The sequence below is a fragment of the Bacillus sp. z50 genome, assembly GCF_058313585.1.
Genome location: NZ_JBZFQL010000003.1, coordinates 403,699 through 461,369 on the forward strand (window position 1 = coordinate 403,699; position 57,671 = coordinate 461,369).

At 37.8% G+C, this 57,671-nt stretch carries 51 protein-coding genes, 1 tRNA gene and 1 other RNA gene (2 of these 53 only partly in view); 36 read left to right on the plus strand and 17 right to left on the minus strand.

All coding sequences use genetic code 11. The features are described 5' to 3' along the window. The 7 genes from AC4G3N_RS11320 to AC4G3N_RS11350 all read left to right on the plus strand — a co-directional run. On the plus strand, positions 1 to 910 hold the 3' portion of the coding sequence (locus AC4G3N_RS11320) for a tetratricopeptide repeat protein (RefSeq protein WP_066106184.1). The gene continues 581 nt to the left of window position 1, outside the view; the window shows 910 of its 1,491 coding nt (coding positions 582-1,491); the start codon falls outside the window, past its left edge; the stop codon is at positions 908 to 910. 113 nt (positions 911 to 1,023) lie between these two features. After that, complete coding sequence (gene trxB / locus AC4G3N_RS11325; protein WP_066106186.1) at positions 1,024 to 1,977, plus strand: thioredoxin-disulfide reductase; 954 nt, start codon at positions 1,024 to 1,026, stop codon at positions 1,975 to 1,977. Positions 1,978 to 2,271: 294 nt separating this feature from the next. Then, positions 2,272 to 2,736, plus strand: a complete 465-nt coding sequence (locus AC4G3N_RS11330) for an 8-oxo-dGTP diphosphatase (RefSeq protein ID WP_140461775.1) — start codon at positions 2,272 to 2,274, stop codon at positions 2,734 to 2,736. A gap of 3 nt (positions 2,737 to 2,739) precedes the next feature. Further along, on the plus strand, positions 2,740 to 3,666 hold the full coding sequence (gene rapZ / locus AC4G3N_RS11335; RefSeq protein WP_373925482.1) for an RNase adapter RapZ: 927 nt from the start codon (positions 2,740 to 2,742) through the stop codon (positions 3,664 to 3,666). Continuing rightward, a complete protein-coding gene (locus tag AC4G3N_RS11340) occupies positions 3,641 to 4,615 on the plus strand; it encodes a gluconeogenesis factor YvcK family protein (RefSeq protein WP_302621342.1) in 975 nt (324 codons plus the stop codon). Before rapZ ends, AC4G3N_RS11340 begins: the two co-directional genes overlap by 26 nt. Before the next feature lie 29 nt (positions 4,616 to 4,644). After that, positions 4,645 to 5,586, plus strand: a complete 942-nt coding sequence (gene whiA, locus AC4G3N_RS11345; protein ID WP_066106193.1) for a DNA-binding protein WhiA — start codon at positions 4,645 to 4,647, stop codon at positions 5,584 to 5,586. A 49-nt stretch (positions 5,587 to 5,635) separates the two neighbouring features. Beyond that, a complete protein-coding gene (locus AC4G3N_RS11350) occupies positions 5,636 to 5,890 on the plus strand; it encodes an HPr family phosphocarrier protein (protein ID WP_066106196.1) in 255 nt (84 codons plus the stop codon). A 69-nt stretch (positions 5,891 to 5,959) separates the two neighbouring features. Here the strand turns inward: AC4G3N_RS11350 and AC4G3N_RS11355 are convergent, their stop codons facing one another. The 3 genes from AC4G3N_RS11355 to clpP form a co-directional block, all read right to left on the minus strand. Next, positions 5,960 to 8,341: an immune inhibitor A domain-containing protein gene (locus tag AC4G3N_RS11355; RefSeq protein WP_077248109.1), complete on the minus strand. Its 2,382-nt coding sequence runs from the start codon at positions 8,339 to 8,341 to the stop codon at positions 5,960 to 5,962. A 169-nt stretch (positions 8,342 to 8,510) separates the two neighbouring features. After that, positions 8,511 to 9,935: an amino acid permease gene (locus tag AC4G3N_RS11360; protein ID WP_066106203.1), complete on the minus strand. Its 1,425-nt coding sequence runs from the start codon at positions 9,933 to 9,935 to the stop codon at positions 8,511 to 8,513. 347 nt (positions 9,936 to 10,282) lie between these two features. Beyond that, positions 10,283 to 10,885, minus strand: coding sequence for an ATP-dependent Clp endopeptidase proteolytic subunit ClpP (gene clpP / locus AC4G3N_RS11365; protein WP_066106206.1), 603 nt, complete (start codon positions 10,883 to 10,885; stop codon positions 10,283 to 10,285). 296 nt (positions 10,886 to 11,181) lie between these two features. On the opposite strand from clpP, the gene AC4G3N_RS11370 reads away from it, so the two are divergent. From AC4G3N_RS11370 to eno, 10 genes are all read left to right on the plus strand, one after another. After that, positions 11,182 to 11,253: transfer RNA gene (locus tag AC4G3N_RS11370), tRNA-Arg, on the plus strand. Between the two features lie 260 nt (positions 11,254 to 11,513). Further along, positions 11,514 to 12,377 carry an acyltransferase gene (locus AC4G3N_RS11375; RefSeq protein WP_491090232.1) on the plus strand — a complete coding sequence of 288 codons (864 nt, stop codon included), beginning with the start codon at positions 11,514 to 11,516 and terminating at the stop codon, positions 12,375 to 12,377. Positions 12,378 to 12,552: 175 nt separating this feature from the next. Continuing rightward, positions 12,553 to 13,845 carry an RNA polymerase factor sigma-54 gene (rpoN, locus tag AC4G3N_RS11380; protein ID WP_491090233.1) on the plus strand — a complete coding sequence of 431 codons (1,293 nt, stop codon included), beginning with the start codon at positions 12,553 to 12,555 and terminating at the stop codon, positions 13,843 to 13,845. Between the two features lie 45 nt (positions 13,846 to 13,890). Further along, on the plus strand, positions 13,891 to 14,130 hold the full coding sequence (locus AC4G3N_RS11385) for a glutaredoxin family protein (protein ID WP_491090234.1): 240 nt from the start codon (positions 13,891 to 13,893) through the stop codon (positions 14,128 to 14,130). A 143-nt stretch (positions 14,131 to 14,273) separates the two neighbouring features. Then, the gene (locus AC4G3N_RS11390; RefSeq protein ID WP_066106212.1) at positions 14,274 to 15,305 is read left to right on the plus strand and encodes a sugar-binding transcriptional regulator; all 1,032 of its coding nucleotides are present in this window, start codon (positions 14,274 to 14,276) and stop codon (positions 15,303 to 15,305) included. A gap of 58 nt (positions 15,306 to 15,363) precedes the next feature. Then, positions 15,364 to 16,371: a type I glyceraldehyde-3-phosphate dehydrogenase gene (gene gap, locus AC4G3N_RS11395; RefSeq protein WP_066106217.1), complete on the plus strand. Its 1,008-nt coding sequence runs from the start codon at positions 15,364 to 15,366 to the stop codon at positions 16,369 to 16,371. Between the two features lie 171 nt (positions 16,372 to 16,542). Next, a complete protein-coding gene (locus AC4G3N_RS11400; protein WP_066106220.1) occupies positions 16,543 to 17,727 on the plus strand; it encodes a phosphoglycerate kinase in 1,185 nt (394 codons plus the stop codon). 31 nt (positions 17,728 to 17,758) lie between these two features. After that, entirely contained in the window at positions 17,759 to 18,517 is a 759-nt protein-coding gene (tpiA, locus tag AC4G3N_RS11405; RefSeq protein WP_066106223.1) for a triose-phosphate isomerase, read from the plus strand. After that, entirely contained in the window at positions 18,514 to 20,049 is a 1,536-nt protein-coding gene (gene gpmI / locus AC4G3N_RS11410) for a 2,3-bisphosphoglycerate-independent phosphoglycerate mutase (protein ID WP_066106226.1), read from the plus strand. Before tpiA ends, gpmI begins: the two co-directional genes overlap by 4 nt. Positions 20,050 to 20,103: 54 nt before the next feature. Continuing rightward, entirely contained in the window at positions 20,104 to 21,399 is a 1,296-nt protein-coding gene (eno, locus tag AC4G3N_RS11415) for a phosphopyruvate hydratase (RefSeq protein ID WP_066106229.1), read from the plus strand. A 206-nt stretch (positions 21,400 to 21,605) separates the two neighbouring features. Here eno and AC4G3N_RS11420 read toward each other — a convergent pair whose 3' ends face one another. Further along, positions 21,606 to 23,024 (minus strand): LysM peptidoglycan-binding domain-containing protein, encoded by a 1,419-nt coding sequence (locus tag AC4G3N_RS11420; protein WP_491090235.1) that lies wholly within the window; start codon positions 23,022 to 23,024, stop codon positions 21,606 to 21,608. 711 nt (positions 23,025 to 23,735) lie between these two features. On the opposite strand from AC4G3N_RS11420, the gene srtB reads away from it, so the two are divergent. Then, positions 23,736 to 24,485 carry a class B sortase gene (gene srtB, locus AC4G3N_RS11425; RefSeq protein ID WP_180349981.1) on the plus strand — a complete coding sequence of 250 codons (750 nt, stop codon included), beginning with the start codon at positions 23,736 to 23,738 and terminating at the stop codon, positions 24,483 to 24,485. Positions 24,486 to 24,534: 49 nt separating this feature from the next. On the opposite strand, the gene AC4G3N_RS11430 is transcribed toward srtB, so the two are convergent. From AC4G3N_RS11430 to AC4G3N_RS11440, 3 genes are all read right to left on the minus strand, one after another. Continuing rightward, positions 24,535 to 25,377, minus strand: coding sequence for an aldo/keto reductase (locus AC4G3N_RS11430; RefSeq protein ID WP_139892220.1), 843 nt, complete (start codon positions 25,375 to 25,377; stop codon positions 24,535 to 24,537). A 277-nt stretch (positions 25,378 to 25,654) separates the two neighbouring features. Beyond that, positions 25,655 to 27,121, minus strand: coding sequence for a sodium/proline symporter PutP (putP, locus tag AC4G3N_RS11435; protein ID WP_491090236.1), 1,467 nt, complete (start codon positions 27,119 to 27,121; stop codon positions 25,655 to 25,657). Between the two features lie 342 nt (positions 27,122 to 27,463). Continuing rightward, entirely contained in the window at positions 27,464 to 27,799 is a 336-nt protein-coding gene (locus tag AC4G3N_RS11440) for a winged helix-turn-helix transcriptional regulator (RefSeq protein WP_139892222.1), read from the minus strand. 174 nt (positions 27,800 to 27,973) lie between these two features. Here AC4G3N_RS11440 and AC4G3N_RS11445 point away from each other — a divergent pair, with 174 nt between their 5' ends. Then, positions 27,974 to 28,822 carry a VOC family protein gene (locus AC4G3N_RS11445; RefSeq protein WP_140461761.1) on the plus strand — a complete coding sequence of 283 codons (849 nt, stop codon included), beginning with the start codon at positions 27,974 to 27,976 and terminating at the stop codon, positions 28,820 to 28,822. Between the two features lie 42 nt (positions 28,823 to 28,864). Next, positions 28,865 to 29,470 (plus strand): nitroreductase family protein, encoded by a 606-nt coding sequence (locus AC4G3N_RS11450; RefSeq protein ID WP_148630667.1) that lies wholly within the window; start codon positions 28,865 to 28,867, stop codon positions 29,468 to 29,470. 90 nt (positions 29,471 to 29,560) lie between these two features. Here the strand turns inward: AC4G3N_RS11450 and AC4G3N_RS11455 are convergent, their stop codons facing one another. Continuing rightward, complete coding sequence (locus AC4G3N_RS11455) at positions 29,561 to 30,094, minus strand: hypothetical protein (protein WP_066106276.1); 534 nt, start codon at positions 30,092 to 30,094, stop codon at positions 29,561 to 29,563. Between the two features lie 178 nt (positions 30,095 to 30,272). On the opposite strand from AC4G3N_RS11455, the gene secG reads away from it, so the two are divergent. From secG to AC4G3N_RS11505, 10 genes are all read left to right on the plus strand, one after another. Further along, the gene (secG, locus tag AC4G3N_RS11460) at positions 30,273 to 30,491 is read left to right on the plus strand and encodes a preprotein translocase subunit SecG (protein WP_373925489.1); all 219 of its coding nucleotides are present in this window, start codon (positions 30,273 to 30,275) and stop codon (positions 30,489 to 30,491) included. A 140-nt stretch (positions 30,492 to 30,631) separates the two neighbouring features. Next, the gene (locus tag AC4G3N_RS11465) at positions 30,632 to 31,372 is read left to right on the plus strand and encodes an alpha/beta hydrolase (RefSeq protein ID WP_066106279.1); all 741 of its coding nucleotides are present in this window, start codon (positions 30,632 to 30,634) and stop codon (positions 31,370 to 31,372) included. A 50-nt stretch (positions 31,373 to 31,422) separates the two neighbouring features. Further along, the gene (gene rnr / locus AC4G3N_RS11470; RefSeq protein ID WP_491090297.1) at positions 31,423 to 33,789 is read left to right on the plus strand and encodes a ribonuclease R; all 2,367 of its coding nucleotides are present in this window, start codon (positions 31,423 to 31,425) and stop codon (positions 33,787 to 33,789) included. Positions 33,790 to 33,991: 202 nt separating this feature from the next. Continuing rightward, positions 33,992 to 35,374, plus strand: a complete 1,383-nt coding sequence (locus AC4G3N_RS11475; protein WP_148630672.1) for an L-cystine transporter — start codon at positions 33,992 to 33,994, stop codon at positions 35,372 to 35,374. A gap of 137 nt (positions 35,375 to 35,511) precedes the next feature. Further along, positions 35,512 to 35,889, plus strand: a complete 378-nt coding sequence (locus AC4G3N_RS11480) for a RidA family protein (protein ID WP_066106287.1) — start codon at positions 35,512 to 35,514, stop codon at positions 35,887 to 35,889. A gap of 69 nt (positions 35,890 to 35,958) precedes the next feature. Further along, positions 35,959 to 36,423: an SsrA-binding protein SmpB gene (gene smpB / locus AC4G3N_RS11485; protein ID WP_066106290.1), complete on the plus strand. Its 465-nt coding sequence runs from the start codon at positions 35,959 to 35,961 to the stop codon at positions 36,421 to 36,423. A 138-nt stretch (positions 36,424 to 36,561) separates the two neighbouring features. Further along, positions 36,562 to 36,924, plus strand: a transfer-messenger RNA (tmRNA) gene (gene ssrA / locus AC4G3N_RS11490). Positions 36,925 to 37,080: 156 nt separating this feature from the next. Continuing rightward, complete coding sequence (locus AC4G3N_RS11495) at positions 37,081 to 38,055, plus strand: tyrosine-type recombinase/integrase (RefSeq protein ID WP_491090237.1); 975 nt, start codon at positions 37,081 to 37,083, stop codon at positions 38,053 to 38,055. A 92-nt stretch (positions 38,056 to 38,147) separates the two neighbouring features. Then, positions 38,148 to 38,606, plus strand: coding sequence for a transcriptional regulator (locus AC4G3N_RS11500; protein WP_491090238.1), 459 nt, complete (start codon positions 38,148 to 38,150; stop codon positions 38,604 to 38,606). Positions 38,607 to 38,789: 183 nt separating this feature from the next. Next, positions 38,790 to 39,029 (plus strand): hypothetical protein, encoded by a 240-nt coding sequence (locus tag AC4G3N_RS11505; RefSeq protein WP_491090239.1) that lies wholly within the window; start codon positions 38,790 to 38,792, stop codon positions 39,027 to 39,029. Positions 39,030 to 39,432: 403 nt separating this feature from the next. On the opposite strand, the gene AC4G3N_RS11510 is transcribed toward AC4G3N_RS11505, so the two are convergent. Together AC4G3N_RS11510 and AC4G3N_RS11515 are read right to left on the minus strand one after the other, a co-directional pair. Continuing rightward, on the minus strand, positions 39,433 to 40,164 hold the full coding sequence (locus AC4G3N_RS11510; protein ID WP_491090240.1) for a pentapeptide repeat-containing protein: 732 nt from the start codon (positions 40,162 to 40,164) through the stop codon (positions 39,433 to 39,435). A 213-nt stretch (positions 40,165 to 40,377) separates the two neighbouring features. Continuing rightward, positions 40,378 to 41,430: a hypothetical protein gene (locus tag AC4G3N_RS11515; protein WP_491090241.1), complete on the minus strand. Its 1,053-nt coding sequence runs from the start codon at positions 41,428 to 41,430 to the stop codon at positions 40,378 to 40,380. A 443-nt stretch (positions 41,431 to 41,873) separates the two neighbouring features. Here AC4G3N_RS11515 and AC4G3N_RS11520 point away from each other — a divergent pair, with 443 nt between their 5' ends. Continuing rightward, complete coding sequence (locus AC4G3N_RS11520) at positions 41,874 to 42,746, plus strand: hypothetical protein (RefSeq protein WP_490552489.1); 873 nt, start codon at positions 41,874 to 41,876, stop codon at positions 42,744 to 42,746. 145 nt (positions 42,747 to 42,891) lie between these two features. Here the strand turns inward: AC4G3N_RS11520 and AC4G3N_RS11525 are convergent, their stop codons facing one another. After that, on the minus strand, positions 42,892 to 43,815 hold the full coding sequence (locus AC4G3N_RS11525; protein ID WP_139892228.1) for an aldo/keto reductase: 924 nt from the start codon (positions 43,813 to 43,815) through the stop codon (positions 42,892 to 42,894). A gap of 658 nt (positions 43,816 to 44,473) precedes the next feature. On the opposite strand from AC4G3N_RS11525, the gene AC4G3N_RS11530 reads away from it, so the two are divergent. Next, positions 44,474 to 45,322, plus strand: a complete 849-nt coding sequence (locus AC4G3N_RS11530) for an SAM hydrolase/SAM-dependent halogenase family protein (RefSeq protein ID WP_491090298.1) — start codon at positions 44,474 to 44,476, stop codon at positions 45,320 to 45,322. A 156-nt stretch (positions 45,323 to 45,478) separates the two neighbouring features. Here AC4G3N_RS11530 and AC4G3N_RS11535 read toward each other — a convergent pair whose 3' ends face one another. From AC4G3N_RS11535 to AC4G3N_RS11550, 4 genes are all read right to left on the minus strand, one after another. Then, on the minus strand, positions 45,479 to 46,117 hold the full coding sequence (locus AC4G3N_RS11535; RefSeq protein ID WP_066106296.1) for a hypothetical protein: 639 nt from the start codon (positions 46,115 to 46,117) through the stop codon (positions 45,479 to 45,481). A gap of 152 nt (positions 46,118 to 46,269) precedes the next feature. Next, on the minus strand, positions 46,270 to 46,950 hold the full coding sequence (locus tag AC4G3N_RS11540) for a hypothetical protein (RefSeq protein WP_491090242.1): 681 nt from the start codon (positions 46,948 to 46,950) through the stop codon (positions 46,270 to 46,272). Between the two features lie 155 nt (positions 46,951 to 47,105). After that, on the minus strand, positions 47,106 to 48,713 hold the full coding sequence (locus AC4G3N_RS11545) for a glycoside hydrolase family 43 protein (RefSeq protein ID WP_491090299.1): 1,608 nt from the start codon (positions 48,711 to 48,713) through the stop codon (positions 47,106 to 47,108). Between the two features lie 78 nt (positions 48,714 to 48,791). Then, positions 48,792 to 49,991, minus strand: a complete 1,200-nt coding sequence (locus AC4G3N_RS11550) for an ROK family transcriptional regulator (protein ID WP_491090243.1) — start codon at positions 49,989 to 49,991, stop codon at positions 48,792 to 48,794. Between the two features lie 138 nt (positions 49,992 to 50,129). Here AC4G3N_RS11550 and AC4G3N_RS11555 point away from each other — a divergent pair, with 138 nt between their 5' ends. The 3 genes from AC4G3N_RS11555 (at position 50,130) to AC4G3N_RS11565 (ending at position 53,212) form a co-directional block, all read left to right on the plus strand. After that, positions 50,130 to 51,425 carry an extracellular solute-binding protein gene (locus tag AC4G3N_RS11555; RefSeq protein WP_491090244.1) on the plus strand — a complete coding sequence of 432 codons (1,296 nt, stop codon included), beginning with the start codon at positions 50,130 to 50,132 and terminating at the stop codon, positions 51,423 to 51,425. Positions 51,426 to 51,495: 70 nt separating this feature from the next. Further along, positions 51,496 to 52,374: a carbohydrate ABC transporter permease gene (locus AC4G3N_RS11560; protein WP_066106306.1), complete on the plus strand. Its 879-nt coding sequence runs from the start codon at positions 51,496 to 51,498 to the stop codon at positions 52,372 to 52,374. Positions 52,375 to 52,390: 16 nt separating this feature from the next. Then, the gene (locus tag AC4G3N_RS11565) at positions 52,391 to 53,212 is read left to right on the plus strand and encodes a carbohydrate ABC transporter permease (protein WP_066106309.1); all 822 of its coding nucleotides are present in this window, start codon (positions 52,391 to 52,393) and stop codon (positions 53,210 to 53,212) included. 139 nt (positions 53,213 to 53,351) lie between these two features. Here AC4G3N_RS11565 and AC4G3N_RS11570 read toward each other — a convergent pair whose 3' ends face one another. Together AC4G3N_RS11570 and AC4G3N_RS11575 are read right to left on the minus strand one after the other, a co-directional pair. Further along, entirely contained in the window at positions 53,352 to 53,984 is a 633-nt protein-coding gene (locus tag AC4G3N_RS11570; RefSeq protein WP_139892232.1) for a YesL family protein, read from the minus strand. 180 nt (positions 53,985 to 54,164) lie between these two features. Further along, positions 54,165 to 54,998: a TetR/AcrR family transcriptional regulator gene (locus tag AC4G3N_RS11575; RefSeq protein WP_181162024.1), complete on the minus strand. Its 834-nt coding sequence runs from the start codon at positions 54,996 to 54,998 to the stop codon at positions 54,165 to 54,167. Between the two features lie 111 nt (positions 54,999 to 55,109). Between AC4G3N_RS11575 and AC4G3N_RS11580 the strand changes: the two genes are divergently transcribed. Beyond that, a protein-coding gene (locus AC4G3N_RS11580) for an efflux RND transporter permease subunit (RefSeq protein WP_139892234.1) crosses the window boundary here: on the plus strand, positions 55,110 to 57,671 show its 5' portion. The gene runs 537 nt beyond the window's last position; only the first 2,562 of its 3,099 coding nucleotides appear in the window; the start codon lies at positions 55,110 to 55,112; its stop codon lies beyond the right edge, outside the window.

Genomic DNA, 57,671 nt, shown 5'->3' on the forward strand with positions numbered 1-57,671 from the left:
GGCTTATTTCTATGTAGGTAAAACAGAGAAAGCTTTTGAGACGCTCGATCGAGTCCTTGAGAAGAACCCTGGCAATCTGCATGCTCTGTGCAATGGAATGGTCTTTTACCATTATCAGATGGAGCAGGATAAGCTTGATGAGGTTTTCGCTGTCCTAAAAAAAGTCAGACCTATTCTTGATGAACACCGGTTAAAATTAGGAGCGACCTTTGCGCTGACTGGTTATTATGAGGAAGCTTATATCTGGCTTCGCCAGCTGCAGAAAAAGGGTTATGAAGGGGACGGAACCTTCTATTATTGGCTCAGTAAATCTGCCCATCAAATCGGGCAAAAGAGAGTTGCTGAAAATGCCTGGGCTAAAGTGGTTGAATACAGTCCTGATAAAGAGGGACTTGAGCCTTGGGGCGAAATGACTGAAGATGAGGAATCTGGATTTGAAGAGCATGCGCCTTCCATCATTAAAAAGTTGGAAAGTGAGTATCTGGAGGAGAGATTGTTTGGTCTCTTTTTAGCGAGTCATTCGGGGGAATTTAATCAAATTAAAACTCATCCCTCTTACGAAACTAATAAACGTTTCACAGCGATGGAACGAGAATATAAAAATAGCATCGAGCTATCCGATAACCGTCAATTTTTTGCGGCAGAGGTAGCAGACACGTTATATAGGTTTTATCAGCCGGTAAAATTGATTGAGTCCGGCCTTTATTTTCTCTGGTTTTCTGTATATGCAGAAGGAAAAGAGAATGGTATACGGTTCTCAAATCCACTTGCCTGGGCAGCTGCTATTGATTACGAATGGCACAAGCTGCGCGGTGAAAAAGAATCTCAAAAAACAGTGGCGGAACGATATGGAATATCTAACTCGACACTTTCTAAGTATGTAAAGCTTGTAGCCGAATTGTTGCAATGAGCAAATTTTTGGACCTAATATGTATAGTTTAATACGATTAGTTCGAGGATAAGACGAGAAATGAAATGAATGTGAGAGGCTTCGAGTTCTATCGTAAGAAGGAGTGATTCATAATGTCTGAGGAAAAAATTTATGATGTAATTATTATTGGAGCCGGACCGGCGGGTATGACAGCAGCTGTATATACGTCAAGAGCCAATCTTTCGACATTAATGCTTGAACGTGGCATTCCGGGCGGGCAAATGGCGAATACGGAAGAGGTTGAAAACTATCCAGGATATGAAACCATTCTTGGACCAGATTTATCAACTAAAATGTTCGAGCATGCGAAAAAATTTGGAGCAGAATATGCTTATGGTGAAGTAAAACAAATTATTGATGGAAAAGAATATAAAACCATTGATGCTGGTTCTAAGCAATATAAAACGCGTACTATTATTATTGCTACTGGTGCTGAATATAAGAAAATCGGCGTACCAGGTGAAAAAGAGCTAGGTGGTCGCGGTGTTTCCTATTGTGCAGTTTGTGACGGAGCTTTCTTTAAGAACAAAGAACTTTTCGTGATTGGCGGAGGAGATTCTGCTGTTGAAGAAGGTGTGTACTTAACTCGCTTTGCTTCTAAAGTAACGATTGTACACCGCAGGGATGAACTTCGTGCTCAAAAAATTCTGCAGCAGCGTGCCTTTGAGAATGAAAAGGTAGATTTTATTTGGAATACAACGTTAAAAAGCATTAATGAGAAAGATGGTAAGGTTGGCAGTGTAACATTGATATCCACTGTTGATGGTACTGAGCGCGAGTATCCGGCAGATGGCGTATTCATTTATATTGGAATGCTGCCGTTAACAAAACCATTCCAAACTATCGGAATTACGAATCAAGCTGGTTATATCGAAACCAATGATCGCATGGAAACAAAAATTCCTGGTATTTTTGCAGCCGGAGATGTTCGTGAAAAGAATTTACGACAAATTGTTACGGCAACAGGTGATGGCAGTATAGCCGCTCAATCCGCACAGCATTATGTTGAAGAGTTGATGGAGCAATTAAAAGCACAAGCAAAATAAAATAGCTTGAAGGATGAGTAAAAAATTTACATTAAAGTCATTATTAATTAATGTAGCTGTAATCAAAGTGCAATACATTTGGGGTAGAATAAAAATAAGAAATTGACCCCCTTTTATATATTTTTTTGGCATAGGTTATAAAACCTATGCCGCTTTTTTTTGTTGTTTGTCGAAAAATATAGGGATGACTTGAAAAAATTATGATGATTAACGTACATTGTTCATGCACATCTAAAATAGTATAATAAAGAGAAGTCTATCTAATTTGTGCTGTAGCAACTGAGGTGAAATAGTTTGCAAAGAGTAACCAATTGTATGTTAATGGCAGATGGCAAGGCCCTTATGCTTCAGAAGCCCAGAAGAAATTGGTGGGTAGCGCCCGGCGGCAAAATGGAATCTGGAGAATCCATACATGACTCTGTCATGCGTGAATTCTATGAAGAAACCAATTTGAAAATCGAGCGTCCTGAGTTAAAAGGCATTTTCACCATGGTTAATATGAAAGATGACCAAATTGTTCATGAATGGATGCTTTTTTCTTTTCGTGCCTACGCATTTGAGGGAGAAGCATATCAGGAGAATGAGGAAGGGATTCTGAAATGGCATCCTTTAAACGATATTCTGGCATTGCCAATGGCAGAGGGAGATCGCAAAATATTGGATCATATGATGAATGGACAAGGAATACTAATAGGTACATTTAAATATACAGAAGATTTCATACTACTCGATTACAAGCTTGAAAGAAACGGGGAATAACTAATGGAAGAGAAAAAAATAGAAACTGCAGCATCAGAGAATCGGTTGGTCATTATTACGGGTATGTCAGGTGCCGGTAAGACAGTTGCAATACAGAGCTTTGAGGATCTGGGCTTCTACTGTGTGGATAACCTTCCCCCTACGCTTCTTCCTAAATTCATGGAGCTTATGAACAATTCAGGAAAGAAAATGAATAAGGTAGCATTAGTAATGGACTTACGAGGCAGGGAATTTTTTGAACACTTATTCAAAGCCTTGGATGATCTTAATGAATCCTCCAAGTTTGTTCCTGAAATTTTATTCCTGGATGCGGATGACTCCGTTTTAGTAAGAAGATATAAGGAAACAAGACGTACTCATCCATTGGCTCCATCAGGATCGCCGTTGGAAGGGATTAGACTTGAGCGAGATTTGCTTGAGGAATTAAAAGGACGTGCTCAAACGATTTATAACACATCAAATTTTAAGCCAAAAGAGCTGCGTGAGAAAATTGCCAAACAATTCTCCGTTAATCAACGGGTGGAGTTCTCGATTAATATCATGTCATTCGGTTTCAAACATGGGATCCCTATTGATGCAGATTTAGTTTTTGATGTAAGATTCCTGCCTAATCCGTTTTATATAGAAAATATGCGTCCGCAAACTGGACTGGATGAAGAGGTTTCTTCTTACGTAATGAAATGGAGTGAAACCCAGAAATTTATTGAAAAATGGACGGATTTACTTGATTTTATGATTCCTCAATATAAACGTGAGGGAAAAGCCCAGTTAATTATCGCTGTGGGATGTACTGGAGGCCAGCATCGTTCCGTAACTTTAGCTGAATATCTGGGTAAACGGTATAACAATGAGTACCATACGAGTGTAACGCATCGTGATATTGATAAAAGGAAGGTACGCACAGATGACATCCATATCAGCACAACCTAAAGTGGTCATCATAGGTGGTGGATCGGGCCTTCCTGTCCTATTAAGAGGGCTAAAGGCATATCCCCTCGACATTACCGCTATAGTGACCGTTGCGGATGATGGTGGCAGTTCTGGCAGACTGAGAGAGGAACTGGACATCCCTTCTCCTGGTGATATACGGAATGTTTTAGCAGCTATGTCTGATGTAGAGCCATTAATTGAGCAAATGTTTCAGCATCGATTTACAGGCTCTGAACAATTATCAGGTCATGCTCTAGGGAATTTAATTCTTGCTGCGATGACCTCTATTACCGGTGACTTTGTACATGCTATTCAGGAGATGAGTAAGGTTTTAAATGTAAGAGGGCAGGTTTTGCCCTCTGCTAACCAGAGCGTAATCCTACATGCAGAACTCGAGGATGGGACGGTTGTTTCCGGTGAATCAAAAATTCCATACTCCGGGAAACGCATAAAGCGGGTATTCCTCAGTCCTGAGCATATTCAGCCTCCTCATGAAACCATCCAGGCCATCAGACAGGCAGATTTAATTTTGATGGGGCCGGGAAGTCTTTATACAAGTATATTGCCTAATTTGGTTGTGCCTACAATTGCAGCTGAAATTGCAAATGCCAAAGCATCCAAGGTATATATTTGTAACTTAATGACTCAAGCAGGGGAAACCCTGAATTATACAGCAAGTGACCATTTGAAAGTAATAAATGAGCATTTAGGTGAGTCATGTATGGATACAATCTTAGTCAATAAAGAGGATATCCCTGCGCATTTAAAATTAAAATATAAAGAAGAGTATGCCCAACCGGTTATCTTTGATATAAACAGACTTGAACAAATGGGACTGCAAGTGATTAAGGATAATATTGTAACAATTCAAAATAACCGTGTCAGACATGATACAGTCGTTGTTGCTTCTATTATCTATAATTTATTAAAGGAAAAGAATAAAGTGTAAGTTGTAAAGGGATTGAGGTGTAAAAAAGGGTGTCGTTTGCGTCGGAAACAAAAAAAGAATTAACCAATTTAGAAGTAAAAGAGTGCTGCGCACGGTCAGAACTATCTGCGCTAATCCGGATGAACGGATCCTTATCCTTTTCCAATCGTCATCTTATTGTGGATGTGCAAACAGAAAATGCAGCGATTGCCCGGAGAATTTATACGTTTTTAAAGAAGCTTTATAATCTCCAGGTTGATTTGCTTGTTCGTAAAAAGATGAAGCTGAAAAAGAATAATGTCTATATTGTACGGTTTTCTGAGAAAGCGAAGGAAGTACTAACAGACTTGAATATCATTGAAAATGGATTTACGATTATCCATGATATATCCGAGGAACTAATCCACAAGAAATGCTGTAAACGATCATATTTACGTGGTGCATTTCTTGCAGGCGGATCAGTTAATAATCCTGAGACTTCCTCTTATCACTTGGAAATATCGTCTTTATATAAACAGCATAATGATTCTTTGTGTGAGTTGATGAACTCATTTGGATTAAAAAGCAAAACGCTCGAAAGAAAAAAAGGATTTATCACCTATTTGAAGGAAGCGGAAAAGATTTCTGAGTTCCTGAATATTATTGGAGGGCATAATGCACTCTTGAAATTTGAGGATATTCGTATTGTTAGAGACATGCGAAATTCTGTAAATCGACTTGTAAATTGTGAAACTGCAAACTTGAATAAAACAATCAGCGCTTCATTGCGCCAGGTTGAAAATATACGTTATATTGAAAATACAGTTGGTCTGGATATATTGCCTGATAAGCTACGTGAAATTGCAAGACTGCGTGTCGAATACCAAGATGTAACCCTAAAAGAACTTGGGGAAATGGTTTCAAGCGATAAAATAAGCAAGTCGGGTATAAATCATCGTCTACGTAAAATAGATGAAATTGCCGAGAGGCTGCGAGCCGGTGAATCTAAATAAGTATTCCAAGCATTATGATATAAATAATATTTAATGGAGGGGAATCGCTGTGATTGAAAAAGAAGTCACTGTACAGCTTAAAACAGGTTTGCAGGCACGCCCGGCTGCTCTATTTGTTCAGGAGGCAAGTCGTTTTTCATCTGATATATTTATTATAGATGGAGAAAAGAAGGCCAATGTAAAAAGTATTATGGGATTAATGAGTATGGCGATTGGTTCAGGTAAGACAGTGACCCTTGCAGCAGATGGTCAGGATGAAGAAGAGGCTATACAGGTTTTAGAAGCATTTATGACAAAAGAGTAGTAAAATGGAGAACCGTTAGGATACAAACAGAAAAGAGGTGGCTATCTATGAGCCGCCTCTTTTCCTGCCTTATTTACTAATAAGAATTTTTCCGACAGTACGGTCTTTACTTTGGCCCGTTAACTTGATTTTTACGCCAAACTCAGGGATATTCCGCCCTGCGTCCGGTTTGCCAGGATTTAAATAATTTTTGCTATCATCAAACACAGAAAATGGTTTCGTATCAAAATCAGACAATGTTAAACCATTTATGTTCTTATAATCCAAATACATTTTATCTGTTTTATCTAATCTAAATGCAGCATCATGAATTTGATAACGAGTTGCAGCTAAGGATTTGTCACTCCATTTCAATGTTCCTTGGTCAGCATCGACTACTCCAAGGAAGCCTTCACCTGGATGTTTGCCTGTCCAGTTATCTGAATAGCTGTCATCCACATACCAAACCACTAATCCGCCATCATATTTCATTAGGCTGGCTCCGCGTTTGATATGAGCAAGTCCCAAATCGACGCCCTGATGATTCCGCCATTCTGCCAAATAGTATTGATCACTTGTATAGAAGCCTTCATTCTTTGTGAAGCCATCTAATGTAAAGGAAGAGGTTGAAGTATCTGCATTATCTTTTACGAGTTCCTGACCATCGGCAGTAATTGTAATATCATCTACATAAAAACCTGCTTCAATAGCTGCTACATCAGTCCAGTAATTAAAACGCAATTCAATTTTCTTGCCAGCATAGGCCGTTAAATCAAAGATACCATCTACCCATCCGTTGGAGTTTCCTGTTATACCATTACCCGGATTTTGTTTATATGGATTAGTAGAAGTGGTTATATTCCCTGCTACCCCTGTCCAGTTTGTTTGTCCTTCTTCACGCACTTGAACAGATGCATAGTCCCAATCCTGCTCTATTTGATACCAAGTCTTGAAAGATAACTGGGCTGTCGACTTATTTGTTAGATCAAGAGAAGTAACCAAAGAGTTATTTAGGTTATTACCTTTTCCGCTATGATATTCATACTTCCCGCTATAAGGGGTATTTACTGTGGTTTTCTTTTGTGGCAAATTCACTTTAAGTGCATCCAGGTTTCTTCCCTTTGTAATGGCTTGATCGAGAAGGAATTCAGATCCCCGTCTAGTCAGATCATCAAGATCGACCTCTTCATAATTAAGCCAGTTTCCTCCAAGGCTCTCCTGAAGATATTCTTTTGCATATGGGCTGAACCCAGTTGGTTCTCCTCCTGGAACTTTACCTGCCCAGCTGCCGCTTGCCATGATTGACCAATAGCCAATGGCTTCACCAGATCCTGAGTATTGCGTATCATACTCATCCGGTAGACCTAAATCGTGGCCATATTCATGGGCAAATACTCCGGCAGCTCCATCAATTGGTTCAATGGTGTAATCGTAAGCAGCCATTTGTCCATTCCAGTAAGGTATGTCTGTTTCCGTATTATCGATTGGGAATACCCCTCCCAAATTTGAACGATGGGACCAGATTGCATCTCCGCCCAGTGTACCGCCACCTGCTTCTTCACCTACAGCAGAGTGGACAATCATTAAGTGATCGACTAATCCATCTGGTTCGCGTTTATTGCCGTCTCCATCATAATCGTAGCGATCTTCCTGATCATATTCAGCAAGATCTACATTTGGATCGTTTGCTGCTGCCTCTAATGCTTCTTTTACAAGGCTACGTGCATCCTTGTCATTTCCATCGGGTGTGGGAATATTTCCACCATACTCAGCGGCAGGTTTTTCAGCCATATACCAACCAGCTACTTCACCATCTACGGTATAGCTACCGCCAGATTGCTGTTCATAATATTGCTTCATAGAAATTAGCTTTTCGCCGTTAGGACCTGTATATCCCTTTTTACCAAAAATCATTTGTTGATAATGATCCTTAGTATAATCTTTATAATACATGTCTGTATCCTCTGGTCTGACATTGTCACCATTGTAATCAGGGAATTCAATCATCAGAACCAAAACTTTATCTTTTACTACAGACCCTCTATATTTCTCTTCTTTTACTGGTTGAACAACACCGTTATTAGGTTTGGAACCTTTGCCAGGTTTTTTTCCTTTTTTCTTTTTGTTCCACTTCTTTTGTAGTTCTTTCATTTGTTTATCGAATTTTTTTGATGAGTCCTTTTTAGCATTTTCTTCTTTTTTCTTTAGGTACTTTTTCAGCTGTGTCTGCGCTTCTTTATCTGTTGCATTTTTCTTGATAGTACCTTCCTTTTTAAGCATTTTAATTAATCGTTCTTCGTTGGCAATGCTTAAATCAAAAGTGCTTCCTGTATAGACAGCTGAATGATTGTGATTGGTCTCGGTTGCATGATTACTTATTGTCGAAACTTGGTGAGCAGAAGTGGCTGGTGCAAAGGCACTGAATGTTAAAGCAGCAGCGAAGGCCGATGCCAAAATAGATTTTCCTCGCAAATGGTTTCCTCCTCTATAATTTTAATTAACATCTATAATATTCTAACTATTCTGTTAAAAAACCTCTTTAATGGTAGAAAATGGTAGAATAGGAGTGGTTGAGGAAAAAGAAGTGGGTAATTAGGCATAAAAAAACCACCCTTTTTGAAAGAGTGGTTTCGTCTTATAATTATCTATCTTCTGTCAAACTTCTAGAAATTTCTTTTGGTTTCTTGTTTTTCATCAGGATTGGATAGAGAACAAGACCGAGGACAAATAATCCTATACCGAGCGAGAAGGTTTTTAAGTCGGCTGTTCCGGTTTTAATTACCCATAGGGTGTATACAAGAGCCACTATCGCTATTATGCCATCTATCAATCGTGATCGCTTCATCCCTGTGTATGTTTCACCGGTAATAATCAGTTTTACCTGATAAAGAACACTAACGAAATACGGGATTAAGTAAGCTAATGTAGCAACGACCATTGCGAATTCATAAGCTTCCATTATCGTTCCGGAAACAGTAGCGAATAAAAAGAATTGCGTTAAAAGGTTTGTGATAGTCAAAGAATTGACTGGACTTCCTTTTTTATTCGTTTTTCCGAAGAATGCCGGGAACAAGTTGGATTTAGCAGCTTGATAAGGTACCTCGGAGCTAACGACAATCCAACCGACTGTGGATCCGAATAATGAAATTAAGGCAAGGAATCCTAAAATATAAGCACCGCTAGATCCGATTGCAGCCTGCAGAGCATCAACCAAAGGTTTATGTGACTGTTGCAATGCCTCTTGGGATAAAGCGCCCATTGTTAATAGTGTTATTCCAATATAGATCGCAATGGCAATAATCAGTCCGGTGATTGTCGCTTTTTTCACATCAGTCTGAGACTTTGCCCTATTAGATAGCATCACAGCAGCTTCTACCCCAATAAAGGCCCATAGCGTGGCAATAGCTGCGTTATTTACTTGTCCACCCAATGAATGGGAAACCCCAGATGCATCGATGAATTCTTTACCGTTCATTATATTAGCAGAATCAAATATGAAAATGGTTGCGACAATAAAAAGTGCGAAACCAATTACTTTTGTGATAGTAGCCAGCAAATTGATTTTTCCAGCGCTGTTAAAACTTTTGCAGAGAATAAAGTGAATGCCCCACAGCATAACTGTGCATACCATAAAGTTTAAGAATTTCCCTAATTCAAGATCAAAATTGCCGCTTGAAAAAAGGATGTACTGGCTTTGCATAATTGGGAAGAAGGTAGATAAGTACCCCGCAAACGAGATGATGACTGATGCCGTTGCAGCCCAGTTAGCAGCCCAGTAACCCCAAGCAATACTGTAACCAGCAATTTTCCCTTTCCTTGGTGAACTGAACATGGCTTGAGCATAGCTTTGCGGTCCCGTTTTTAATTCCGGTTTTCTGATAGCCAAATTTCCAAATACAAGAGCAACCATTAATACTCCAGCTCCTGTTAGAATCCAGGCCATTGATGCTCCAAACGGACTAGAAACACCAGCCAGGTTTGCCGGAAGCATAAATATTCCTCCACCAACCATGTTGCCGACAACAAACATGGTTAATATCCAAAATCCCCATTTTTTATTATTCATGATGAAAGACCCCTTCTGTTTTCAAAATATGCGAAAAATATAATAAGATAAATTATTGCTAGCGGTACAAATCGATATAATTCTATACCCGAATTATAATTTGATCATTCCGGTGGCTGTATTGGTTGAGACTTTTAAGTATGAAATTCAACACAATAAACACTCTTTAGAATGACTAATTATTAAATTGTGCTTTCATATTAACATCAAACTTTAATTTGGTAAAGTGATAAACAATTAGAGAACTAAAAGATTATGGGGGTAGGGGAGTAAAGGGGGATATCTACATTATTTTTTTGATAAAACAAAAGAGCTGCCGAATATCTCGACAGCTCTTAATCAGTTTATTATTTTTTATTTTCTTCTACTACATTGCGGGTGATAATTTTATCAACTAATCCGTACTCTACCGCACGTTCAGCTGTCATGAAGTTATCACGTTCTGTATCGCGAGCAATTGTTTCATAAGATTGACCAGTACGTTCAGCCAAAATTTTGTTTAAGCGCTCACGCATAAAGAGAATGCGTTTAGCAGCGATTTCAATCTCAGTCGCTTGTCCTTGAGCTCCGCCAAGTGGTTGGTGAATCATCACTTCACTGTTTGGTAACACAAAACGCTTTCCTTTTTCGCCGGCAGCAAGAAGGAATGCACCCATTGAAGCAGCCATACCGATACAGATCGTAGAAACCTTTGGTTTAATATATTGCATTGTATCGTAGATTGCCATACCAGCTGTGATGCTTCCGCCTGGGCTATTGATGTAAAGATATATATCTTTCTCTGGGTTTTCAGTTTCAAGGAACAATAATTGGGCAACGATAGAGTTGGCAACATTGTCATCAATTGCACTTCCAAGCATGATAATCCGGTCTTTTAATAAACGGGAATAAATATCGTATGCGCGTTCCCCGCGATTTGTTTGTTCAATAACTGTAGGAATTAAATTCATTTATTTTCTCCTCCTTATATGTAAAAAAATAATACATTTGGCTTTGACTTTATCATACACTTTATGGTCAATAAAGGTCAAACAAAAGACGCTTACATTACTATATGTTTTTTATTAAGGACTGATGTCTAGTTTATCTGATTGGTCTGCGCTTAATTTGCAACTGATTCTATGTATAGAAACAAAATAATCCCTGATATCCATCTTACCCAACATAAAGGCTTATAAACCTAAGGAATAGTTCTTGCAAAAAGACTTTCTCTTCCTTATAATATAATTTTGTAGGCTAACATTTTGCCCTCGTAGTTTAATGGATAGAACATAAGATTCCGGTTCTTACGATGGGGGTTCGATTCCCTCCGAGGGCGTATCAGATTTAGTTGATTTATATACCTAGAAAATGGCTCTGGCATTATTCCAGAGCCATTTTTATTTATCCAGAATATCCACTCATCCATTGATGCCTAATTGATTATTTGATTAATTAACATATGAACAGCATAGATGAACGACTTTCTTGAGATTTTAGGAGAGAATTGGCTTTGAAATACATGGCGATCATCCTATGTATAATTATTTGGAATTATATTATAATTATATTTGTTACCTACTTGAAAGGGTGAATGGCTTGGAGATCATAGATCAGGAAGATAAGTTCAAAGATATAAAGGAGAATACTATTTTAGGGCATCATCCTAAAATGTCCAATTCAAAAGTAGTTTTTAAAGGGAAAGGCAATATACTTTATTGTGAGGATAATGTAGAACTATCCAATAGCGCTATAGTCTTCAATGGAGATAATTCTCTTATTTATCTAAGCAAAAATCGCCATACCTATTATGTAAATATAACAGTTAATCATGACTCAGTATTCTATATGGGGAAAGACAATTATTTAAATGGAAAACTAACAGCTGTATTATCAGAGCAAAAAAACGTAATTATTGGAAGCGACGGATTATTTTCATTTAATATATGGATTAGAACAGCTGATGTACATTTAATATATGATTCAAATACAAAAAGAAGACTTAATGATAGTCGCAGTATTTTTATAGGTGATCATGTATGGATTGGACAAGGCGCGTTGGTTTTAAAAGGTACTCAAATTGGTTCAGGGAGTATTATAGGAGCTTCATCAGTTGTATCAGGTAAATTAATTGAATCTAATACATCCTATGCTGGTAACCCAGCTAAAAAAATTACGGAGGATATCTTTTTTACAGGTAATAGTGTTCATGCATATCGAGAAAAAGAAACGAAAAAGCATGAACTATATGAAGGAGATAATTACATTTATCAGCTTTCAGAAGATACACTTTCATTTAAGGATATAGAAGGTAGATTAACTTCCATATCATTAGCTGCAGACAAGCTTGATTATTTAAAATCTACCTTTAAAAATAATAAAAATCGTTTCTTTATAGGTAAAAAAGATAGCAAACAAAATAGATTTACACGAATGAAAAAATTTTTCTTAAAAAACCGTTAAATAACGGTTTTTTTATTTGTACTCTTTTTAATCTATAAACAGATATCTATAAATCAATCCTTAATGTAAATTTTACCGTTGATTAAAAAATTCCAAAACTTCCTTCTTTTTCTTGCTCTGCTCCTTCCTATTTACTACTATTAATGTAAGCGATTTATTATAAGGGGGCAGGGATTTGAACGTAGAGTTTGGTTTGTACCAGCAACAAAAGTTAAAGCTGACGATGACGCCGGAATTAAATCAGGCAATAAACTTGCTTCAATACCCGGCAATTGAATTAGCTGCCTATATCGATGGAAAAGCACTTGAGAATCCGTTAATTGAAATAGATGACGAGTATCCGAAAGTCTCAGGCAGATCATATGGCGACTCATCAATCAATCAAATCAGTGAGGAGACTGTTTCATTAAAATCTTATTTACGATCCCAAATTCCATTTAAAGTATTAACCGACAGAGAAGAGTGCGTTTTATTGTTTTTGATTGATTGTATCGATGAAAATGGATATTTACGTATTACCTTTGAGGAAGCTCGATCCCTTGTGGAGGTTAGTCAGGCAGAATGGGATGTTGCCTTATCTGTTTTGCAGGCATTGGAGCCTGTCGGAGTGGGTGCCAGGAATCTAAGTGAATGTTTGCTCATACAGGCTAAACGTGATTATATCGTTGATCTGCCACTAGAAGAGGTTTTGGTTAATCATTTCGATATGCTTGTGAATAGAAAGTGGAAAGAGCTTGCCAAGCTGGTTGGTGTAACAATTGCAGATATTCAATCCATTTTTGATTTAATACAGGCATATAACCCCAAACCTGGTTCAGCTTTTAATAGTGGTGAATTCCAATATTTCATACCGGATGTAAGTGTTTCTGTTTCAAAAGGAGTACCCACTGTAAAAGTTTTATCAATGAGAAGATTTAAAACGAATGAATTTACTTCCCCTATAAATGGAAGTGATGACCTAACTAAAAAGTATATGTACGAAAAGAAATTGGAGCTTAACTGGCTAAAAAAGGCTATTGAGCAAAGAGAGCAAACTTTAAGGCGTGTAACTTATGCCATCATGGAAAAGCAATCTGCCTTCTTTGATACTGGAAAAAGTGTCACCTTAAAGCCATTAACTATGAAGGAAATCGCCAAAATGGTTGATGTGCATGAGTCCACAGTAAGCAGGGCGATTAGAGACAAAGTGGTAGAGACGCCATTTGGGACTTATGATATGAAAATGTTTTTTACGAGCAGCATCCCGAACACTCAATTGGAAGACTCTTCATCAGAACAAGTAAAGCAAGAAATAGTGCGGTTGATAAAGGCAGAGCAGAAAACATTACCTTTATCGGATCAGGCAATTGCAAAGCAACTTCAGGATGATTTTGGTATTCTTGTATCACGGAGGACAATCGCGAAATATCGGACTCTGCTTCATATACCATCTTCTTCAAAAAGAAAACGATATGAGGTTAGTGAATAATTAATTTATAAATGTAGAAAATAAGAAAGAGCAGGGGGAAAGAGAGTGAGTGTACCAATCATTCATTTTTATACAAAAAAGAATTGCCCATTATGCGAAGAGGCAAAGGATCTTTTGAATATTTTGCAAAGAGAAATGACGTTTACTCTCCTTGAAGTCGATATATATTCCAATGATAAATTACTGGAACAATATGGGCTTATGATTCCTGTAGTCGAAATCAGTGATCAGGTTATTCAATACGGTCGTATAGATTTAGATGAGATTCGTCGCTATTTAACGTGATGTTCACATTTAGAACCTTGCAACTATTCGAAACTCCTGTTAGAATGGAATTACATCAGGAGCTATTTTTTTTACATAAACTGGGACGCTAAACGTCTAGCTAGGACAAAAAATGACCAAAGTATAAAAGGAGTTTGAAGGATATGGACGGAATACTCCATTTACAGAAGAAATTAATTCCAGATATATTTGAGGTCATGCAAAAAAGATACAATATCTTAAGAACGATTCGTACTCTGCAGCCGGTAGGCAGACGAAGCTTATCACTGACTTTGAACATTACGGAGCGGATTTTGCGCAGCGAAGTGGAATTTTTGAAAAACCAAAATCTTATACTCATTGCGAGCTCTGGAATGACTGTTACCAATGAAGGGAAAGAGGTACTCGACCATCTGGGTGGTGTAATAAGGCAATTATCGGGTATAGATGATATGGAACGCCTATTACAGGAAAAACTTAATTTGGAGAAAATAATCATCGTTAGCGGTGATAGTGACCAATCCCCATGGGTAATAGATGAGCTTGGACGTGCCGGTGCTTCGCGTATGAAAAGTCTCTTAACGGGTAAAAATATCATTGCCGTAACAGGTGGAACAACAATGGCAGCAATAGGAAGAATGTTACCTGATGTCTCAGAGCTTCCAGATGTGGATGACATTTTGTTTGTACCAGCGAGAGGCGGTCTTGGCAAGGGTGTTCAATACCAGGCCAATACAGTTTGCGAACAAATGGCGGAAAAGATGCATTCACGATATCGTGTCCTGTATGTACCGGACAACCTAAGTGAAGCAGCATACAATACGCTAACCAGTGAACCTGCTATACATGAGGTATTGAATTTGTTGAAATCAGCTAATATCGTTCTTCATGGTATAGGGGAAGCCAAAACAATGGCTGAAAGAAGGAAATCATCCGATGACAGTCTTCAGGAGCTTGAGAATAAAAAGGCAATTGGAGAGGCGTTTGGATATTATTACGATGAAGATGGCAACATAATACAAAAAGTCCATACAATCGGCCTTCAATTAGATGATCTGGTTAATGCGGAACATGTAATCGCCGTCGCTGGCGGAGCTTCAAAAGCTAAGGCAATAAAAGCCTATATCAAAATGGCACCTAAAAAACCGATCTTAATTACGGATGAAGGTGCGGCACTACAGTTACTTAAGGGATAACACCCTTTTGAATATAATTTAAATCTATTTCTAAGATTCCAAAAGGAGGAACCTTCTAATGGCAGTAAAATTAGGTATTAATGGTTTTGGTAGAATTGGACGTATCGTATTCCGTGCAGCGTTAAATAATCCGGAAGTAGAAGTTGTAGCAGTTAACGATTTAACTGATGCAAAAATGCTTGCGCATCTTTTAAAATATGATTCCGTTCATGGAACTTTAGATCAAGATGTAACAGTTGACGGAGACTACTTAGTAGTAGCTGGACAACGTGTGAAAGTTCTTGCTGAAAGAGATCCAGCTCAACTAGGTTGGGGAGATCTTGGAGTAGATATCGTTGTTGAATCTACTGGACGTTTCACTAAACGCGCAGATGCTGCAAAACACCTTGAAGCTGGCGCTAAAAAAGTTATCATTTCTGCACCTGCATCTGATGAAGATATCACTATCGTTATGGGTGTTAACGAAGATAAATATGACGCAGCTAACCATGATGTAATCTCTAATGCATCTTGTACTACAAACTGCTTGGCTCCATTTGCAAAAGTATTGAACGATAACTTCGGTATCAAACGCGGAATGATGACTACAATTCATTCTTACACAAATGACCAACAAATCTTAGACTTGCCACACAAAGACTACCGTCGTGCTCGTGCTGCTGCTGAAAGCATGATCCCTACAACTACTGGTGCTGCTAAAGCTGTTGCTCTAGTATTACCTGAATTGAAAGGTAAATTGAACGGTATGGCTATGCGTGTACCAACTCCAAACGTATCTGTTGTTGACCTTGTTGCTGAATTAGAAAAAGAAGCAACTGCAGAAGAAATCAATGCAGCATTGAAAGCAGCTGCTGAAGGTGAATTAAAAGGAGTTCTTGAGTACAGCGAACTTCCATTAGTATCTCGTGACTACAATGGAACTACTCAATCTTCTACTATTGATGCTCTTTCTACAATGGTTATGGAAGGCAACATGGTTAAAGTACTTTCTTGGTACGATAACGAAACTGGTTACTCCAACCGTGTAGTTGACCTTGCAGCTTACATTGCTAAAAAAGGTCTTTAATCTTTACGGAGTAGATAGAAAACCTTATTAAAGGTATAATGAATTTGTTTAAGGGGGGAGAGGGGAAAATTCCCCTTTCTCCCTGTTTTATTTTAACGGCAATTAATCAGAGTTTGGGCAGACCTGATTAAGTCTTTAGCTGGTCCCTTATTTTAAAGGAGGTTCATTTAAGTGAACAAAAAATCGATTAAAGACATTGATGTACAAGGAAAAAAAGTATTTTGCCGCGTTGATTTTAACGTACCAATGCAAGATGGCAAAGTAACTGATGACACAAGAATTCGTGCGGCTTTACCGACTATTCAACTTTTAATTGAAAAAGGCGCAAAAGTAATTCTTGCAAGCCATTTGGGCCGTCCAAAAGGTGCAGTAAAAGAAGAGTTACGCTTAACTCCTGTTGCTGCGCGTTTAAGCGAATTGCTTGGCAAAGATGTTAAGAAAACGGATGAAGCATACGGAGAAGCTGTACAAGCTGAAATCGGGCAGATGAAAGATGGCGATGTACTTCTTCTAGAAAACGTACGTTTCTATCCTGGTGAAGAAAAGAACGATGCAGAATTGGCAAAAGCATTTGCAGATCTTGCAGATGTGTATGTAAATGATGCATTCGGTGCAGCTCACCGTGCACATGCTTCCACAGAAGGAATTGCAAAACATATCCCTGCTGTAGCCGGTTTGTTAATGGAAAAAGAATTAGAAGTGCTTGGAAAAGCTCTTTCTAATCCAGAACGTCCATTCACAGCAATTATTGGTGGAGCAAAAGTAAAAGATAAAATCGGTGTAATTGATAATCTTCTTGAGAAAGTGGACAACCTAATCATTGGCGGTGGACTAGCATATACGTTCATCAAGGCTCAAGGTTATGAAATTGGTCAATCTCTTTTAGAAGAAGATAAAATTGAATTGGCTAAATCCTTTATGGATAAAGCAAAAGAAAAAGGTGTTAACTTCTTAATGCCGGTGGATGCGGTTATTGCAAAAGAATTTTCACCTGATACAGAGTCTAAAGTGGTAGATATTGATGCGATTCCAGCTGATTGGCAAGCGCTTGATATCGGACCAAAGACTGCAAAATTATATGAAGACACTATTAAAAATTCCAAACTCGTGATCTGGAATGGACCAATGGGTGTATTCGAATTTGATAAATTCGCTGGCGGTACAAAAGCAGTAGCAGAAGCACTTGCAAATGCGGAAAATACATACTCCGTAATTGGTGGTGGGGACTCAGCTGCGGCAGTTGAAAAGTTCGACCTTGCGGATAAAATGAGCCACATCTCTACTGGAGGCGGTGCTTCCTTGGAATTCATGGAAGGTAAAGAGCTTCCTGGTGTTGTAGCATTAAACGATAAATAAATATACGGACACATACGAGAGGATGAGGAAAGTGCGTAAACCAATTATCGCAGGAAACTGGAAGATGAATAAAACGGTTGGCGAAGCTTTACAATTCGTAGAGGAAGTTAAAGGTTCCATTCCTTCTCCAGAAAAAGTGGATGCGGTTGTGTGTTCTTCTCCACTATTTCTTGAATCGCTTGTAAAAGCAACAAAAGGAACAGACCTTAAAGTTGGTGGGGAAAATATGCACTTTAAAGAAAGTGGAGCATATACCGGTGAAGTAAGTCCGGAAGCACTTTCTGATTTAGGGGTAGACTATATTATCATTGGACATTCCGAGCGTCGTGAAATGTTCAATGAAACTGATGAAACAGTTAACCAGAAGACATTGGCTGCTTTTAAACACAATTTAATCCCTATTGTGTGTTGTGGGGAAACGTTGGAGCAGCGTGAAGCTGGTAAAACAAAAGCTCTTGTAGCTGATCAAATTAAAAAGGCATTCAAAGGCCTTACGGAAGAACAAGCTAAGAAGACAATTATTGCTTATGAACCAATCTGGGCAATTGGTACAGGAAAGTCTTCCACAGCAGCTGATGCTGATGAAGTTTGCGGTCATATCCGTCAAACAATCGCTGATAGCTTTTCAACTGATGTGGCAGAAGCAATTAGGATTCAATATGGCGGTTCTGTTAAACCTGAAAACATCAAAGAATATCTTTCAGAAGATAATATCGATGGTGCTTTAGTTGGCGGAGCAAGCCTTGAACCAACTTCTTTCTTAGGATTATTGGAGGCTGTTTCTAAATGAGTAAGAAACCAGTAGCGTTAATCATTCTCGATGGGTTTGGATCTCGAGATGTAACACAGGGTAATGCTGTGGCACAGGCTAAAAAGCCTAACTTTGACCGTTATTGGGCAGAGTATCCACATAATCACCTGATAGCGAGTGGCTTAGCAGTTGGTTTGCCGGAGGGACAAATGGGTAACTCAGAAGTTGGCCATTTAAATATCGGTGCAGGCCGGATTGTTTATCAAAGCTTAACTCGAGTAAACCTTGCGATTCGTGAAGGTGAATTCGAAAAGAATGAAACTTTCTTAGGCGCGATTCAACATGCGAAAGAAAATAATAAGGCTCTACACTTAATGGGATTATTATCTGATGGTGGAGTACACAGCCATATTCAGCATTTATTTGCATTACTTCGCTTGTGTGCTAAAGAAAACTTTACAAATGTTTATGTACACGGCATTTTAGACGGACGTGATGTTGGTCCTCAAACTGCTGAAAAGTACATTCAACAAACTGAAAATATGTTTAAAGAAATTGGTGTAGGCCAGTTCGCGACTATTTCAGGACGTTATTACTCCATGGACCGTGATAAACGCTGGGATCGTGTAGAAAAAACGTATCGTTCCATGACTTATGGTGAAGGACCTTCTTATTCTTCCGCAATGGAAGTAGTAGAGGATTCCTACCGTAATGGGATTTTTGATGAATTCGTTCTACCATCTGTAATTACGAAAGCTGATGGACAGCCTGTGGCGAAAATTGAAGATAATGATTCTGTTATTTTCTATAATTTCCGTCCTGACCGTGCTATACAAATTTCTAACGTATTTACAAATGATGATTTCCGCGGCTTTGACAGAGGCCCAGGATTCCCGCAGAATTTGTATTTTGTTTGCTTGACTCACTTTAGTGAAACTGTTAAAGGATATGTTGCATTTAAACCAACAAATCTGGATAACACAATCGGTGAAGTCTTATCGCAAAACAACTTAAAACAGCTTCGCATTGCCGAAACTGAAAAATACCCACACGTTACCTTCTTTATGAGTGGTGGACGTGAAGATGAATTCCCAGGCGAGAAACGTATTTTGATTAATTCTCCAAAGGTTGCCACGTATGACCTTAAACCTGAAATGAGCGCTTATGAAGTGACTGAAGCCCTTATGAAGGAATTGGATGAAGATAATCATCATGCGATCATCCTAAACTTTGCTAACCCTGATATGGTTGGGCACTCCGGAATGCTTGAACCAACAATCAAAGCAATTGAAACTGTGGATGAATGCCTTGGAAAAATCGTCGATAAAATCCTATCTATGGGTGGTAAAGCCATTATCACAGCTGACCATGGTAATGCTGATGAGGTAATCACTCCAGATGGAGATCCGATGACAGCACATACGACAAACCCTGTTCCAGTGATTGTCACTGATAAAGAGGTAGAACTTCGTGACGGTGGAATTCTGGGTGATTTAGCTCCAACTATGCTTGAACTATTGCATGTAGAGCAACCGAAAGAAATGACTGGAAAATCATTAATTAAAAAGTAAGTTGTACAAACTATAAAATGTACTATATTTTCCAATTAAAAGGAGAGAAATTTAATGCCAATTATTATTGACGTTTATGCACGTGAAGTATTAGACTCCCGTGGTAACCCAACAGTTGAAGTAGAAATTGAAACAGAATCTGGCGCATTCGGCCGTGCTATGGTACCAAGTGGTGCTTCCACTGGTGAATACGAAGCAGTAGAACTTCGTGATGGCGATAAAGACCGTTACCTTGGAAAAGGTGTTCAAAAAGCAGTAGATAACGTAAACAATATCATTGCTGAACAAATCATCGGTATGCATGTTCTTGATCAAGCTGGAATCGACAAAGCGATGATCGACCTTGATGGAACTGAAAACAAAGGTAAATTAGGTGCGAACGCAATTCTTGGTGTTTCCATGGCTGCTGCAATCGCTGCTGCTGATTACCTAAACATTCCTTTATACCGTTACCTTGGCGGATTCAACACGAAACAGCTTCCAACTCCAATGATGAATATCATCAACGGTGGTTCTCACGCTGATAACAACGTTGACTTCCAAGAATTCATGATCATGCCTGTTGGAGCTCCAACTTTCAAAGAAGCAATCCGTATGGGTGCTGAAGTATTCCACAGCTTGAAAAAAGTTCTTCACGACAAAGGCTTAAACACTGCAGTAGGTGACGAAGGTGGATTCGCTCCAAACCTTGGTTCTAACCGTGAAGCTCTTGAAGTAATCATTGAAGCAATCACTAAAGCTGGCTACGAAGCTGGTAAAGATATCTACCTTGCAATGGACGTAGCTTCTTCTGAGTTCTTCAACAAAGAAACTAAGAAATACGATCTAGCAGGCGAAGGACGCAATGGTCTTTCTTCCGAAGAAATGGTTAACTTCTATGAAGAATTAATCAACGAATTCCCAATCATCTCTATTGAAGATGGTTTAGATGAAAACGACTGGGAAGGCCACAAATTGTTAACTGAGCGCATTGGCGATCGTGTACAACTTGTTGGTGATGACTTGTTCGTTACAAACACTAAAAAGCTTGCTGAAGGTATCGAAAAAGGTATTGCTAACTCTATCCTAATTAAAGTTAACCAAATCGGTACTTTAACTGAAACTTTCGATGCAATCGAAATGGCAAAACGCGCTGGTTACACTGCAGTTGTATCCCACCGTTCCGGTGAAACAGAAGATTCTACAATCGCTGACATTGCAGTAGCAACAAACGCTGGCCAAATCAAAACTGGTTCTATGAGCCGTACAGACCGTATCGCGAAATACAACCAACTTCTTCGTATCGAAGATGAGCTTGGCGATTTAGCTGAATACAAAGGTCTTCAATCTTTCTACAACCTTAAGAAATAATTAACGAAGTAGAAATTTTTGATGAGTTGATGAGTATTTTATATGATTTTCAAGGACGCTTGAGAAGTATTATAAAAGCTCAAAAGGGAAAACTCCTTATACTGATGAATTTCAGTATAAGGAGTTTTTTTATAAACAATAAAAAACGCCCTCTTACCAATAAGGAAAGAGGCGTTTTTGTTAGAAATAATGAATTACAGTGTTGATTAATTTTGAATGAACATTTGCACCCAGTAATGCTCATTCTTTTCATAACCAATCCCGATTTCAGTAAAGTTTGGATTTAGGATATTTTTTCTGTGGCCCTCTGAGTTCATCCAACCTTCCATAACGGCTTCAGCTGTTCTGTGGCCTTGTGCAATGTTTTCAGCTGCTGCTACGTATGTGATTCCGAAAGCCTTCATCATATCAAAGGGAGTTCCGTATGTTGGTGATGTATGGGCAAAATAACCGTTTTCTGACATATCTACAGCTTTCGTGTAAGCAACTATGGATAAGTCTGCATTATTGCTGAGAGGTTGTAGACCGTTTTTAGCTCTTTCCTCGTTGACTAATGCAACAATTTGGTTGACGATGGCTTGGTCATTGCCTTCTGGCTCCGTTACTTCAGGAGTAGTCTCAACAGGTTCTGTTACTTCAGGAGTAGTCTCAACAGGTTCTGTTACTTCAGGAGTAGTCTCAACAGGTTCTGTTACTTCAGGAGTAGTCTCAACAGGTTCCGTTACTTCAGGAGTAGTCTCAACAGGTTCCGTTACTTCAGGAGTAGTCTCAACAGGTTCCGTTACTTCAGGAGTAGTCTCAACAGGTTCCGTTACTTCAGGAGTAGTCTCAACAGGTTCCGTTACTTCAGGAGTAGTCTCAACAGGTTCCGTTACTTCAGGAGTAGTCTCAACAGGTTCCGTTACTTCAGGAGTAGTCTCAACAGGTTCCGTTACTTCGGGAGTAGTCTCAACAGGTTCCGTTACTTCAGGAGTAGTCTCAACAGGTTCCGTTACTTCAGGAGTAGTCTCAACAGGTTCCGTTACTTCGGGAGTAGTCTCAACAGGTTCCGTTACTTCGGGAGTAGTCTCAACAGGCTCCGTTACTTCGGGAGTAGTCTCAACAGGTTCCGTGACCTCAGGAGTAGTCTCAACAGGTTCCGTTACTTCGGTAGTAGTTTCAACGGGCTCCGTTACTTCAGGAGTAGTCTCAACAGGCACCATTACTTCTGGAGTAGTTTCTTCAGGTTTAGTAACTTCCAAATTGGTTTTCTCAGATTCTGTCACCTTTGGTAAATTAATTTTTTGTCCTGGAAAGATTAGATCTTTATCATGAATTTGAGAATTTACATTTAGTAATTCAAGAAAATCCACGTCTAATTTCCTGGCAATATCCCATAATGTATCGCCAGAAAGTACGGTATATTCATTCATAGTATCAGGCATGTTAATAACTTGGTCGGGATAGATTAAGTCTTTATTCGGAATTTGATTATTAACTTCTAAAAGTGCTTGAAAATTAACATAATTACGTTCCGATATATCCCATAAGTTATCACCAGATCTTACTGTGTATGTTTCAGCAAAAGTTGACATGGGGCTTAACAAAATGACTGATGTCATCGTAAGGGCTATCTTTATTTTCATATAATAAAATGTGCCTCCAGTATTGTTTAGGTATATTATCAACTAATGCCTAGGAATACTAGTTTAATAATATTTATTCGCATATAAACAAACAATCTATTTAACAATTTAAATAGTAAACTTTTGGTTAACCATATTGAAGGTAACATTAAAGAGAAAATTCAGTCAAGTTTTATGCAAATATTGTCGAATAATGACGAAAAATATCCATGTTCTCCCTAAATTGGTACCGTTCTCGAGAAAGACATAAGGATGAGACTGGACAGTAATAAACTAATGCACTGGGAATTGGAATTAAGTGAAGAAACAGATCAGCAACTAAGTTTATCATTTAAAAGCATACAAACGGATGATTGATTGTTTCAATGAAAGATGAACAACTAAAATGAGAATTTGAGATGACTAAATTACTACAAGAAGAGATTTCAATGGAAATTGGTGAGGGAATACTTAAATACCAATATAGATTGTGAAAGGGAGTAAAAAGAATAATTCTACGAACTAAAATTCCTATCCGAGTATGTATATAATTCCCGAAAACGCTTGAGAAGTTTTATAAAACCTTAAAAGGGATAGATTTAGTCAGACTTTAACCTCCTTATGCTTATAATGTGGGTTTTGTTTTATTTGATAGGCTATTGTATTCTGAAATGTCTGTTATTAAACTTATGTTATATAAGAATAATAATTTCCTTAAGAGAGTTGAGAGGCATGAAGAGAAGTCGGACAATTATATCAAAGTTAATCGGTTTAGGACTACTGATTGTGTTTTGCTGGTCAGGAATTTATTTGTTTCAATATGCAATGGATGAATATCAGATGTATAAATTGGAGAAGCAGCTGGATCAAGATAAACACAAGGTCATATCAGAAGAGACAGGTAATGCCGATTTTACTAAATTGGTAGAGCTGAATGACCAATCGGTTGGTTGGATCACCATTGATGGAACAGCCATTGACTACCCTGTTGTACAGGGTGATGATAACAGTTACTATTTAACGCATGATTTTAACAATAGCTCGTCCATTCAGGGAAGTATTTTTATGGATTATCGTAATCAGGAAGGGTTTGCAGACAATCATATCATTCTTTATGGACATAATATGAAGAACGGTACGATGTTTCATGATTTGAATAAATACAAGGATGAAAACTTTCTTTACGAGCATAGATATATAAACTTTTATGGGAAAACGGGCTATTATAAGTGGGAGGTTTTTTCTACTTATAACACAGATCCAGATTTTAATTATATCCAAACTGAGTTTGGAACTAGTGAACAGTATCTTGCTTTTATAAACCAATTACAATCAAGGTCAGATTTTAGCTATAAGAAAGAACCATTGACTGATAAGGATAAGGTTTTAACGCTCTCAACGTGTAGTCAAGGCTTAAAGGACGGAAGAAGAGTGGTCCATGCAAGACTTATAGAAGAAGGAGTATATGCAGAGCAACATTAATATTTCAATAAAAAGGAGGCAGCTCGTATAAGCTGCCTCCTGATTATTATTAATCTTCAAAGCCTGCTTTCATTGTATCAGGATGAGATCCGGAACGGCTATCCTCGTTAAGCTGATCGATTCTGTCCATTTCCTCAGGAGATAGTTCAAAATCAAACACTTGAGAGTTTTCAATGATACGGTGTTCTTTGATTGATTTTGGAATCGTTACAACGCCATGTTGAAGATCCCATCGTAAGATGACTTGAGCAACTGATTTATTATGCTTTTCAGCAATTTCTTTGAGCACTGGATTGTCCAAAAGCTCTCCTCGTTTTAATGGAGACCATGCTTCCAATTGGATTCCTTCTTTTTTACAGAAAGCACGCAAGTCTTCCAATGTTAAATGAGGATGGAATTCCACTTGATTCACCATTGGTTTAATTTCAGCGGTAGAAATTAAATCCTCAAGGTGATGAATCAGGAAGTTGCTTACACCAATTGCACGAACGCGTCCATCTTTGTAGAGTTTTTCAAAGGCTTTCCATGTTTCTTTATATTTATCCTTACCAGGCCAATGAATTAGATAAAGATCCAAGTAATCCAAGCCTAGCTTTTCCATGCTTTCATCGAAGGCTTTTAAGGTAGATTCATATCCTTGTTCACTATTCCATAACTTTGTTGTAATAAATAAATCCTCGCGTGGCACACCTGATTCTTTGATCGCTTGGCCTACGCCTTCTTCATTACCGTAAATGGCAGCTGTATCAATGCTGATATATCCATTTTGGATGGCTGCTTTAACAGACTGGATAACCTCTTCACCTTCTTGAACTTTAAAAACGCCCAATCCAAGCCATGGCATTTCAACGCCATTATGTAAGGTGACTGTATCTTTGAGATTTGTTGGCATATCTGAATCCTCCTCTGTCTAATTTGGTTTTTTCTAACTATTCTTTTATTATAAAGGATGACTGTTCAACTTAGTTAATAGAATGAATTCTTATTTTTTCCTTGCTGCTTCAGCCTTTTCAATATACATCTTTGCGATTTCAGTAATCTGATCGTAATCTCCTGTTTTGGCCGGTGCTAACAGATTGCCGCCGACTCCGTTTTTGGGGTAAGAGTTCAGTCATTTGGGGCTAAAAATCAATAAAAAAACATTGAGGCTCGCCTCAATGTTTTTAATTCTATTGCTTCATTAAATCATTAAATTGCTTGTATTGAATACTAACTTCTTGCTTCGGTGGAGCGGTCAGTAAGCTGACAATGATGATGGCAAGTGTGCTTGCTCCAAAGCCAGGAATCATTTCATAGAGTGTATCAGAGAGACCTATGCTAGACCAAATAATAACAGTCAGGGCTCCCACAACGATACCTGCCAATGCTCCCCATTTATTCATACGTTTCCAGAAGAGACTTAAAAGGATGAGCGGACCGAATGATGATCCGAAGCCTGCCCAAGCATAACCAACCAGTTCGAGAATTGTGGAGTTCTTTTCCCAGGATAAAAATAACGCGACAATCGAGACAATTAAAACGGACAATCTTCCTAAGAAAACAAGTTCTCTATCAGATGCTGATCGTCTGAAAAATGTTTTGTAGATATCTTCTGTTAACGAGCTGGATGTAACGAGAAGTTGCGAAGAAATGGTACTCATAATAGCAGCTAAAATAGCTGAGATTAAAAATCCAGTAATAATCGGGTGGAATAATACTTCTCCTAAAACGATAAAGACCGTTTCCGGGTTTTCTAATGGTGAGCCATTTTGTGAGAAATACGTAATCCCGATAAATCCAGTCAGCATTGCCCCAATAATAGAGAAAATCATCCATCCCATTCCGATTCGACGGGCCTTTTTAATTTCTTTAACAGATGAAATGGCCATAAAGCGGACAATGATATGAGGCTGGCCGAAGTAACCAAGTCCCCAGGCAATGGAAGAAAGGATGCCCAGTATCGTTGTGCCTCTGAAAATATCTAATAAGGCTGGATTGATAGATCGTGCTGTATCAATTGATTCTCCAAATCCGCCCACTTCAATAAGAGTGACGATTGGAACAAGAATCAGTGCTATAAACATGATGATCCCTTGCACAAAGTCAGTCCAGCTGACGGCAAGAAATCCTCCAAACAAAGTGTATGCGACTACTACTAGAGTAACCACTATTAATCCAGTATGGTAATCAAGCCCGAATGTACTTTGGAATAGTATACCGCCGGAAACCATCCCCGATGAAACATAAAAGGTAAAGAATACAAGAATAACAAGTCCAGAAATCAAGCGCAGTATTTTTGAGGTATCGCCAAAGCGGTTCTCTAAATAGCCAGGAATTGTAATGGAATCATTGGCTATTTGTGTATAGGTACGCAGTCTTGGCGCTACATAAATCCAGTTAGCCCAGGCTCCTATAGTTAAACCGATGGCAATCCATGCTGCGCTAAGGCCGGATACGTACATAGCTCCGGGTAATCCCATTAACAGCCAGCCACTCATGTCAGCAGCTCCTGCACTTAATGCTGTTACGGCAGGTCCGAGTGTTCTGCCGCCAAGCATATAATCAGATAAATTGGATGTTCTTTTATAGGCAAAATATCCGATCCCGAGCATTAAAATCATGTAAATAATGACTGATGTTAATAATGCATAATCCATCTGTGATCCCCCTTTGTCTCTTCTCTAATTTGTCCTGCACTTTCACTTACTATCTAGAATAAAACGTTTGATTAAGTTTATCAGAAAAGTTAAAATATTTCACTTTATATATAAGTAGATCAAAAATTAAAGATACTGAATACATAGCTTCTAAATGAAAGCGTATATAATTAACGCTTGTATTAGGGCTTTTTATAACCAGCACCTAAACAAGTGATGATTAAAAAATAATGAAGGGATGGGAGAGTAGGGAAACCTCCTATTCTCTTTTTTTTTATTGTAGGCTGATATGAATTTCAATCAAAAAAAGAAAAAACCGATTGCGGCCAGCGCAATCGGCATTTATTTTTGATCAGTTTCTGGAGAATCCTTTTTCATCCATTCATCGGCCCATTTTGCAATGGATTGCATCATAGGCTTCATGGCTTCTCCTGCTTCTGTTAAGGAATATTCAATTCGGACCGGCGTTTCCGGATAAACTTCGCGTTTGACAATCCCTTGTTTTTCCAATTCCTTTAGCCGTTCAGATAGTACTCGCCCACTGATACCAATTGAGGATTCCAGCGTACAGAAACGCTGAGGACCGGATTGCAGTTGATAAATAATTAACCCTGACCAACGGCGGCTGAGGATATCCATAGCTTTCTCAAATTTAGGACAAATGTGAGATTGATTCATATTACATCACCCCTCTGGTCTATATTATATCGTATTATTGAAAAATCATATAATTATTTATAGGAAATAATTTACTTGATATAAATTTATTACTAAAGTATAATTACTTACATAAAGTAAGTTATGTACTGATTAAATTATAAAAAAACAAAATGCCATTTGGGAGAGAGTAATATGAACTTTCATCAGAAAACAAATACGTTTGTGAAAAGTCTTGAATTGAAGATACTTAATATGGAAAGATCGCTCGCCTTTTACGAAAACATCATTGGTTTTAAAGTGCTGGAGAAAGAGGAGAATCGTACAGTTTTAACAGCTGATGGGGAAACACCATTATTAACTTTGATTCAACCTGAAAATGTTATACCAAAAGAGGCACATAAAACCGGGCTGTACCATTTTGCTTTATTGTTGCCTTCACGTGCAGATTTAGGAAGCTTTTTGCATCATATTGCAAAAATTAATTACCCATTGGGTGCTTCAGATCATCATGTTAGTGAAGCACTATATTTACAGGATGTTGATGGGAATGGAATTGAAATTTACGCAGATCGCCCAGCTTCCTCATGGATATGGAAAGACAAAGAGGTTCATATGGTTACGGAGCCTTTGAAGGCAGAAGAAGTATTGGCAGCAGGAGAAGACACGATGTGGAAAGGCCTTCCGTCTGATACGGCAATGGGGCATATTCATTTGCATATTGGCAATCTTGAACTGGCGGAGGAGTTTTATTGCCAGGGATTGGGATTTGATGTAGTTACTCGTTATGGAAATCAGGCATTGTTTTTGTCCACAGGTGGCTACCACCATCATATCGGTTTAAATGTATGGAATGGCAGGAATATACCGGCTGCTTCAAAAGAAAGTGTGGGACTCCAAACATTCACTATTCATTATCCTAATCATGAACAAAGAGAAGAAGTGATTTCACGTTTGAATAATATAGGTGCTGAAGTTCGAGAAGAGAATGGAATTTGGGTAACAACAGACCCGTTTGGTTTATCTATTCGGTTATCTGTCTAAATAGATTTTAGTATGTATAAAAACATTGGGGAGGAATAAATCATGACAAATACAAATGAATTTTTATCAGCAATTGAAAAAAGACGTTCACTGTATGCGATTAGTAATGAAAAGGTAATTTCTGAAGAAAGAGTAGAGGAGATTGTTAAATTCGCCGTCAAGCATACACCATCTGCCTTTAACTCACAAAGCGCAAGAGTAGTCGTATTATTTGGAGAACAAAGTAATAAGTTTTGGAGTATCACAACTGAAACATTACGAAAAGTCGTACCTGCCGAAAATTTTGGTGACACTCAGGAAAAAATGGATATGTTTAATGCTGGATATGGCACTGTACTCTTCTTTGAAGATCAATCGGTCATAGAGGGGCTGCAGTCACAATTTGATCTATATGCAGATAAATTCCCTATTTGGTCTAATGAAGCCTCCGGAATGCTGCAGCTCGTCGTTTGGACAGCTCTTGAAGCGGAAGGATTAGGAGCTACACTTCAGCATTACAATCCGTTGATTGATGAAGAAGTGAAGGCAACCTGGAATATACCTGCAAGCTGGAGATTATCCGCCCAAATGCCATTTGGTAAACCAGTTGCTCCTGCTGGTGAAAAACAATTCAATCCAATTGAAGATCGTGTGAAAGTGTATAAATAAATCAACAAAAAAGATGCTCCATTTTTAGTTTACTCCAAAAGTTAGATTTTATATCTAACTTGAGGTGCTAAAAAGTGAGCGTCTTTTCATTTAATTTCTATCGCGGTACTCTCTCCTTAGTTCGTTTTGAAAACGGTCCAAAAATACGCCAATCAGGAAAAATGCGATTAATATAGAATAGAAGGTTTTAAATACGACCTGGACAGATCCCGGACTCCAAACAGTCGACCAGAAAGTGCCTTCGCCAATAAATCCATAGGCAAGTATTAAGATATGTAATGCCAACCAAAAGAGGCTTAGAGTGCTCGTATTCGAGCGAATAATGACTGCTATTAAGCTAATCAGTGCTGCTATACAAACCACGAAAAGGATGGGGTTAATAGACAACCATTCTATAGATAAGAGTTCAAAAATCAATAAACCAATCAAACATAGATGTACAAAATAGGTCATAAAATAGATGAACGGCCTTCCATTAAGTTTAGAAATGATTAATAGTACACCGGCCGCGAGTAAAAGAGCTCCCATTAAGGGGGCATTCCATCCGAAGAACATCATTAAACTGCCAAATATAAATCCGATCATATTTATGTAATTTACTTTATATAACCAATCGGTAAACATAATCATGTCCCCCTCTGTCCCGGGTTTTTGAATCCTCTTATTTGATTATACCCTGCCTGCGGTGAATTTAACTATTACCTCCTTGTTAGTTATTGTGAAAAAAAGGTGGTTATGGTAAAGTGATAGTATTGATAAGACCGTAATTAGGAGGTATTTGTTCGTGTTGCATACTACGCTCATGGTATTATTGGTTATTACATGTATTAGTTTAATTGTTGTGGTCTTACTGCAATCCGGTAAAAGTGCAGGTTTATCCGGCGCGATTTCCGGTGGTGCTGAACAGCTTTTTGGTAAACAAAAGGCGAGAGGACTTGATTTATATTTACACCGCGCTACTATTGTTTTATCAGTATTATTTTTTGTTTTAACCATTCTGGTTTCTTTCTTTGCAAAGTAATAGTGCGAAAACAAACATTGCCTGGCAGCTTTGCCAGGCTTTTTTGATGTGTAAATCGTTCATATTAATAGCGTTTTGTTCCTCTAACATCGTAAACTAATAGTACATAGTATAAGTTTTAACAAAGGGAGATTTTTTATATGAAATTAACTCAGCCAAAACCATTTACATTCGAGGGAGGAAACCGTGCAGTCTTATTGCTTCACGGTTTTACAGGGAATAGCGCTGATGTAAGGATGTTAGGCCGATATCTTGAAAGCAGGGGATATACATGTCATGCACCGCAATATAAAGGGCACGGAGTACCTCCGGAGGAGTTGGTAGAATTCGGACCAACTGATTGGTGGAAGGACTGTATGAAAGCCTATGATCGATTGCGGGCAATGGGCCATAAGGAAATTGCGGTAGCAGGTCTTTCATTAGGAGGGGTATTTTCCTTGAAATTAGGTTACACTGTACCTGTTAAGGGTATCGTTACCATGTGTTCACCTATGTATATAAAAAGTGAAAAAGTTATGTATGATGGGGTACTTGAGTATGCCCGTCAGTATAAAAAGCGTGAAGGTAAAAGTCAGGAACAAATTGAGGCAGAAATGAATTGTTTTCGTCCAATGAATACCCTGCAAGCCTTGCAAGAATTGATTGGCAATGTAAGAGATCATGTGAATCAAGTGGATGTTCCGCTTTTTGTCGCTCAGGCACGCCACGATCATATGATCAATACTGACAGCGCTAATATTATCTATAATTCTGCAAATACTGAACAAAAAACATTAAAATGGTATGAGGAATCAGGCCATGTGATAACACTGGATAAAGAACGTGATCAGCTTCATCAGGATGTTTTTGCGTTTTTAGAGAGTCTTGATTGGGCAAATTAATAGATAGATCAACGATAAAGGAAAGAAAGGAGGGGTTTGTGATGGATGACATGATACGTCAACATGTAGAAAAGCTGTATTCTTATATGAAAGAAGAAGCTTACAAACCCATGACCGTACAAGAATTAGAGGCAGCAATGGGGGTAGAAGACTCCGGGGATTTCAAGGATTTTGTGAAGGCTCTTGTGTATATGGAGGAGCATGGCCAAATCGTGAGAACTCGTTCTGATCGTTATGGACTGCCAGAACGTATGAACCTTGTAAAAGGGAAGGTATCTGGTCATGCTAAGGGATTTGCTTTTGTGCTACCTGAAGAGAAAGGCATGGATGATATTTTTATTCCTCCGCATGAGTTAAATAATGCGATGCATGGAGATATTGTTATGGTCCGTGTTTCTTCACAATCATCAGGCCAAAGACGGGAAGGCACCATTGTTAAAATCATTGACCGCGGTGTCCAAAATGTCGTAGGGACATATACGGAAACAAGAGGGATTGGTTTTGTAATCCCAGATGATAAAAAAATGGCTAATGATATCTTTATTCCTAACGAGGCGAAGAACGGTGCCGTTGAAGGTCATAAAGTAGTTGTTAAAATAACAAATTACCCAGAAGGCAGAATGTCGGCAGAAGGTGAAGTTATCACGATCTTAGGGCATAAAAATGACCCGGGTGTTGATATTTTATCCATTATTCATAAGTTTGGTTTGCCAGGAGAATTTCCAGAGGATGCACTGGAACAAGCTAATCAAACACCTGAAGTCATAGATGAAAAAGATCTGGCCAATCGTCGTGATCTTAGGGATGAAACGATTGTCACGATTGATGGTGCGGATGCGAAAGACTTGGATGATGCTGTTACAGTAACGAGACTTGATAATGGAAATTATAAATTGGGTGTACATATTGCCGATGTTTCTCATTATGTAACCGAAGGATCGCCAATTGATAAGGAAGCGGCAGAGCGTGCAACAAGTATCTATCTTGTGGATCGAGTTATTCCGATGATACCACATCGACTATCAAATGGAATTTGTTCATTGAATCCACGTGTTGACCGTTTAACATTATCATGTGAAATGGAGATTGATTCTGAAGGAACTGTTGTTTCCCATGAGATTTTCCAGAGTGTCATTAAAACAACAGAGCGTATGACGTATTCAGATGTGAATGAGATTCTTGTTGATAAAAACGCAGAATTGATTGAGCGCTATGAACCGCTTGTTCCGATGTTTGAGGAAATGGAGAAATTGGCTGGAATTCTTCGCGAAAAACGGATGCGCAGAGGAGCCATTGACTTTGATTTTAAAGAAGCAAAAATCCTTGTTGATGAGAATGGAGAACCAACCGATGTTGTTCTTCGTACACGATCTGTTGCAGAAAAATTAATTGAAGAATTTATGCTGGCAGCTAACGAAACAGTAGCTGAGCATTTCCATTGGATGGACGTGCCTTTCCTTTACCGGATCCACGAAGATCCAAATGAAGAAAAGCTGAGAAAGTTCTTCGACTTTATCGTGAACTTTGGCTATATCGTTCGTGGTACGGCGAATTCCATTCACCCGCGTGCTTTGCAGGAAATCATTGAAGCGGTACAGGGAAAACCGGAGGAAATGGTCGTATCGACAGTCATGCTTCGCTCCATGAAGCAAGCAAAATATGATCCTGAAAGCTTGGGACACTTTGGATTGTCGACCGATTATTATACGCACTTTACATCACCTATCCGCCGTTATCCGGACCTAATTGTCCACCGCTTAATTCGTACGTATTTAATAAATGGAGATTTAAGCAAAGAGACGCAGGAAAAATGGAATGAAAGACTTGGTGAGATTGCCCAGCATACTTCCTCAATGGAAAGACGGGCAGTAGATGCTGAGCGTGAAACGGATGATCTGAAGAAAGCTGAATACATGGAAGATAAAGTGGGCGAGGAGTTTGATGGGATTATTAGCTCTGTCACAAACTTCGGTATGTTTGTTGAGCTATCCAACACAATTGAAGGTCTTGTCCATGTCAGCTATATGACTGATGATTACTATCATTTTGACGACCGTCAATTTGCAATGATTGGTGAACGTACAGCTAAAGTCTTCCGCATTGGTGATGAGATCACGGTAAGGGTTATTAAAGTAAATAAAGACGAGCGTGCCATTGACTTTGAAATTGTTGGGATGAAAGACAATCGTGAACGGGTTTCTGGTGAAAAACGTATTTTTAAAGCAGAACCGGGTAAAAACCGCCGCAAGGATTCTTCCAGACCACAGGGAGGAAATGGAGACAAATGCGGTCCTAAAGGCCAGGGCAAAGGTAAGCCGGGAGAAAGCTCCGATAAAAAAGGCCCGAGAAAGAAAAAGAAGTTTTATGAAAACGCACCGGCTGCTAAGCGCAAATCCGGTAAGAAGAAAAAACGATAATAAGCAGAGGAGAGCTGACTTATGTTGGCTCTCTTTTCTTTGTGTTAGATTTGTAGTTATATTTACCATGCTGAGGTATATAGATAAAAAAGAATTGATGATATAGAAAAACAGCTTGTCTAGTCATAATACTGTACAATAGACAGTACAATCTATATAATACATATGTATTTAGTATGAATTAAAAGGGGGAGAGATTGAATTGGATACGACCTTAGTTATTATAAATATTCTTATTTTGTTAGCATTAGTCGGTGTACTTTTCTATATGCAAAAGAAACATGTTTCTTTTGCAAAACGAGTATTTACAGGTCTTGGATTAGGAATTCTTTTAGGTGTATTCCTTCAATTGGCATTTGATCCTGAGAGTGCTGTATTGGCAGATACAAAAAACTGGTACAGTATTGTTGGAACAGGGTATGTTAGCTTTTTGAAAATGATTGTCATGCCTTTGATCGTTGTGTCGATTATATCGGCTATCATTCGCATAAAAGGGCAGGCTGGAGTTGGTAAAATCAGTTTCTCCATTATCGGAATTCTGGTATTAACAACAGCTATAGCGGCAGCTGTTGGAATTGGCAGTGCCTTAACGTTTGATTTATCAGCGGACCATCTTGAATCTGGCGAAGCAGAAGAGGCGCGTTCTGCTCAATTAGAAGAAACTATGGTTCAAGTAGAGAACCAAAGCTTTCCGGAACGTATTTTGCAGGTCATCCCAACAAATCCGTTTCTTGATTTGACTGGCCAACGACCTACTTCTACAATCGCAACTGTTATTTTTGCAGCGTTTGTTGGAATTGCGGCAATTGGTGTTAGAAGAAAGGCACCTGCAGAATTTGAAACATTTGAGAAAATCATTAATGCCTTATATAAAATTGTCATGCGAATCGTTACGTTGATTCTTCGTTTAACACCGTATGGTATTTTAGCGTTAATGGCTACAACCATTGCTAATACAAATGTACAAGGAATCATTGAATTATCTACATTTGTTATTGCTTCCTATGTAGCATTGATCGTGATGTTCCTGATCCACTTAGTTATATTATTCTTTAGCGGTTTAAATCCAATGCAATATGTTAAGAAAATGGGTCCATTACTTACGTTTGCTTTTACATCCCGGTCCAGTGCGGCAGCTATTCCTATTAATATAGAGACTCAAACCAAACAATTTGGTAACTCTGAAGGGATTGCTAACTTTTCTTCTTCATTGGGAGCGTCTATTGGTCAAAATGGATGTGCAGGAATTTACCCGGCTATGCTGGCTGTAATGATTGCACCTGATCCGCTAGATCCCGTTTTCCTTATTCAATTAGTCATCATTGTAGCTATCAGTTCATTTGGTGTAGCTGGTGTTGGCGGAGGAGCTACCTTTGCCGCATTAATCGTATTATCCAGCATGAACCTGCCAATTGGTATAGCTGCCTTACTGATCTCTGTAGAACCATTAATTGATATGGGAAGAACAGCTCTTAATGTCAGCGGTTCAGCAACAGCAGGATTAGTAACCGGCCGTATGACAGGCGAATTGAACAAAGAAGTATACAATGGTAAAATGGTTGAAATGAATTCACTTGAAGCATAAAAGAGTAAGGAAGAATGCGTAATTGTTGCATCTTCCTTTTTTCTTTAAGTCCGCATCCCATTCCTGATGGAAGGATAAGAGGACATTTCAATCGAATACTAAAGGTATGGAATTTAGCGAAATGGAGGAATACTAGAATGAGTAAGATTACGATTCAAACAGCTAAAGCACCGGCCGCAATCGGGCCATATTCTCAAGCCATTCGAGTGAATGGGTTTATTTATACATCAGGCCAGCTAGGATTAGATCCTGAGACGGGCGAATTAAAAGATGGTGTGAAGGAACAAACTCACCAAGCATTTAAAAATATTCAGGCCATTTTAAACGAAGAAGGCCTTGGTTTGGACCAAATTGTGAAGACAACGGTCTTCCTGAATGATATGAATGATTTTGCAGCAGTTAATGAAGTATACGCAACCTACTTTACCGGCAGCTTTCCGGCAAGGAGTGCGGTAGAAGTAGCGCGGCTTCCAAAAGACGGACTTGTAGAAATAGAAGCCATTGCTGTAGTATGATAAAAGGAGAGCCTGATATTCTGGGCTCTTTATTCACCTAACCCATATAAAGAGAGAGGGGGCAATTATATGCCAAAAGGTTCAGGAAAGGTAATCGGCCAAAATAAAAAAGCGTACCATGATTACTTTATCGAGGAAACCTATGAAGCAGGAATTGTTTTGCAGGGAACTGAGATTAAATCGATTCGAAATGGTCGTGTGAACTTAAAGGATTCATATGCAAGGATTATTAATGGGGAAGTATTCTTAATGGGAATGCATATTAGCCCATATGAGCAGGGTAACCGCTATAATCACGACCCATTGCGTGTGCGTAAGCTACTTTTGCATAATAAGGAAATCAGTAAATTAATTGGTTCCACAAAAGAACAGGGATATGCACTTGTTCCATTGAAGCTGTATTTAAAGAACGGTTTTGCAAAAGTTTTGATCGGTTTAGGTAAGGGTAAAAAGAATTATGATAAACGTGAAGACTTGAAGAGAAAAGAAGCAAAGCGTGAAATCGAACGAGCGTTCAAAGAACGTCAGCGTTAAGCTTTGACTGGTACTCTCACCAAGTTCTTACAATTGAATTTCATATTCATTATGTTATAATTACTTATGTACCACAATTGAATAGAAGCAACGCTCAAAGTACGCTTCTTCATTTCGTACGATCCACATTCTTATCATGGGGACGTTACGGATTCGACAGGGGTAGTTCGAGCTTATGTTGCGAGTCGAGGGGATCGGCCTCGTTAAAACGTCACAGCCTATAACTGGCAAACAAAACAACAACTTAGCTTTCGCTGCTTAATAACAGTCGATAAGCTGTTCCTCCCTCCATCGTCCATGTGGTAGGGTAAGGGACTCAACTTTAGTGGACTACGCCGGATCTCACCGTCTGAGGGAGAAGGAAGAGAATAACCAGACTAGCTGTCCGGACGCCTGTCGATAGGCATAAGGCACAGCGAATTGCCAATATATCGACTACACTCGTAGATGCATAAGTGCCGTTATCTTTGGACGTGGGTTCGACTCCCACCGTCTCCACCAAATACATACGGTGGAATTACTGTTATATTAACGGTTAGATAAACTAGGGATATTAAACGGGATTTGAACCTCGTTTTAATATCCCTTTTTTCATACTTACATATTATTGCTAGTTGGAGACCTTCAAATTCGTTGATGAATATGGAGGTTTTTATTATGTCTAATAATAAAAGAAAGCATGGGGTTTTTGCAGTAAATAGTGATGTAGTTGTATTAAATTCAAAGAATAAATTTAAAAGAGATACTATTACGGTGGTTGATGCACTAGATAAAGTGTTTCAGCAAATGAGAATTGCCGGGAATCGTCGAAGAACAATTGAAAGTTATCAATATATCTTTAATCAGTTTGTAGAAGTAAATAATTTAATATATGTTGAAGATATTTCAATAGATTCTATCTATCATTATTTAGATATATTGGAAGTTTCATCACCAACAAAACTGATTCGATTAAAATCATTAAAAGCGGTGTTAAGCAAATTCTATAATAACGGTTGGATTAAAGACCGCTTCTGGAATAACATTCATATTAAAGTTGATAAGGAAATTAAAGAAGGGGCTAAGGAGTCCGATATCGATAAGTTACTAATGCTAATAGATCAGACAACATTTGTTGGATTTAGAGATGCGGTTGCTATCAATTTAATGTATAAAACAGGAATCCGTATCCGTACCTTAGGGGAATTAAGAGAACGCCATATTGATTATGAGAACTTATACTTGAATTTGGATGGTTCAACACTAAAAAATCACAAATTTTTAAAGCTGCCGATTGATCATGAATTGGCAAAGATGATACAGATGTTAATTGATTTGAATAATGGTATTAGAGGATATTTTAATACTGATAATCGGAATATATTTATTACTCAAAATGGGTTACCTATGAATACAAGTAAATCTTCTAACTGTGCTATTTCAAAACAACTGAACAGATATTCTAAGAAATATAATTTAAAAAATATAAATGCCCACGCAATAAGACGGGCTTATGCTAAGAACTTATTAGATAAGGGGGCAAATATAGCTTTGATCAGTAAAGCGTTAGGTCATTCTGATTTAGCAGTTACAACACAATATCTAGATTTAGATATCGAAGAAGTTGCAACCAATTTAAGAGATTTTTTATAAATGTATGTCCTAAAAAATTTAATAATTGCAAGTAGATAAGTGTAAGGGTAAAACGCCTTTACACTTTTTTAATTGAGAGAAGAGGTGAAAGATTGGCAAAGATAGTTCCTAAGCAATCATTAGCGACCCATAATGTTGATAAGAGGTTTGAAAAAGTCTCGACTGATATTTTTTACTATGTTCAATTAGGACTAATCAAACCTTTTGATATTGCATTATATGTGAAATATCTTGAATTATATAACGAAGAATTTGGGTATGCATTTCCCACGATATATCAGCTAGAAGATTATTTGTATTGTAGCCGCCAAAGTATTGTTAGTGCTAATAAGAGATTAGTTGAAGCAGGGCTTTTAATAATAAGAAAACATAAGAATAATAATATTTATTTTCCGCTTCAACCACATACAAAAGAGGATTTAGGAAAGCAAGTACCACATCTATTGATTGAATTGGATAAGCGGAGAGAAAAGATTTATTTAATTGCAGATCAAGATAGATTTAGATTAGAAAATTTATTTGAATTAGAAGTCACAAACACTTGTGATTAACCAAATCTGTGACTAATAGATTTGCATTTCTAAGCGTATAAATTGGTTTAATCAATAGGTTAAAAAACGACCGTTATACAAACTTAATATACAGACTTAGATTATACAGACTTAACTATATCTATGAAATTACTAATATATCTAGCTAGAGATTAGCTGTTAATAATAAGGAGGAATTCAGTAATGATCTACTTAAAGGAAGAACAAGAAACTAACATCAATGTGAGTGAAGAAAGTGGAGAGATAATAATGTATTCATGTGCACCCAGGTATATTAAACAAATGATGATTGCAGCAGATAGGTTCAGTGTGCCAATAATAGTGAGAGATGTTATAAATATGTATCCGCAATCAGCTGAAATCAGAGTAAATGATATTAGGGTGATTGAATATATTATTAGCAATATAGCATTAACTGTGTAAAATTATGCAATTTAAAATATTACAATCCCCCCTACCCTATGGGGGACGGGGGCTATTAGGATAAGTAACTGCTGCATGCACAATATAAACAATGATTTAAAAACTTTTTTTTGCACAATAAAAACATGTTTTGATGTGTGGTATTGAATTTAAAGGGATGAATTATAAATTTTATTAGAATTTTGTTGGAGATTACCCCGAGTAATCGAGGAAGGACAGAATCAATATTTTTTAATAAAATATAAACCCCAAATGCTAACAAGCTAACTACGAATCCGATAATAGTTAAACCATTAGATACAGAAGATAACATAGTTACCACCCCTTCCTGAATACCAGTCAAATATAACTGTCCCCGATTCTTCCTTGACATTCACCAATATATGGTTCCAGGGCAGGACAATTATAGTATACCATCTTTCTTATAGTATTTAGATAAATATTCCAAAAAGCTAAAATACGTAAACATTGTTTTGTTAGAGTTCCTCCTATCTTTTAAATACATTCTTAAGAAAGCATGACTTAATTCCTTTTCAGAAAAAGACTGTAACAGTAAGTAGAGTATCCAATTATTTATTTTCTTGCCTTTTGAATTTCTAGTAGTAAGTACATAATGCTTTTGTATTTTAGTAAGTTCCATTAGCTTTTCTATAGAACTGATTAAAGTGTTATCTATATTTAAAGAAGGGTGTCCATTAAGAAGAAATATATTGGGCTGATCTATATCTAAATTTTTTGCAACAGTAGTATTTGTATTTATAAAATATACATTTTTAAAGGTGGCATTATAAAAATCCGTATTTCTTATATTCACACTATAAAAAATTACATTTTCAAAATGGGCATTTTTAAATTTACTATTCTTAAGATTAGTGTTTATATAGTCTACTCCAATAATTTTACTGTCTCGAAAGTTACAGGAAGTTATATTAGAAGCTGTATATTTAACATTCTTAAAAAGAGATCCTACAAATATTAGATTATGTATATTTGTTTTATATTCATGTTGGTTAATTCTCCCGCTAAACTTTCGTGGAGAATTAGCTAATGAAAATGGAACAAGTTTACCTTTTTGGATTCTTTTCATTCTTTGCTGTTTTTGAATGGCTTTTCTACGCTGTTTATCTCTACCCATAAATTAACCCTCCTTGATTTAAATTGCGATCAGAAACAAGTTTATAAAAATGGAAATAAAGTTGGGTGTTTATAGCGTGAAGTACCAAACACTAACATTATGTATGTTTAATGAAATATTTACATAAATCCTATTCCTTGTGGGGTAGAAATTAGTAAGGAGGTAGCAAGTTTATACGTCATATATACAATCTAGTTTAAACGTTGTGATGATTTAACATTGATAGTTTTTATATGAAATTAGTAACTCTTTTAGAAAAATAGAGAATATTTCATTTAAAAGTGATAGTTCTTTTATTTCATCAGTAGGAATTAGATAGAAAGTAGAATCAATTTTTTCAGCATGAAAGTATTTATTCCTAATGAAGTATGAGTATTTAATTAAATAGAATGTAATAATTTCAACATCTATTTTCTTATTTTGAGAAAGTGCGGTATCTATACTATCTTGAACATCACTATATAGTCCTTTCGAAATTAAAAAGTCTTTTCTATATGGAAGTGTTACTTTGAATATCTGATTCATTCGACAATCGTTGTATCTACAAATAAAATCAGCCCATGCTTTTGTTTGGTTTATTGTGTTATGGTCATTTAATATCATTTCTCTAATTCGTAGTTTTCTTATATCTTGTTCAGTAAAATTAGTTACAAAATTTATCGTTTCTGGAAAAAGGGGAGGGTTACTCCAAATAAATTTTTTGATGGATACTAATTTGTCAAATTCTATATCTTTATTTGATATTAAAGTATATAAGGTATTAAATGATTTCCAGTGTTTTTCAAACTTATGTCCTTCTAATGTATCATCTTGTGCTTTAAGCCAATATACTGTAGCTAATAATAATGCGTGAGATAAGCTATTGTCCTTCAATAGAATTTCAGCTTCTTCAAAGTTCCATAGCAAATTTTTAGCAAGAGTTCTGTTTAAAGGTTGATTTATTTTATCAATAGTGTGGGTGTGAGTTATTTCACCTCTAGAATTACAACTAGATAGCTGTATTTCTTTAATAGTAGGAATATCCCCTACCACGACTGCTAGAAATGTTAAAGATTTATTGATCTGCTTATTAAAGGTACTATTGAAGTTTAATAAAGAAGTCCCTATATCTTTTTTCTTATTTCTTTTAAAGGAAATTGTTAATTTATCATTTTCAATTTTTAATTTATCGTAATAATCCCTTTCATAATATATATTTCTTTCTATACCATCATCTAATTTAGTTGGATATTCAAAATGAATTTCTAGTAAGTAGTTGCAACGCATTAAAAGACCTCCTTAATTTTTATACCAATTATACCCTTTTGAAGAAATAATAGTATAATATAAACAGGTCTCCGAACCAAGTTCGTAAATATGTAATACTCCCTAGTGGAGAAAATCATTCAATATACAGTATAGATAAATCTTTAAACACTTATGGCAGTGTCGATAGGCATAAGGCACAGCGAATTGCCAATATATCGACTACACTCGTAGATGCATAAGTGCCGTTATCTTTGGACGTGGGTTCGACTCTCACCGTCTCCACCAAATACATAATTTTGGTGGTTTTTGTTTTATATATGACATAAAGCATAAATTTTCCGCTTCGGAAGGTTTATGCTTTTTTTTTGAGGAATCAGTCTTGTTATAATTATACCGTTTTTTGGTATATAGGATTATCTGGCATCATAACGTGGTAGACGACAAAGAAAGGGGTGAGTAAAATGTTGAAACAGATGGGTATCGTGCTAGCTTTAACAAGCATTTACCTTGCTGGATGCTCGCATGAAGATGCAGCTACGGATAAAAAAGCAGGGGAGAAACATGAAGAATCAGCTCAACCTGTAACAACAGAAAAATCTTCAACGGATCAGAAGGAAGACAGCGAATCTGCCAACGGAAGCCCTGTAAAAGCTGAACAAAACGACTCACATGATGCCTCATTATCTCAGGAAAAAGTAATAAAAGATGCCAAGGAACAAATCAAAGGCTCAATATCTCCTAAGCTACCCATACATCTTCCGCTATCGTCTGAGGACAAGAATCTAAGTGCGGCGACCCTTTCGGAATCTGATATGTATCGCGTTATATTTTTTGAAAGCGAAAAAATGATACCAGTCAACAGTAAAGAGTTGAACAATAGTACCATTGCAAAACCGATTGCTGTAATAGAAGTCCATCAGTATAAAACTGAAGAAGAGGCTAAATCAAAAATCGGCTATATACAGCCTGAGGGGATCCAGGCAGGGAATCCTATAGATCTGGGTCATTCCATCCAAGGATATGAGGACGCAGGGGCAGGACATAAGTGGCTAAATTGGCATGAAGGAAGATGGTATCTACAAGTCCAAGCCTCCAATATAGAAGGCAACAGTGACTACGTCCCGCTCGCTAAACAAATGGTCTCCTATCTTGAAAGCAACCAACTGCCAGTGCCCCATGAATATGGTTCTGTAAAAGCGGATATAGATTCGCAAAAAGCAGACAATAACCGTATTTCTTGGCAGGAAGGTACAGTCGTTTATACGGTCTCCGAAGTGGCAGACCCCATTGACATGCTAGCGATAGCTTGCAATTTTGATGAAACGAAAGAATAAGTGTTGGTATAGATAGAGAATAGTTTTAGTGAAATTGATGACTTTCTAATAAGATAAGAAGAGCCTCAATTCAAATAGGATAACACTGGAAAGGAAAGTGTCTTCCTAAGTGTATCTTAAGGCTCTTCATTTTATTCGGAAGGTTTTAAGGCAATATATGCCCGCTGTTCAAATAAAGGCGATACCATTCTTCACGGCTTAACTGTAATTCATTGCCCCGAATAATGTCAGCCATCCGTTTTTGATTAGTTGTACCAGCAATCAACTGAATGTTTGCTGGGTGTCGCAAAATCCAAGCTGCTGCAATAGCGGTTGGAGTTGTTTCATATTTATCAGCTAACTCTGTAAGAGTCTCGTTCAATTCGGGGAACTTCTCATCATTCCCGATAAAAACACCTTCAAAGAAACCATATTGAAAAGGTGACCAAGCTTGGATGGTTATATCATGGAGTCTGCAATAATCTAGGACACTACCATCCCTCTCAACGGCGCCTTCTGTTTGCATATTCACTTCCATCCCATTAGCAATCATGTTCGAAAAGGGGAGGCTTAGTTGCAGTTGGTTTACAATGATTGGCTGCTTTACATATTTTTTTAACAATTCAATTTGCATTGGCTTATGATTGGATACGCCAAATTGACGGACTTTGCCAGAGCTCTCTAAGGTATCGAATGCTTCAGCTACTTCCTCAGGATCTACCAAAGCGTCTGGACGATGAAGTACCAGTGCATCTAAGTAATCAGTGTCCAGGCGTGTTAGTATTTTATCGACAGACGTTAAGATATGCTCTTTTGATAAGTCATACATAGTACCCGGCTTGATCCCGCATTTTGATTGCAGGATTACATCTTCTCTGTTATATCCCGCAATCTTTAAGGCCTTACCAAACTTGGATTCACAAATGCCATTTCCATAAATATCAGCATGGTCAAAGAAATTCAGCCCATTCTCCATACAAAAAGTAAGATGTGCTGCTAAATTGTCATCATTCATAGAATCAATTCTCATACAGCCTACAGCAATAGCTGGAACGCTTAAACTGCTGCTACCAAGTTTTATCCTTTTCATGCTTATTCCTCCATCCATTAAAAAAACTCTTATTTTTCTATCTATGTTAGCGACTGATTATACCGGAAAACAGTGTATCCCTCATCGTAATCTGTACGCTGTCCCCATTTTACTATAATTCAGAAAATTTTTTATGGATGACTCTATTCCTGTGTTAAAAGAATTACAGTCGAAATTTAGACGAGCATGTAGACACACTTTATAAGATATAGACAATGTACAAAAAGAATAGGGAATTCATCAGTTTTATCGATTATTGTTTCCATATTTGGATAATGTATATTGACAAAGCATAATCAAGCTCATTATAATTTTAATAATTCAAAATATTATAAAGTATGGAAGAGGAGAGTAGATTCTGGATATTTCTCTTTTAGAGAGCTTCGGCAGCTGAAAAGGAGCGGGAAGTACCATTATTGAAAATGGCCTCTGAGCCTCGTGCTGAAAGTATAATTTATTAATTATATGAATAGGTTTCGACGAGATTTGGTACTCGTTATCCATACCAGAGTGTAGGAAGCGTTGATTCGTTTTTACGCTTACGAAGGCTGTTTATGTGAGTAAGCAGCGAATTAAGGTGGAACCACGTGAAGTCACACCACGTCCTCATCATGGTAAGGACGTGGTGTTTTTTATTTTGGACAAAGAAATGGGTGGGATGAAGTTGAAACGTTTATTAGTTTTTCAATCAGATTTTGGATTAAGTGATGGGGCTGTAAGTGCTATGTATGGAGTAGCGCTTTCTGTCGATCCATCTTTAAAGATTAGTAATAATACGCATGATATTCCAACGTTTAATATATGGGAAGGCTCATACCGTCTATTGCAGGCTATTTCTTATTGGCCGGAAGGAACGGTATTTGTATCGGTGGTAGATCCGGGTGTAGGATGCGATCGCCGAAGTATCGTTGCAAAGACCTCTGGTGGACACTATGTGGTCACGCCTGATAACGGTACCCTATCCCATATCAAAAATAAAATTGGCATCACGGAAGCAAGAGTGATAGATGAGAAGGTAAATCGTTTGCCGCGTTCAGGAGAATCCTACACTTTCCACGGGCGTGATGTTTATGCGTATACAGGGGCAAGGATTGCAGCTGGGGTGATTAGTTTTGAGGAAGTGGGGCCGGAAATACCTGTTGATTCCCTTATTGAACTACCTCTTTATGATGCATACATACATGATCATAAGATTACCGGTATTATTGAAATTCTTGATATTCGATTTGGAAATCTATGGACGAATATTTCGCGAGAACTCTTTAGAAAACTGGAAATCTCACTGGGGGATAAGGTCTGGGTTCAAATTGAAAAGGATGGAACAGTGAGGTTTGAGGAAGAGGTTGTATATGGCAGATCTTTTGCAGACAGTGCATTGGAGGAAGCCATTCTTTATGTTAATTCACTTGATAATCTGGGGCTGGCCCTAAATCAAAAATCATTCGCTGATACTTATCACATTAGTACGGGCAGTAATTGGCGCATTACCATTCGTAAAGCGCCATAATTGATGAAGGTTTGTCTAACCTTCCTTAAATACATCATTGAGACGTATTATGCGACTTAAGCATGGTTGGTGTGTTTTTCAGAACAAGGGGTTATTTTAGGTTAGATATTTTACTGCTAGTGTTGTTTAATATTGTTTTTCTCCTTTCAGCTAATGCTAAAATTGCATTTCGATGGAGATAATTCTTTTTGATTCATCTATCCACAGGCAAAGTGTTTGTGTGTGATGAGAGAAATAACGCAGAGCATGCGAATTTTTTAGGGAATCATTCAGAATCCAATTTGAGAGTTGAAAACCAAATGAAGGGCTTTCCGTGTTTTCTTTTAAATAGGCTAGTACTAGATCAAACTCCTTGTCCTCGTAGGAATTGATTTTCTCTGGAATTACTCTATACGGACTTGAAGGTGAGAATTGAACTTGTTGAAGTTGTTTGCTTTGTGGAAAAAGGCTCTTAATAACAGGGTTTAAGGGATTAGACATGAGATGCTTTAAAGAATCATTATTGGGCTTAGCCAACATGATCTCAATCGGTTTATCATTCACTATAAATTCTTTTCGCTCATCGAAGTGCAAGATGATTTCTCGCAGCTCCTTATCCTTGATAAGGCCATTTTTTATCGGATAATAAGTAACGCTATCGCTCAACTGTGCACTTAATAATAGGAAAAATTGCGTCAGAAGGGAATATTGTTTTGGCACTCCATTACCATCAATGGATTTGCTCCTGAAGAAAGGAGAGCTATCCTCTTCTTCATCAATAAAAAAATCTCTATTAAAAGGTTCTAGCCAATTCAAATGAACTCCCCCAATAACTATGATTTATTTTATTGTCTTATATTTCCTTTAAATGCGCATCTGTTATTTATCGTAAATGGAGTTTAACCTAATAAGAAATAGAGCTTTAAAGAGACCAAGCTGATTTTCATTGGGTTGGTCTCTTTGGATATTCAACCGAGAGCCAGTTTTTTGCCCCCCTGATAACGATCCTGATACCTTTTTGTAAACACAAGAGAGATGAGTAAGATTAATTCAAACGCATTGGTGATTGCGCCGCTTTCCATTGGGATCTTGACCATGCTCCCGACAATCATAAGTGCGGTTCCAACGAACATCCAATACCAACCTGTCCTTTTCCAAAGAATAATGGATGACACAAGAAGTGCCAGTGTGACCATTAAAATCATGATTGGCGGTCCTTGTGGAGAATTGGTTGAAGAATAGCTTAGAATGCCATAGCTTTTTTCCGCTTTTAGTGAGAGGTCCCACACAACTGTAAATAGTTCTATCAAAAAAGCAATTAGTGTAAAGGCAACTGTAATCAGTATGGCTGAGGTGGTATTCACCCACTTGATCCCAGCACGTTTAAGTACATCCCAGGAAAATAAAATTAACAAAGGTGTAAAAATCGCATGCATCCAGTATCGAGCAGCATTCAAATTCTCTAAAACTTCCCCCACTCCAATCCACTTTCCGATGCCAAGAATGGCATTATCATAGATGAGCGGTACAATAACCAGAATCAATACATTCGATACTATGCTAACACCACTCTTTTTTATGGATTGAAGCATCATGATGAGCAAGCCAGCATAAAAACAAGCAAACAATATATACAAAAATGTATCCATCAGAAACAAACCTCCTCGTTATCCTATACCTTTCCTAAAACAGTAAGGACTTAAACATAGGAAATTTGCTTACGATGCATTTATACATGAGAAAAGAGGATATCCGGCCTGGATATCCTCTCTTAAGAAAAGTAGTCTATTTTAACCTACGAAAATTATTCATTGACCTTATAAGTAAAGTAATCAAAATCAGCAGCCTTGCCTTCTCCAGATGTATCCTGGCACTGCATGCCTACAAAGGCTCCAGTAAAGAATCCGCCACCGCGGATATAATCATCAGATAGTTTATAAGAGTATAGGGTTACTGGGATTTGTGTCCAAGCTTCTCCGTCAAATGAATAGGAGTAGTGATACGTGTTTGTTTGGACTTCGGAACGTATATAAACATATTCAATTTCATCCGGTACCGGAATTTCATTACCACTCAATGGTCGATCAAAGGTGAAATTATCACATACGGTTAAATCTAGAACTCTACCTTTCTCTTCGTTCCATGTAAGCTGAAGGGCGCTCCAATTTTCCGTGTTGTAATAGTTTACTAAGCCGGCGGCCTGCTGGAATGTGTCCGGGTTAAAAGCCAATTTAGTTTCAGCTGTAAAGTTAAAATGCTGCCAGCGTCTTGCCACAAAAGCCTGTGTGAATTTTGAAGTGAGTGATTCTTTACCGTACAATCGCAAGTGACCTGGTTTGGCTTCCAATGAGAGATGATCTCCTAGAGGAATCCGTAAAGTTTGGAAGTTAAGATTCAATGATTTCTCGTTAAAATCATCTTTTTCAGGATAATCTTTTACCCATTTTACTTCCTCCATCTTAGGTCCTTCTATTTCAAGAGAAGGCTGATTACCGCCCACTACATACGGCCAATCGTTCTCCCAAGTCAATCGTTGAATGGCTGTTTCACGGCCGAGCGGACAAAACCCTCTTGGATCCAGCAATGCCTGATTCTCTTTAGGAAGAGGGCGTCCGGTTAAATGAACTAAAAACCATTCATCTGTATGAGTGTGAACGATAGAAGCATGGCCCGCTTTTTGTAATGGATTTCTTGGATAAGGAAACGATGTAATTAACGGATTTTCCGGATGTACTTCATATGGTCCATCAATCGTTTTGGAGCGGGCAATGGTTGCCTGGTGATCATATTTTGTTCCACCCTCTGCCGTTAACAGATAGTAGTAGCCATTCCATTTATATAAATGCGGAGCTTCTGTCAGTTTGATGTCGGTTCCTTTAAAGATAATTTTTTTATCTCCAACTAACTTTTTCTCTTCTACACTATATTCCTGAAGTACAATTCCATAGAAACTATGGTTTCCAAGGCGATGATCCCAGACCATATTCACAAGATATTTTTTGCTGTCATCATCATGGAATAAAGATGGATCAAAGCCAGAGCTATTAAGATGGATTGGATCAGACCATTCGCCATCAATCGTTTCACAGGTACTGAGATAATTATGGCTGTCTTTCCACTGTCCGCCTGTCACCTTGACATCTGTATAAATGAGCCAGAACTTCCCATCATGGTAGGAGAGAGCAGGAGCCCAAATACCCCCTGAATCAGGATTTCCCATCATATTTAATTGGCTTAATCTATTTAATGGGCGGGAAACTAATGACCAATTTTTTAAATCCTTAGAGTGATAAATACCGACCCCGGGGAACCATTCAAACGTAGAAACGGCAATATAATAATCTTCGTCACGTCTGCAAATACTTGGATCAGGGTTAAAGCCAGTTAAAATAGGGTTTTGAATTTTCATTATTGTAGCCTCCTTAATATATAAAAAAATAGAAGCGCTTTCATAAATGTGTAATCTTGATTGCGTCAGCAAAGAAAGCAACTAATATTGATGCACTAATGGATAGGTCTGAATACTTTGATGATACAGGTCGTTATCTAAGAAATGTTCAGTTGAAAAAGCAGCTACGCCCAGTGCGCAAGAATGACTCGCTAAACTTGAATATTGTATATGTAAGTTCTTTTGATGATTAGATAGAGAATGATTTTTTATGGTTTCTACTAATGAAGAGTGAATCCATTTTTCACAGGCGGCCAGGCGATTGCCAAGAATAACTTGATTAGGGTTAAAAATATTAATGATATTATTAATGCCAATCCCAATCGATTTCCCTATTTCACTGAATAATTCAATTGCTGTAGGGTCTTCATTTTCAGCAAGATCAATTAAGTGTTCGAGTGTAATGGCGGGATCATTCATCATGAGCTTCGCCTGACTGACTAGGGCTCTCTCTGATGCATATAATTCCCAGCATCCATGGTCTCCACAGCGGCATTTTTCTCCGCTTCTTTCGATTGTCATGTGACCCAGCTCCCCTGAAAGTCCATTATTGCCCTGATAAAGTTGGTTATTCAGGATTAAGCCGCCGCCGATTCCAAACCCAATACTGATGTATATCATGTTGGTGAAGTTTATTCCGACACCGAATTTTTTTTCGCCATATGCCCCACAGTTTGCTTCATTCTCAACTTTAACAGGTACACAGTATTTCTTTGCGACCATATTTTTCAAATCGATGTTTTTCCAGTTTAAATTGGGAGCCATTAAAATTCTTCCAGTTGTATCAACTGTGCCCGGTACACCAATACCAATCCCGACTAAACCATATGGTGAATCAGGAATGGAAGCAATCATACAATCAATCATTTCATACAGTCTTTTTTTAATATCTTCATAGGTTAGTTCCTGGAATTTTTCCAGTTTTTCTTTGTGGATTTTCCCCTGTAGGTTGGTTACGATTCCTAAAATATAGTTAACTCCAAGATCAACTCCTATGGAATAGCCTGCATTTTCATTGAAGAATAACATAACTGGCCGTCGGCCACCGTTGGATTTGCCAGGTCCGGATTCAGATACGAGCTGTTCCTCTATAAGCTCGGAAACCAATGAAGAGACTGTTCCTTTATTAAGGCCGGTTTTATTGGCCACATCTGTGCGTGATAAAGGAGGAGATTCCTTAATAACATGCATGACCAAAGATTTATTTTCTTTTTTTACAACCTGCTGATTATACGTTTTCAATGGTCCGCCTCATTTCTATCACATTTACTATAATAGTAACATCTAATACTTTGTTTATCTAGTAGACAAACAAAGTATTCCATGATATTCTAAATTTAAGTTTAATAGTAAGTAAAATTAACTATTGGGGGTTTAATTATGCGTAAAAAGAAAGCGTTTTCATTTCTTGCTGGGTTCTTGGCCTTATTTTTAGTTCTAGCGGGATGTTCGTCAGAAACTGAAAAGTCAAACAGTGATGGAAAGAAAGTTGTTAAGTTTATGCACCTATGGCCGGAAGGAAGCTCTAAACAACATCATGAAATTGTTCAGAAAATCGTTGCTGATTATGAGAAGGAACATAAGGATGTTAAGGTTGAGCTTGAAGTACTTAGCAATGAACAATACAAGGATAAAATTAAAGTTTTATCTGCTTCCAATGAACTTCCTGATGTGGGAATGACATGGTCAGCAGGATACCTTCAACCATACGTGGATGGCAAAAAGTTTGCGCCGCTGGATGACATTCTAGAAGGAGATTTAAAGGATTCTTTTGTAGCTGGTACTTCGGAAGCTTACCAAATCGATGGTAAAACGTACGGTCTGCCACTGGAGCTTAATATAGCCTCTGTCTTCTATAATAAGAAAATTTTTAAGGATAATGGCTTAGAAGCTCCAAAAACATTTGATGAGTTAGTAAAGGCCGCAAAAACGCTTGATAAAAATGGAGTTGAGCCAATTGCGCTAGGTAATAAGGATAAATGGACTGGTTCATTATGGTATATGTATTTAGCAGATCGAATTGGCGGGACTGAAGCATTGAAAGGTGCCATTGATCGTTCAGGTTCTTTCGAAGATCCAGCGCTTGTATCTGCCGCTGAAAAAGTACAGGAATTAGTTGATGCAAATGGATTTGTAAACGGATTCAACGGTTTATCTGATGAAGAAGCAAAAAGTATGTTCATGAACAGCCAAGCCGCTATGTATCTAATTGCTACATGGGATTTGCCAAACTACACCACAAATCCAGATGTACCTCAGGAATTTAAAGATCAGGTTGGTTTCTTTGACTTCCCATCTGTTGATGGAAAAGGGGATATGAACAGTTATGTTGGTGGACCTGGAGTAGGATTGTTTGTTTCTGAAGACTCTAAAGTAAAAGAAGAGGCGAAGGATTTCGTATCTTACTTTGTTCAGCAGTGGGGAGAAAAATCTGTCACGGATGCCGGCGTAATACCAGCTACTAAAATTGATGCTGAGAAGCTAGATTTGCCGCAAATGTATGTAGATGTTTTAGGGAAATTAAATAAAGCAACTAATATTACCTTATATGCGGATGTACAATTAAGCTCCGATGCAGCACAGGTTCACTTAGATCAAATTCAAGCTTTATTCGGCAAGGAAACAACTCCAGAGAAATTTGCAAAAGAGCATGAAAAGGCGCTTTCTTCAAAGTAAAACGACAAAGGAAAAAGGATTCATCCTGATACGATGAATCCTTTTCCTACATACAGATGAGGTGGTTTTTATGAATAAGGTGATGTCCAATAAGTGGATTATAGCTATGTATATTCTGCCGGCTTTGTTATTGGTCAGTGTACTGATTTTTATCCCGCTTATTTTGACAGGTTATTATGGACTTATGGATTGGGATGGCATTGGAGCCATGAAGTTTATTGGATTGGAGAACTATATAAATGCAATCCAGGACGCGAAATTTTGGGATAGTGCCTGGCATTCCATTTTACTGGCTATCTTTTCAACATTGAGTTTAGTTATCTATTTAGCTATTTCTCTCATTCTTGCTTCCAAAATAAAAGGGGCAAATTTATTAAGGAAAATTTATTTGATTCCAATGCTACTATCTTCAGTGGCTATTGCGCAGCTTTGGATTAAAGTGTTCAATCCATCGAACGGAATATTAAATACGATATTGGTTTGGTTTGGGGTTGAAAATCCACCATTATGGTTATCTGATACATCTATCGTTTTATATGCTATTTTTATCCCCATCCTATGGCAGTATGCAGGATTTTATATTTTGATTTATTATGCAGCCCTAAAAAATATACCTGAATCTTTAATTGAAGCAGCAAAAATAGACGGTGCTACTCCATGGCAGATTGCCATGAAGATTAAATTGCCACTGATCATGGGAGTTGTAAAAGTTACAATTGTACTGGCTATTGTTGGTTCACTTAAATATTTCGATCTTATTTATGTTATGACAGGCGGAGGTCCGAACGGATCCAGTGAAGTAATGGCATCCTATATGTATAAGCTGGCTTTCTCATCCTCTAATTTTGGTTACGGCAGTGCAATTGGCTTCCTGTTACTGGTCATTACGTTAATTGTGACGTTTATTATCAATAAACTGACTGCATCCAAGGAAGAAATCCAATATTAGAGAGGAGAGGAAAAGAATGGCTCGTTTTGGAAAGATAGTATTATATACTTGTTTGACAGTTGTTGCGGTCTTTCAGGTGTTCCCAATTATTTGGCTTTTCCTGTTTTCATTAAAGAGCAATCAGGAGATATTTGCGGGTTCGCCCTTTGCTCTTCCCTCCGAATTTAGATGGGAAAACTATTTGAAGGTTTGGGATGGAGGCATAGGATTATACTTTTTTAATAGTATTTGGATTACAGGAGTAGCCATTATTTTGACAGTTCTTTTTGCAAGTATGGCAACTTATGCGATTACGAGGATGCATTGGAAATTCAGTAAGCTGGTGCTTGGTTTGTTTATGATCGGGTTGATGATTCCAATTCACTCAGCATTAATTCCATTGTTCAATATGTTTTTGAACGTAAACTTAATTGATAATCCATGGTCGATTGTTCTTACCTACACTGCATATAATTTACCGATTACGATGATGATTCTGCTTGGCTTCTATACTACATTGCCAAGAGAAATTGAAGAGGCTGCGATCATAGATGGAAGCTCAATCAACCGGATGTTTTTCCGGATTGTCCTGCCAATGTCCATGCCTATTCTTTCTACGACAGTCATCATCAATATGATTTACAATTGGAATGAATTCGTTTTTGTTAATACGTTTATCAGCTCTGATAAATATAAAACCTTAACAGTCGGCATTCAGAATTTTATTGGACAGTATATGACTGACTGGGGTGCCATCGGTGCCACATTAATTATCAGTTTCCTACCATTATTGCTTGCCTTTATTTTCTTTAGTAATAAAGTAATTGAAGGATTATCAGCTAGCGCAGTAAAAGGATAATAGGATAAACCAAAGCGACATACACCTGGCATGGGGAGTATGTCGTTTTTATGGTTAAGGAATTTATTCAATGAAATCAATAAAAGCACAAGTGCGATAAAGGAGCATTTGTGCTTTGCGTTTTAATTAACTGACAGAGTTATAAATCAGTCTGTTTGATTTTGTTGTTTGCCTCTAAACGTTTGAAAGAGGAAGAGGCTAACCATGATGTAATAAAGGAATAAAAGCTTAAACCAAAAATAAATGCAAGTGCAGGGAAGATGAACGAGATGATTGAAAATGCAACAAGGCAAATGACCATCATGATAATTTGGATTGGGCTAATTAACATAATGAAGAATGCTTGTTTATAATTGGATCGTACCGTTAAATCATAATGAGCGAACACAGGAAACAGGTAAAAAAGTAAAAAGATAAAAAATAGAATGCAAGCAAATATCGGGATATGAGTCCAGGTCATAAGCTTGCTTGCCTCGCTCTGTATGTAAAAAAGATCAATACCTATCAATAAAAAGATAATGGATGTATAAATTCCTAAATGATTACTTTTCCAAAAGTCTTTTTTGTAATAGGACGAAAAAGTATTGAACACAGGTAAATCCGAATTCCCTCTCAACCATTCTCTCATTACAGAAAACATGGCTGTGGTGGCGGGGTATATCCCTAAAACAATTACACCGGCCAGCGTGAATAAAATCCATAATATATTTACATAAGCAAACCTCATAACCCATTCCAATATGGTATAAAGGCTGTTTCCTAAATCCTTCAATTACGAAAACCCCTCCCTGGTGAAATCATCTTATTCTATTTATTATACTGCAATATCGCAGGGTGTAATAAATATTAATAGAATAAATAGAATATTTGATATGGAACTATCAATAAGTATAAATAAAATCCCAGGCATTTTCTGCGTTTGGGATTTATGAATAATTCCGGTTGTTAAAATTTATTGTAATGTCTCCAAATATGTTTCATATAAATAAGCAGTCCATTTAGTGTGGGAATTTGCCTTTAAGTTTTTTAGTAGCCCTTGAATGATGACTCCTGGATATTGGGGGTTCAATAAATCATCTTTTAATAGCTCTAATGATTGCTGTATGGTTTGATCTGATATTTCATCCTTTTTTGCAGTGAGCAAATCCACCAGTTCCCCCTTGGTAGGAATGATAGATTTTGAGCTTGTATAGGTTAAATATTCTGCTGAAATAAGCGGAATGTCTGCCTGGTTAGCTAGAATGGTTACCTTTTCAACTAACGATTTGCATACTGTATCAAGCTCAAAAGGATAATTTGATATGAATAGCTCTGCATATAGTTTAGAGAAACTTTTAATGGTATAAACCAAATCTGGTCGCATCGAATCATCCACATTTGGAAATTGTCGGTCAACAATAGAGAATATAATAGAGTTCATAAATTGATCATATTTTGATAACTGTTCAAATAATTCCATACTACAGGAGGTAAATTGTTCTGTTATTAAAACCTTTGCAAAGTTGGAATGGCTTTGATACGAACTAAAAATATTAAAATAAAAATGATAAAGCAGTGAATGGTCTGAATTAGATTCACTGACCGCCTGTTCAATATTCGCTGCCATATCGCTCAGGAAGTAATCAATAAGTGCATAAACTAATTCATCCTTAGATTTATAAGATAGGTAGAATGCGCCTTTTGAGATTCCGCATACTTCCGTTATTTGTTGAACAGATGTTGCTTCAATTCCATTCTTTGCGAAAAGCTCAAAGGCCCTTTCCATTATTAATTGTTTTTTAACCATGCCGACACCCCTGTTCATTTAGTTGACATCTGACCAACCAGTCATTATTATAATTAATTGTAGGAATTGAGTCAATTGTTTGAATTTTTTTAGTTAAAGGAAGGTGTAAGGGTGAAGGGGTTAGTCAACTTTGTTTTAGGAAATAAACTGGCCGTGTGGCTATTAACGATTATTATTACAGCATCAGGAATCTATTCAGGTACAAGAATGAAAATGGAGTCAATTCCAGATATATCTATTCCTTACTTAATTGTAATGGGTGTATATCCCGGTGCTGCTCCAGAGCAAGTAATGAATGAAGTCTCCATTCCAATGGAGAAGGCAATAGAAGGACTTGAAGATGTCAATGCCGTATATTCCAATTCATCATCCAGTGTATCTCAGGTTCAGGTAGAGTATGAGTACGGAGTAGATATGGATGAGAAAAAGCGTCAGCTTGAATCAGCTATTGACGGAGTAAAAATGCCGGAGGATGCTGAAGAACCATCTATTATGGCAATCAGTATGAATATGATGCCGATTCTATCCTTATCCATCAGCAGTGAGGAAGAGGACATTGTAGATTTAACCTCGACTGTTGAAGATACAATCCTGCCTAAGATTGAAGATATTGATGGTGTAGCTTCTGCAACTATCACAGGACAGCATATAGAAGAAGTAAACTTCAGTTACGATCAGGAAAAGATGAAGCAATTGGGACTGACTGAAGACAAAGTGAAGGAAATGATTCAGGCGAGTGATATGGAGCTTTCACTCGGTCTTTATGAGTTTGAGGAAGGCGAAGAAGCGGTTTATGTAGATGGTAAACTAAAAACAGTTGATGACCTGAAAAACATGGTCATTCCAGTTACACCGTCTGCGGAAAATCCAACGCCATTTGTGAAATTGAGTGACATTGCAAAAATTGAAACGGTTGGTAAAGTAGAATCCGTTTCACGTACGAACGGTAAGGATGCCATAGCGATTCAAATCGTTAAAGGGCAGGAAGCAAATACCGTGACAGTCGTGAATGCTGTTAAAGATTTAATTGATGACCAGGAGAAGGCAATCGATGGATTGAAGATCGATGTTACGCTTGACCAGGGTAAACCAATTGAAGACTCTGTATTTACGATGATTGAAAAAGCTTTATTTGGCGGATTAATTGCGATTCTGGTTATCTTGTTATTTTTACGGGATATCAAATCTACGATTATATCCATTATCTCTATACCAGTATCCATTTTCATGGCATTGTTGCTCTTGAATTGGATGGATATTACTTTAAATATCATGACACTTGGTGCGATTACGGTTGCGATTGGACGGGTAATTGATGACTCCATTGTCGTTGTGGAAAATATTTATCGAAGAATGCACTTGAAAGAAGAGAAGCTTAGAGGGCGTGCACTGATTCGTGAAGCAACGCTTGAAATGTTCAAGCCTATATTGTCTTCAACATTAGTAACGATAGCAGTATTTGCCCCAATGGTCTTCATTGGTGGTATGGTAGGAGAATTGTTCATGCCATTCGCCTTAACAATGTCATTTGCCTTGATTGCATCGTTAATCGTGGCCATTACAATTGTTCCGGCACTATCTCACTTCTTATTCCGTAAAGGAATATATGGTGAAAGAAAAGAAGGTCAGCATAAAGAAGTAGGTAAACTAGCATTATGGTATAAAGGTGTATTGGCGAAGGTGCTGAACCATAAAATCATCACCTCCATTATCGCTGTTGTTCTGCTAGTTGGTTCAATAGCCTTAACACCGTTAATTGGATTCAGCTTTATGGGATCACAGGAAGAGAAAACAATGTATATTACGTACACACCAGCTACTGGTGAGTTACAGGAAGATACATTGAAAAACATTGAGCAAGTCGAAGAGAAGTTAATGGATCGGAAAGATATAGATACAATCCAGATATCCGTAAACGATTCTGATTCTGCTGATATGGCAGCATCTATGGCTATGGGCGGCGGTGCTGGCGGAGCATTAATGTTCCTCATCTTTGATCCTGATATGGAAAACTTCAGTGAGGCAAAAGAAGAAGTTGAAGAATATTTACTTAATATCGGCCAATCAGGTGAATGGAAGCTGCAAGACTTTGCAGCTATGGGCGGCATGTCATCCAATGAAGTAAGCTACACGATTTACAGTAAGGACTTGGATGATCTGCAGAATGCTGTTAAACAAGTGGAAGGCGCTCTCGGTAATGTGGATGAAGTTGAAGATGTGACTTCTGATGCCGAGGATCCATATGTTGAGCACGTATTAAATGTGGATCAGGCGGATGTCCTTCAATATGGTTTAACTACTGGCCAAATTGTTATGGCACTAAATGCATCTGATCAAAAAGAAGTATTAACGACAGTTGAAAATGATGGCAATGATATAGAGGTAGTCGTTCAACGTGAAGCGAAAGCTGATCCGAAATCAATGGATGACTTACTGAAAACGCCAATACCAACTGCACAGGGTACGGCAATGCCTTTATCCGAGTTAGTAAAAGTTGAAGAAGGCACAACACTCAACACATTAGCTCGTTCTGAAGGTGAGTATTATGCGACTGTGTCTGCAACCATTATCGGTGAAGATGTATCCAAGGCTTCAACTGCAGCAGATGAAGAAGTGGATAAACTCGATCTACCTAAGGGTGTAACGACGGGAGTTGCGGGCGTTGCAGCAGAT

What these genes read in the sequence shown, in the direction of transcription:
- AC4G3N_RS11575 (WP_181162024.1), bottom strand. Translation starts at nt 54,998, where the DNA reads ATGGTTAAAAAACAATTAATAATGGAAAGGGCCTTTGAGCTTTTCGCA.
- AC4G3N_RS11530 (WP_491090298.1), top strand. Translation starts at nt 44,474, where the DNA reads ATGAAGTTGAAACGTTTATTAGTTTTTCAATCAGATTTTGGATTAAGT.
- AC4G3N_RS11495 (WP_491090237.1), top strand. Translation starts at nt 37,081, where the DNA reads ATGTCTAATAATAAAAGAAAGCATGGGGTTTTTGCAGTAAATAGTGAT.
- srtB (WP_180349981.1), top strand. Translation starts at nt 23,736, where the DNA reads ATGAAGAGAAGTCGGACAATTATATCAAAGTTAATCGGTTTAGGACTA.
- AC4G3N_RS11465 (WP_066106279.1), top strand. Translation starts at nt 30,632, where the DNA reads ATGAAATTAACTCAGCCAAAACCATTTACATTCGAGGGAGGAAACCGT.
- rnr (WP_491090297.1), top strand. Translation starts at nt 31,423, where the DNA reads ATGATACGTCAACATGTAGAAAAGCTGTATTCTTATATGAAAGAAGAA.
- AC4G3N_RS11440 (WP_139892222.1), bottom strand. Translation starts at nt 27,799, where the DNA reads ATGAATCAATCTCACATTTGTCCTAAATTTGAGAAAGCTATGGATATC.
- AC4G3N_RS11430 (WP_139892220.1), bottom strand. Translation starts at nt 25,377, where the DNA reads ATGCCAACAAATCTCAAAGATACAGTCACCTTACATAATGGCGTTGAA.
- eno (WP_066106229.1), top strand. Translation starts at nt 20,104, where the DNA reads ATGCCAATTATTATTGACGTTTATGCACGTGAAGTATTAGACTCCCGT.
- AC4G3N_RS11525 (WP_139892228.1), bottom strand. Translation starts at nt 43,815, where the DNA reads ATGAAAAGGATAAAACTTGGTAGCAGCAGTTTAAGCGTTCCAGCTATT.
- clpP (WP_066106206.1), bottom strand. Translation starts at nt 10,885, where the DNA reads ATGAATTTAATTCCTACAGTTATTGAACAAACAAATCGCGGGGAACGC.
- AC4G3N_RS11455 (WP_066106276.1), bottom strand. Translation starts at nt 30,094, where the DNA reads ATGTTTACCGATTGGTTATATAAAGTAAATTACATAAATATGATCGGA.
- AC4G3N_RS11340 (WP_302621342.1), top strand. Translation starts at nt 3,641, where the DNA reads ATGACATCCATATCAGCACAACCTAAAGTGGTCATCATAGGTGGTGGA.
- AC4G3N_RS11540 (WP_491090242.1), bottom strand. Translation starts at nt 46,950, where the DNA reads ATGGATACATTTTTGTATATATTGTTTGCTTGTTTTTATGCTGGCTTG.
- rapZ (WP_373925482.1), top strand. Translation starts at nt 2,740, where the DNA reads ATGGAAGAGAAAAAAATAGAAACTGCAGCATCAGAGAATCGGTTGGTC.
- AC4G3N_RS11420 (WP_491090235.1), bottom strand. Translation starts at nt 23,024, where the DNA reads ATGAAAATAAAGATAGCCCTTACGATGACATCAGTCATTTTGTTAAGC.
- AC4G3N_RS11480 (WP_066106287.1), top strand. Translation starts at nt 35,512, where the DNA reads ATGAGTAAGATTACGATTCAAACAGCTAAAGCACCGGCCGCAATCGGG.
- AC4G3N_RS11390 (WP_066106212.1), top strand. Translation starts at nt 14,274, where the DNA reads ATGGACGGAATACTCCATTTACAGAAGAAATTAATTCCAGATATATTT.
- AC4G3N_RS11510 (WP_491090240.1), bottom strand. Translation starts at nt 40,164, where the DNA reads ATGGGTAGAGATAAACAGCGTAGAAAAGCCATTCAAAAACAGCAAAGA.
- gap (WP_066106217.1), top strand. Translation starts at nt 15,364, where the DNA reads ATGGCAGTAAAATTAGGTATTAATGGTTTTGGTAGAATTGGACGTATC.
- AC4G3N_RS11520 (WP_490552489.1), top strand. Translation starts at nt 41,874, where the DNA reads ATGTTGAAACAGATGGGTATCGTGCTAGCTTTAACAAGCATTTACCTT.
- gpmI (WP_066106226.1), top strand. Translation starts at nt 18,514, where the DNA reads ATGAGTAAGAAACCAGTAGCGTTAATCATTCTCGATGGGTTTGGATCT.
- secG (WP_373925489.1), top strand. Translation starts at nt 30,273, where the DNA reads ATGGTATTATTGGTTATTACATGTATTAGTTTAATTGTTGTGGTCTTA.
- AC4G3N_RS11445 (WP_140461761.1), top strand. Translation starts at nt 27,974, where the DNA reads ATGAACTTTCATCAGAAAACAAATACGTTTGTGAAAAGTCTTGAATTG.
- AC4G3N_RS11360 (WP_066106203.1), bottom strand. Translation starts at nt 9,935, where the DNA reads ATGAATAATAAAAAATGGGGATTTTGGATATTAACCATGTTTGTTGTC.
- AC4G3N_RS11560 (WP_066106306.1), top strand. Translation starts at nt 51,496, where the DNA reads ATGAATAAGGTGATGTCCAATAAGTGGATTATAGCTATGTATATTCTG.
- AC4G3N_RS11515 (WP_491090241.1), bottom strand. Translation starts at nt 41,430, where the DNA reads ATGCGTTGCAACTACTTACTAGAAATTCATTTTGAATATCCAACTAAA.
- smpB (WP_066106290.1), top strand. Translation starts at nt 35,959, where the DNA reads ATGCCAAAAGGTTCAGGAAAGGTAATCGGCCAAAATAAAAAAGCGTAC.
- AC4G3N_RS11555 (WP_491090244.1), top strand. Translation starts at nt 50,130, where the DNA reads ATGCGTAAAAAGAAAGCGTTTTCATTTCTTGCTGGGTTCTTGGCCTTA.
- AC4G3N_RS11505 (WP_491090239.1), top strand. Translation starts at nt 38,790, where the DNA reads ATGATCTACTTAAAGGAAGAACAAGAAACTAACATCAATGTGAGTGAA.
- trxB (WP_066106186.1), top strand. Translation starts at nt 1,024, where the DNA reads ATGTCTGAGGAAAAAATTTATGATGTAATTATTATTGGAGCCGGACCG.
- AC4G3N_RS11450 (WP_148630667.1), top strand. Translation starts at nt 28,865, where the DNA reads ATGACAAATACAAATGAATTTTTATCAGCAATTGAAAAAAGACGTTCA.
- AC4G3N_RS11565 (WP_066106309.1), top strand. Translation starts at nt 52,391, where the DNA reads ATGGCTCGTTTTGGAAAGATAGTATTATATACTTGTTTGACAGTTGTT.
- putP (WP_491090236.1), bottom strand. Translation starts at nt 27,121, where the DNA reads ATGGATTATGCATTATTAACATCAGTCATTATTTACATGATTTTAATG.